Source organism: Streptomyces sp. XD-27 (assembly GCF_030553055.1).
Taxonomy (GTDB): domain Bacteria; phylum Actinomycetota; class Actinomycetes; order Streptomycetales; family Streptomycetaceae; genus Streptomyces.
This window is the reverse complement of sequence record NZ_CP130713.1, coordinates 2,747,151-2,804,821: the sequence shown is the minus strand read 5'-3', so window position 1 is coordinate 2,804,821 and position 57,671 is coordinate 2,747,151. Positions and strand designations below refer to the sequence as shown.

General features: G+C 74.6%; 5 protein-coding genes and 7 pseudogenes (1 of these 12 only partly in view). All 12 read left to right on the top strand.

What is annotated here, in order from left to right; translation table 11 throughout:
* A pseudogene (locus Q3Y56_RS33475) lies at positions 1-293 on the top strand (hypothetical protein) (its annotated part extends 52 nt beyond the left edge of the window); the annotation flags it as partial.
* A gap of 6 nt (positions 294-299) precedes the next feature.
* A pseudogene (locus Q3Y56_RS33470) lies at positions 300-632 on the top strand (ketoacyl-synthetase C-terminal extension domain-containing protein); the annotation flags it as partial.
* Between the two features lie 228 nt (positions 633-860).
* Positions 861-1,700: pseudogene (locus Q3Y56_RS33465) on the top strand (acyltransferase domain-containing protein); the annotation flags it as partial.
* A 237-nt stretch (positions 1,701-1,937) separates the two neighbouring features.
* Positions 1,938-2,159: pseudogene (locus Q3Y56_RS33460) on the top strand (hypothetical protein); the annotation flags it as partial.
* Positions 2,151-2,729 (top strand): annotated as a pseudogene (locus tag Q3Y56_RS33455) (polyketide synthase dehydratase domain-containing protein); the annotation flags it as partial. The pseudogenes Q3Y56_RS33460 and Q3Y56_RS33455, both read left to right, overlap by 9 nt.
* 507 nt (positions 2,730-3,236) lie before the next feature.
* Positions 3,237-23,598: pseudogene (locus Q3Y56_RS11770) on the top strand (type I polyketide synthase); the annotation flags it as partial.
* 117 nt (positions 23,599-23,715) lie between these two features.
* The gene (locus Q3Y56_RS11765; RefSeq protein WP_304465559.1) at positions 23,716-24,360 is read left to right on the top strand and encodes a hypothetical protein; all 645 of its coding nucleotides are present in this window, start codon (positions 23,716-23,718) and stop codon (positions 24,358-24,360) included.
* A gap of 17 nt (positions 24,361-24,377) precedes the next feature.
* Entirely contained in the window at positions 24,378-26,144 is a 1,767-nt protein-coding gene (locus Q3Y56_RS11760) for a beta-ketoacyl reductase (RefSeq protein WP_304461899.1), read from the top strand.
* Between the two features lie 45 nt (positions 26,145-26,189).
* A pseudogene (locus Q3Y56_RS11755) lies at positions 26,190-46,301 on the top strand (type I polyketide synthase); the annotation flags it as partial.
* Between the two features lie 230 nt (positions 46,302-46,531).
* Positions 46,532-52,402: a type I polyketide synthase gene (locus Q3Y56_RS11750; protein ID WP_304461898.1), complete on the top strand. Its 5,871-nt coding sequence runs from the start codon at positions 46,532-46,534 to the stop codon at positions 52,400-52,402.
* Positions 52,403-52,461: 59 nt separating this feature from the next.
* Positions 52,462-55,644: a type I polyketide synthase gene (locus tag Q3Y56_RS11745; RefSeq protein ID WP_304461897.1), complete on the top strand. Its 3,183-nt coding sequence runs from the start codon at positions 52,462-52,464 to the stop codon at positions 55,642-55,644.
* Positions 55,563-57,530 carry a beta-ketoacyl reductase gene (locus Q3Y56_RS11740; RefSeq protein ID WP_304461896.1) on the top strand — a complete coding sequence of 656 codons (1,968 nt, stop codon included), beginning with the start codon at positions 55,563-55,565 and terminating at the stop codon, positions 57,528-57,530. The genes Q3Y56_RS11745 and Q3Y56_RS11740 overlap by 82 nt, the downstream gene beginning before the upstream one ends.
* The last annotated feature ends 141 nt before the right edge of the window (positions 57,531-57,671 follow it).

The following is a 57,671-nucleotide window of genomic DNA, read 5'->3' as shown; positions in this document are numbered from 1 at the left end:
TGGCCCTGATACGCGGCTCCGCCGTCAACCAGGACGGCGCGAGCAACGGCCTGACCGCCCCCAACGGGCCGTCCCAGCAGCGGGTCATCCGCCAGGCGCTGGCGGGCGCCGGGCTGTCGGCGGCCGACGTGGACGCGGTGGAGGCGCACGGAACCGGCACGAAGCTGGGTGATCCGATCGAGGCCCAGGCCCTGCTGGCGACCTACGGCCAGGACCGCTCGGAAGACCGGCCGCTGCTGCTCGGCTCCATCAAGTCGAACATCGGGCACACCCAGGCCGCCGCAGGTGTCGCCGGTGTGATGAAGATGGTGTTGGCGTTGGAGCACGGTGTGCTGCCGCGGACGCTGCACGTGGATGAGCCGTCGCCGCATGTGGACTGGTCGGCGGGGGAGATCGCGCTGCTGACGGAGGCGCGGGAGTGGCCGGAGACCGGCGACCGTCCGCGCCGGGCCGCCGTGTCGGCCTTCGGCATCAGCGGCACCAACGCCCACACCATCATCGAGCAGGCCCCCGCTGTCGAGGCCCCGGCGACGCCGACCCGTACCCACCGGGCGCCCGCCGCCCTTCCGTACGTCCTGTCCGCCAAATCCGCCGAGGCGCTGGCGGAGCAGGCCGCGCGGCTGCGCGCCTACGTCGAGGCGCGGCCGGAGCTGGATCCGCTGGGCCTCGCGCACTCCCTCGCCACCGGCCGGGCCGCCCTGGAGCGGCGCGCGGTGCTGACCGCGGACGGCCGGGACGGCCTGTTGCGGGCGCTGGCGGCGCTGGCTGACGGGAGGGCGACGGCGGGTCTGACCGAGGGCACGGCCACCGAGGGCAAGCTGGCGTTCCTGTTCACCGGGCAGGGCAGCCAGCGGCTCGGCATGGGCCGCGAACTGTACGAGACGTACCCGGTCTTCGCCGACGCGCTGGACGCGGCGTGCGCGTACTTCGACCGGCTGCTGGACCTGCCCCTCAAGGACGTGCTGTTCGGCGAGGACGCCGCGCTGCTGGACCAGACGGCGTACACGCAGCCCGCGTTGTTCGCGGTAGAGGTGGCGCTGTTCCGCTTGGTCGAGGCGTGGGGCCTGACGCCGGACTTCCTGTCCGGGCACTCGATCGGCGAGCTGACCGCCGCGCATGCCGCCGGGGTGCTCTCGCTCGAGGACGCCTGCACGCTGGTTGCCGCGCGCGGGCGCCTGATGCAGCAACTGCCCGCCGGTGGCGCGATGATCGCCCTCCAGGCCGCCGAGGACGAGGTACTGCCTCTGCTCACCGACCGCGTGAGTATCGCCGCCCTCAACGGCCCGACCTCCGTCGTCCTCGCCGGTGACGAAGACGTGGCGCTGGCGATCGCGGCGCGGTTCGAGGCCGACGGTCGTAAGACGAAGCGGCTGGCTGTCAGCCACGCGTTCCACTCGCCGCACATGGACCCGATGCTCGCGGCCTTCCGCCAGGTCGCGGAGGGCCTGACGTACGAGGCTCCGAGCATCCCGATCGTGTCGAACCTGACCGGTGATGTGGTCTCCGCCGACGAGATCACGACGCCCGACTTCTGGGTCCGGCACGTTCGGGAGGCCGTCCGCTTCCTCGACGGCGTACGGACCCTCGAAGCCCACGGCGTCACCACCTACCTCGAACTCGGCCCCGACGGCGTCCTCACCGCCGCCGCCCAGGACTGCGCCACCGGCGAGGACGCCGCGTTCGCCCCGGCGCTGCGCAAGGGCAGGCCGGAGGCCGAGACCCTGACCGGCGCCATCGCCCGGCTGCACGTCCGCGGCCTGTCCCCGGACTGGGCGGCGTACTACGCGGTCACCGGTGCGGGCCGCGTCGACCCGGCCGGGCTGCCCACCTACGCCTTCCAGCACCGGCGGTACTGGCCCAGCGCCGCCGCACTGGCCGCGGGCGACCCGGCCTCGGTCGGCCTGGGCGGCGCCGACCACCCCCTGCTGGGCGCCGCGGTGGCCCTCGCGGACGCCGACGGCTTCCTGTTCACCGGGCTGCTGGCGACCCGTACGCACCCGTGGCTCGCCGACCACGCCGTCATGGACACCGTGCTGCTGCCCGGCACGGCCTATGTCGAACTCGCGCTGCACGCCGGCGCCCAGGTCGGCTGCGAGCTGGTCGACGAGCTGACGCTGGAGGCGCCGCTGGTGCTGCCGGAGCGGACCGGGGTGCAGATCCAACTGGCCCTGGACGGGCCCGACTCGGACGGCCGCCGCACGTTCAGCCTCCACTCGCGCCGGCAGGACGCGCCGCCGACCGAGCCGTGGACGCGGCATGCCACCGGTGTGCTCGCGACCGCCGCGGCCACGGACGGCGGCGCCCCCGGCGACCTCGCCGTATGGCCGCCGCAGGGCGCCACGCGGATCCCGGTCGACGGGCTCTACGCCGAGCTGGCCGAGGCGGGCCTGGGCTACGGTCCGGTCTTCCAGGGCCTCAAGGGCGCCTGGCGGCTCGGGGCCGACCTGTACGCCGAGGTCGCCCTCCCCGAGGGCGCGCTGTCCGCCGAGCACGGGCAGGCGGCGGACGCGGAGGCGGCCCGGTTCGGGCTGCACCCCGCCCTGCTGGACGCCTGTCTGCACGTCATCGGGCTCGATAGCCCGGACCGCCGAGCCGCCCTCGCCGATGGCGCGTTGCTGCCGTTCGCGTGGCACGGGGTACGGCTGCTGGCGGCCGGTGCCGCCACCCTGCGGGTCCGGCTGACCGAGCAGGCGGAGCACACCGTGTCGCTGCTGGTCGCCGACGGCACCGGCCGGGCGGTCGCCACGGTCGACTCCGTGGCGCTGCGCGCGGCTTCGGCCGACCAGGTGCGGGCCGCGCGCGGCGGGCTCCACGAGTCCCTGTTCCGGCTGGACTGGACGGCCGTGCCGGTGCCCGCCACCGGCACGGGCCCGGCCGCCGCCCCGGGGAACTGGGCGGTCCTGGGCGCCGGAGCCGCCGAACTCTCCGCGTACGAGGCGGGGTTCGCGGAGGCGTTCGGGGCGGGCGTACGGATCGACGCGTACCGCGACCTGGCGGTACTGCGTACGGCGGTCGACGCGGGCGCGCCCGTCCCGCACACCGTGCTCGTCGACGTGGCGGGCGGTGCGGGTGGCGCGGGTGGCGCGGGTGGCGAAGCCGCCACCGCCGCCGAGGCGCACGCCGCCACCCTGCGGACGCTGGAGCTGCTCCAGTCCTGGCTGGTCGACGAGCGGTTCGCCGAGTCTCGCCTGGTGCTGGTGACGCGGGACGCGGTGGAGACGGCGCCCGGGGCGGGCGTGGCGGACCTGCCGCAGGCCGCCGCCCGCGGCCTGTTCCGTTCCGCGCAGTCGGAGAACCCCGGGCGGCTGCTGCTGCTCGACCTGGACGGCGAACGGCCGACGTACGAGGCGGTGCCCGCCGCGCTCGCCCTGGGGGCGGGTGCCGGACACGCCGGGGGAGAACCGGAGCTGGCGCTGCGCGACGGGGTGGTGCTCGCGCCGCGGCTGGTACGGGTGCCCGTCGCCCCGACCGGTCCCGGCGTCGGCGTAGTCGGCGGCAGCACCGGGCCCAGGACGGGCTCTGGCACTGGGTCGGCCCCTGCCACCGGCGGTGGCACGGGCACGGGCACGGGCGCGAGCCCCGGCACCGGTACGGACTCCGGCTCCGGCACGGGTCCCGGCCCCGGCTCCGGCACGCACTCCGGCACCGGCCAGCGCGCCGCGGGCCGCAGCGGTGCCGTGCCGTCGATCGACCCGTGCGGCACGGTGCTGGTCACCGGCGCCACCGGAACCCTCGGCCGGCTCTTCGCCCGCCATCTGGTCTCCGCCTACGGCGCCCGGCACCTGCTGCTGGTGAGCCGCCGGGGCGCCGACGCCGACGGCGCCGAGGAGCTCGGGGCCGAGCTCGCGACGGCGGGCGCGGCCGTGACCTGGGCCGCCTGCGACGTGGCCGACCGGGCGGCGCTCGCCGACGTCCTCGCCGACGTGCCGGCCGCGCACCCGCTGACCGCCGTGGTGCACACCGCCGGCGTGCTGGACGACGGCGTGATCGGGTCGCTGACGCCGGAACGGGTGGCGCACGTCCTGCGCCCCAAGGTCGACGCCGCGCTGAACCTCCACGAACTCACCCAGGACAGCGACCTGTCCGCGTTCGTGCTGTTCTCCGGCGCCGCCGCCGCGTTCGGCGCGCCGGGCCAGGCCAGCTACGCGGCCGCCAACGCCTTCCTCGAGGCCCTGGCCCAGCGGCGGACCGCCCAGGGGCTCCCGGCGACCGCGCTGGCGTGGGGCCTGTGGGCCGAGGCCAGCGGCATGACCGGCCACCTGGACGACGTCGACCTGCGGCGCATCTCGCGCGGCGGTGTCGCGCCGATGGCGTCGGAGGAGGGGCTGGCGCTCTTCGACGCCGTGTACGCCGAGTACGCCGCGTACGCCGCCTCGTACGGCACGCACTCCACGTACGCCGCGGAGCCCGGGGACACCACCGACACCGCTGACTCCGGGGACACCACTGACGCTGCGGACACCGCCGACGCCGGCGATGCCGCCCACGGCGGCGCCGTGCTGTTCCCCATGCGGCTGGACTACGCCGGACTGCGCGCCGAGGCCGCGGCGACCGGCACCGTCCCCGCGCTGCTCCGCGGGCTGGTCCGCGCCCCCGTCCGGCGGGCGGCCACCGCTCCCGGCGCCGCCGACGGGTCCTCGCTCGCCCAGCGGCTCGCCGCCCTCGCCCCCGCCGAACGGGACGGTGCGCTCCTGGAGTTGGTGTGCGGGCGGGTCGCCGCCGTGCTCGGCTACGCCGGGCCGGAGGCCGTCGAGGCGGGCCGGGCCTTCAAGGAGCTGGGCTTCGACTCGCTCACGGCGGTCGAGCTGCGCAACGACCTCAAGGCGGTCACCGGGCTGCGACTTCCGGCCACGCTCGTCTTCGACTACCCGAGCCCCGCCGCCCTGGCCGCCCACCTGCGCGACGAACTGGTCGGTGCCGAGGAGGCCGCGGCGACCGCGGCGACCGCCGCCGTACCGAGTACCTCCACCGCGCCCGGCGACGACCCGATCGTGATCGTCGGCATGAGCTGCCGCTTCCCCGGTGGGGTCCGTACCCCGAGGAGCTGTGGCGGCTCGTCGCCGGCGGCGGCGACGGCATCTCCGGATTCCCCGCCGACCGCGGCTGGGACTTGGACGCCCTGTACCACCCGGATCCCGACCACCCCGGCACCAGCTACACCCGGGAAGGCGGATTCCTGCACGACGCCGCCGACTTCGACCCCGCGTTCTTCGGGATCTCGCCGCGCGAGGCCCTCGCGATGGACCCGCAGCAGCGGCTGCTGCTGGAGACGTCGTGGGAGGCGTTCGAGCGGGCGGGCATCGACCCGGCGACGCTGCGCGGTAGCAGGACCGGCGTGTTCGCCGGTGTGATGTACCACGACTACGTCACCGGCCTCGGCGACATCCCCCACGGAGTCGAGGGCTACATCGGCACCGGCAACGCGGGCAGCATCGCCTCCGGCCGGGTCGCGTACACCTTCGGCCTGGAGGGCCCGGCCGTCACCGTCGACACGGCCTGCTCGTCGTCGCTGGTCGCGCTGCACTGGGCGATCCAGGCGCTGCGCAACGGCGAGTGCACGCTGGCGCTCGCCGGAGGTGTGGCGGTCATGGCGACACCCGAGACGTTCATCGACTTCAGCCGCCAGCGGGGCCTGTCCACCGACGGCCGCTGCAAGTCGTTCGCGGCCGCCGCCGACGGCACCGGCTGGTCCGAGGGCGCGGGCATGCTGCTCGTGGAGCGGCTCTCCGACGCCCGCCGCAACGGCCATCCGGTCCTGGCGGTCGTCCGCGGCTCCGCCGTCAACCAGGACGGCGCGAGCAACGGCCTGACCGCGCCCAACGGCCCGGCCCAGCAGCGCGTCATCCGCCAGGCGCTGGCCGTCGGCGGGCTGTCGGCGGCCGACGTGGACGTGGTGGAGGCGCACGGTACGGGGACCACGCTGGGTGACCCGATCGAGGCGCAGGCGCTGCTGGCCACGTACGGCAAGGAGAAGACCGCCGACCAGCCGCTGTGGCTGGGCTCCATCAAGTCGAACATCGGGCACACGCAGGCCGCGGCCGGTGTCGCGGGCGTCATCAAGATGGTGATGGCGATGCGGTACGGCGTGCTCCCGCGGACGCTGCACGTGGACGAGCCGTCGCCGAACGTGGACTGGTCGGACGGCGCTGTGTCGCTACTGACGGAGGCGCGGGAGTGGCCGGAGACCGGCGGTCGTCCGCGCCGGGCCGGTGTGTCCTCGTTCGGCATCAGCGGCACCAACGCGCACACCATCATCGAGCAGGCGCCCGCTGCCGAGGCGGCGGAGCCGGAGCGGTCCGCGACGGCGCGGCCCCCGGTGCTTGCCTGGCCGCTGTCGGCGGTGGGCCAGGACGCGCTGCGCGACCAGGCCCGCCGGCTCCGCGACCACCTGACCGCCGAACCGGACACTGCCCCGATCGACGTCGGCTACTCCCTGGCCGTCGGCCGCGCGGCCTTCGACAACCGCGCCGTGCTGGTGGGCCGGGACCGGGACGACCTGCTGCGCGGCCTTGCGGCGCTCGCGGCGGGTGAGGCGGCGGCGACCGGCCTCGTGCGGGGCTCGGTGACCGGCGGCAAGATGGCGTTCCTGTTCACGGGGCAGGGCAGCCAGCGGCTGGGGATGGGCCGTGAGCTGTACGCGGCGTACCCCGTCTTCGCAGAGGCGCTGGACGCGGTGTGCGCGGAGTTGGACGCCCACCTTGAGCGGCCGCTGCGTGGCGTGCTGTTCGGGGACGACGCGGAGCTGCTGGACCAGACGGCGTACACGCAGCCCGCGCTGTTCGCGGTCGAGGTGGCGCTGTTCCGGCTGGTCGAGGCCTGGGGCCTGACGCCGGATGTGCTGTCCGGGCACTCGATCGGTGAGCTGGCGGCCGCGCATGTGGCGGGCGTGCTGTCTCTGGAAGACGCCTGCACGCTGGTGGCCGCGCGCGGTCGGCTGATGCAGGAACTCCCGGCCGGTGGCGCGATGATCGCGCTCCAGGCGTCCGAGGAGGAGATCCTGCCGCTGCTCTCGGACCGGGTGAGTGTCGCGGCGATCAACGGCCCGACGTCGGTCGTGATCGCCGGTGACGAGGACGTGGCGCTGGAGATCGCGACGCGCTTCGAGGCCGAGGGCCGTAAGACGAAGCGGCTGGCCGTCAGCCACGCGTTCCACTCGCCCCGTATGGACGGGATGGTGGACGCGTTCCGGGAGGTCGCGGAGGGGCTGTCGTACGAGGCGCCGCGTATCCCGATCGTGTCGAACCTGACGGGTGAGCTGGTCTCCGCCGAGGAGATCGCCTCCCCCGATTTCTGGGTGCGGCACGTCCGCGAAGCCGTCCGCTTCGTCGACGGCATACGGGCGCTGGCGGCCAAGGGCGTCAGGACGTTCGTGGAGCTCGGCCCGGACGGCGTGCTCTCCGCGCTGGGCCAGGAGTGCCTGACCGACGGCGGCGCGGACTTCGTCGCCGCCCTGCGCGCGGGCCGCCCCGAGGCCGAGACCCTGACGGCAGCGCTGGCCGCCGTGCACGTGCGCGGGATCGAGCTGGACTGGGCGCGGTACTTCGCCGGGGCTGGTGCGCGCCGCGTCGAGTTGCCGACGTATGCCTTCCAGAGGCAGCGGTACTGGCTGGAACTCCCGGCCGCCGCCGCGCGGACCTCCGCCGCCGTGGCGGTGGACGCGGTCGACGCCCGCTTCTGGGAGGCCGTGGAGCGCCAGGATCTCGCCTCGCTCGCGGCCACGCTGGAGCTCGGCGGCGGTGACGGTGACGGTGATGGCGACGGAGACGGCGGCGGGGTGCTGGGCGCCGCCGAGGCGCTGCTTCCGGCGCTGTCGTCGTGGCGGCGGCAGCAGCGCGAGCGCGCCACTGTCGACGGTTGGCGCTACCGCGTGACGTGGAGGCCGGTGGGTGATCGGTCTGTGGGGGTGCTGTCCGGGCGCTGGCTGGTTGTCGTGCCCGCTGACGGAGCCGCTGAGGAGTGGTACGGGGGCGTGGAGCGGGTGCTGTCCGCGCGGGGTGTCGAGGTGGTGCGGGTCGAGGTCGGGGCCGAGGACCGTGCGGATGTGGCCGGGCTGCTGCGTACGGTGGCTGTCGCGGACGGTGCGGATGGTGCTGTGGCGGGTGTGTTTTCGCTGCTGTCCGTCGCGGGGGCGGCAGGGCTGCCGCGTACGGTGGCGCTGACGCAGGCGTTGGGTGATGCCGGGATCAGCGCGCCGTTGTGGGTGGCCACGCGGGGTGCGGTGTCGGTGGGTCGCTCCGACACGGCGGTGGATCCGGTGCAGGCGCGGGTGTGGGGTCTGGGCCGGGTCGCCGCCCTCGAACTGCCCGAGCGTTGGGGTGGTCTGGTGGACCTTCCCGAGGTGGTGGACGACCGGGCGCTGTCCCGGCTGGCTGGTGTGCTGGCGGGTGGTGGTGAGGACCAGGTCGCGGTCCGCTCCTCCGGTGTCTTCGGGCGGCGTCTGTCGCGGGCTTCGGTGCCGTCGGCCGATGGGCGCGTCTGGCGTCCGGGTCCCGGGTCCGTGCTGGTCACGGGTGGTACGGGTGCGCTGGGTGCGCAGGTGGCCCGCTGGCTGGTCCGTAACGGGGCTGAGCATGTGGTGCTGACGAGCCGCCGTGGTCTTGAGGCGCCGGGTGCGGCGGAGTTGTGCGAGGAGCTGGCCGCCTCGGGTGCCCGGGTGACGGTGGCGGCGTGTGACGCGGCCGACCGGGAGGCTCTGGCCGCAGTGCTGGCCGGGCTGCCCGCCGAGGCGCCGTTGACGGCGGTCTTCCATGTGGCCGGTGTGCTGGACGACGGTGTGTTGGACGCGCTCACGCCTGAGCGGTTCGACACCGTGCTGCGGGCGAAGGCCGAGGCCGCGGCCAACCTGGACGCGCTGACGCGTGAGCTGGGCCTCGACCTGTCCGCGTTCGTGCTCTTCTCCTCGATCAGCGGCACGGTCGGCGCGGCCGGGCAGGCCAACTACGCGGCGGCGAACGCGTTCCTGGACGCGCTCGCCGAGCGGCGCCGGGCGGATGGGCTTCCGGCGACGTCGGTCGCCTGGGGTCCGTGGGCCGAGGGCGGCATGGCCGCGGACGAGGTGCTTGAGCAGCGGATGCGGCGTGCCGGGTTGCCGCCGATGGACGCCGGGCTCGCGTTGGGCGCGCTCCAGCGGGCGCTGGACCTGGACGACACGGCCGTCACGGTCGCGGACGTCGACTGGGCACGGTTCGCGCCCGACTTCACCGCCGTACGGCAGGGCCGGTTGCTCGCCGACCTCCCGGAGGCCCGTGCGGCGCTGGAGAGCGGCACCGTACAGACGACCGGTGCCGCATCCGGTTCCTCGCTGCCCGAGCGCCTGGCCGGGCTGTCCGAGGCCGAGCAGGACCGCGCTCTGCTGGATCTGGTCCGTACCCATGTGGCCGCCGTCCTCGGGCACGACGGCTCGGCGGCGGTGGGCGCCGAGCGGGCGTTCAAGGAGCTGGGCTTCGACTCCCTCACCGCCGTCGAACTGCGCAACCGGCTCGGCGCCGCCAGCGGCGTCACCCTGCCCGCGACCCTGGTCTTCGACTACCCGACCGCGGCGGAGCTGGCGGGCTATCTGCGGACCGAACTCCTCGGCGAGCGGGCGGCGGCTGCTTCCGGCTCCGCCGCCCCCGTCCCCGTCCCCGCCCGCGTCCCGACTGCCCCAGCGGACGACCCGGTCGCGATCGTCGCGATGAGCTGCCGCTTCCCCGGCGGGGTCCGTACCCCCGAGGAGCTGTGGCAACTGCTCACCGCGGGCGGGGACGCGATCGCGCAGTTCCCGGCGGACCGCGGCTGGGACCTGGACGCGCTGTACGACCCGGACCCGGACAAGCAGGGCACGTTCTACGCCCGCGAGGGCGGGTTCCTCTACGACGCGGGCCAGTTCGACGCCGCCTTCTTCGGGATCTCGCCGCGTGAGGCGCTCGCCATGGACCCGCAGCAGCGGCTGCTGCTGGAGACGTCGTGGGAGGCCATCGAGCGGGCGGGCATCGACCCGGCCACCCTGCGCGGTACCTCCGCCGGGGTCTTCGTCGGCACCAACGGGCAGGACTACGACGCCGCGCTGCGCGACCTTCCCGAGGGCGTCGAGGGCTACCTGGGCACGGGCAACGCGGCCAGCGTCGTCTCCGGCCGGTTGTCGTACACGTTCGGGTTGGAGGGGCCCGCGATCACCGTCGACACGGCGTGCTCCTCGTCGCTGGTGGCCCTGCACATGGCGGTGCAGGCGCTGCGGCAGGGCGACTGCACGCTGGCGCTCGCGGGCGGCGTGACGGTGATGTCCAGCCCGGGCGCGTACATCGAGTTCAGCCGCCAGCGCGGGCTGGCCCCCGACGGGCGCTGCAAGGCGTTCGCCGAGGCGGCCGACGGCACGGGCTGGGGTGAGGGCGTGGGCATGCTGCTCGTCGAGCGGCTGTCCGATGCCCGGCGCAACGGCCACCCGGTGCTGGCGGTCGTGCGGGGCTCCGCGATCAACCAGGACGGTGCGAGCAACGGTCTGACCGCCCCCAACGGGCCCGCCCAGCAGCGAGTCATCCGCCAGGCCTTGGCGGGCGCCGGGCTCTCAGCCACGGACGTGGACGCGGTGGAGGCGCATGGTACGGGTACGACGTTGGGTGACCCGATCGAGGCGCAGGCGCTGCTGGCGACCTACGGTCAGGACCGCCCGGCGGACCGGCCGCTACTGCTCGGTTCCATCAAGTCCAACATCGGCCACACCCAGGCCGCCGCCGGTGTCGCGGGCGTGATCAAGATGGTGCTGGCCATGCGGCACGGCGTGCTGCCGCCGTCCCTCCACATCGACACGCCCACGCCGCACGTCGACTGGTCGGCGGGTGACGTCGAGTTGCTGACGGAGGCGCGGGAGTGGCCGGAGACCGGCCGCCCGCGCCGGGCCGGCGTCTCCGCGTTCGGCTTCAGCGGCACCAACGCCCACACCGTGCTGGAGCAGGCCCCGGAGCCCGCTCCCGCAGCGGACGGCGCCGAGCCCGCAGCGGACGGAGCCGCGCCCGCGCTCCCCCTGCTCCGTTCCGACGTCCTCGCCTGGCCGCTGTCCGGCAGGACCGAGGGCGCGCTGCGGGCCCAGGCCGAGCGGCTGCGGGAGCGGCTGGCCGCCGAACCGGGCCTGGACCCGCTGGACGTGGCGTACTCGCTCGCCACCACCCGTACCGCGCTGGAGCGCCGCGCGGTCGTCGTCGGCACCGGCCGCGACCGGCTGCTGGCGGGCCTGGCCGCCCTGGCGGGCGGAGAGCCCGCGGCCCACGTGATCGAGGGTGTGCCCGCCGAGGGCCGGACGGCGTTCCTGTTCACCGGGCAGGGCAGCCAGCGGCTCGGCATGGGCCGTGAACTGTACGAGTCGAGCGCGGTGTTCGCCCGGGAGCTGGACGCGGTGGCGGCCGAACTGGACCGGCACCTCGGCCGCCCGCTGTACGAGGTGCTGTTCGGCGAGGACGCCGCGCTGCTCGACCAGACGGCGTACACCCAGCCCGCGCTGTTCGCGGTCGAGGTCGCGCTGTACCGGCTGGCCGAGGCCGCCGGGCTGCGGGCCGACCTGCTGGCGGGCCACTCCATCGGCGAGCTGGCCGCCGCGCACGTCGCCGGGGTGCTGTCCCTGGCCGACGCCTGCACGCTGGTCGCCGCCCGCGGCCGCCTGATGCAGGAACTGCCCGCCGGTGGCGTGATGATCGCGCTCCAGGCGACCGAGGAGGAGGTCCTGCCGCGGCTCACCGACCGCGTCGGCATCGCCGCCGTCAACGGCCCGACGTCGGTCGTCATCGCGGGCGACGAGAACGCGGCCTTCGACATCGCCGCCACGTTCACGCTGCGCGGCCGCAAGACCAAGCGGCTGACCGTCAGCCACGCGTTCCACTCCCCGCGCATGGACCCGATGCTGGGCGACTTCCGCAAGGTCGCCGAGAGCCTCACCTACCACGAGCCGCGGATCCCGCTCGTCTCCACCGTCACCGGGCGGCCGGTCACCGACGAGATGAGCCAGGCCGACTACTGGGTACGGCACGTCCGCGAGGCCGTGCGCTTCCTGGACGGCGTGCGGGCACTGGAGGCCCAGGGCGTCACCACGTACGTCGAACTGGGCCCGGACGGCGTGCTGTCCGCGATGGCGCAGGAGTGCCTGACCACCGGCGGGGGCACGCGGGAGGGTGCCACCGGCGGAGGCATGCAGGAGCGCGTAACCGGCGAGGGCATGCCGGGCCACGCAACCGGCGAGGGCATGCCGGGCCACGCAACCGGCGAGGGCATGTCGGGCCACGCCACCGGCGAGGGCCTGCCGGGCCACGTCACCGGCGAGGGCGCCGACTTCGTCCCCGTACTGCGTGCCGGGCGGCCCGAGACCGAGGCGCTGACCGCCGCCCTCGCCCGGCTGCACACCCGGGGCCTCGCCGTGGACTGGGCGGCGCTGCACGCCGGGACCGGCGCGCGGCGCGTGGACCTGCCGACGTACGCGTTCCAGCGCCGCCGCTACTGGCTCGAAGCCGCCGCCCGGCAGACCCGGGACGCGACGGCCACCGCCCAGGACCCGGTCGACGCACGGTTCTGGGAGGCCGTCGAGAGCGACGACCTGGCCGCGTTCACCGGCGCCCTGGCGATCGACGCGGACCAGCCGGTCAGCGCCCTGCTGCCCGTCCTGGCCGCATGGCGCCGCGCGCAGCGCGAGCGGACCGCCGTCGACGGCTGGCGCTACCGCGTCACCTGGAAGCCGCTGGAGGAGCCGCGGTCCGCGGACGTCACCGGCACGTGGGCGGCCGTCGTACCCGCCGGGTACGCGGACGACACCCGCGTACGCCAGGCCCTGGACGCGCTGTCGGCGCGGGGCGCCGACATCCGTCTCGTCGAACCGGCCGAGGGCGCTCTCGGCCTCGACCGAGAGGCGCTCGCCGCCCGGCTGCGGGCGGCTGCCGCGGGGGCGCCTTCGGCGCCGCGCGCGGGGACGCCAGTGTGGTTGGCGCTGACGGCTACCGCGCGGGTGGCCCCGTGGGCGGCCCTGCGTACGGTGCCGATGGCGACCGCGTCGGTGGCTCCGCGCGCGGCGCCGAGGACCGCCCGGTGGGCGGCGGCGAGAGCCACCGCGCGGGTGGTAGCGCGAACGGCTCCGCGCGCGGCGCCGACGGCCACCCCGTGAATGGCTCCGCCAGCGGCCCCGTCCGTGGTGTGCTGTCCTTCCTCGCCCTGGACGAGCGGCCGCATCCCGCGTACCCCGCGGTGCCCGCCGGGCTGCTGCTCACCGGCGCCCTCGTGCAGGCCCTCGGCGACGCGGACCTGACCGCCCCGCTGTGGTGCGTCACGGAGGGCGCGGTGTCCACCGCCGCGTCGGAGCGGCCGGGCAGTGCCGCGCAGGCGCAGGTATGGGGGCTCGGCCGGGTCGTCTCCCTCGAACACCCCGAGCGCTGGGGCGGGTTGGTCGACCTGCCCGCCACGCTCGACGAGCGGGCGGCCGACCGGCTGGCCGCCGTCCTCGGCGGACTCCGCGCGCCCGGCGGACTCGGCGCGCCCGGTGGATCCGGCGTGCCCGCCGGACGCGGTGGATCGGGAGAGCCCAGCCGACCTGGCGGGTCCGGCCGACCTGGCGAGTCCGGCCGCCCCGCCGGACCCGCTGGTCCTGGCGTGCCTGGCGTGCCCGGCGGAGGCGGTGGCCCCGTCGAGTATGGCTGCCCCGCCGAATCCGCTGGTTCCGGCGTGCCCGTCGGACCCGCTGGTCCTGGCGTGCCGGGCGGAGGCGGTGGCCCCGTCGAGTATGGCTGCCCCGCCGAATCCGCTGGTTCCGGCGTGCCCGTCGGACCCGCTGGTCCTGGCGTGCCGGGCGGAGGCGGTGGCCCCGTCGAGTATGGCTGCCCCGCCGAATCCGCTGGTCCCGGCGTACCCGCCGAACCCGCTGGTCCTGGCGTGCCCGGCGTGCCCGCCGAACCCGCTGGTTCCGGCGTACCCGCCGGACCCGCCGGCCCCGGCTCGCCCGTCGGACCCGCTGCCCCCAGCGACGGCGCCGAGGACCAGCTCGCGATCCGTGCCGCCGGCGTCCTGGCCCGCCGTATCGCTCGTGCCGAGTCCGCCCCGGCGTCGGCCGGGGGCGACGGCCGGTGGGCGCCGCGTGGCACCGTCCTGGTCACCGGCGGCACCGGTGCGCTGGGTGCGCACGTCGCGCGCTGGCTGGCGGCGGGCGGTGCCCAGCACCTGGTGCTGGCCAGCCGCCGAGGCGACCAGGCTCCCGGCGCGCCGGAGCTGACGGCCGAACTCACCGCGCTCGGAGCCCAGGTCACCGTCGCCGCGTGCGACGTCACCGACCGGGACGCCGTGGCCGCACTGCTGGACCGGATCGGCCCCGAGGCCACCGGGCATCCGCACCCGCACCCGCTCACCGCCGTCGTCCACACCGCGGGCGCCGGGCAGTTCGCGCCGCTCGCCGAGACCGGACCGGCCGAGGTCGCCGACGTCGTGGCCGCCAAGGTCGCGGGCGCCGCCCACCTGGACGCCCTGCTCGGCGACACCGAGCTGGACGCGTTCGTGCTGTTCTCCTCCATCGCCGGAGTGTGGGGCAGCGGCGGCCAGGGCGCGTACGCGGCGGCCAACGCGCACCTCGACGCGCTCGCGGAGCAGCGCCGGGCCCGCGGCCTGACCGCCACCTCCGTGGCCTGGGGCCCGTGGGCGGACGGCGGACTCGTCGCCGACGACGAAGCCGCCGAGCAGCTGCGCCGCCGCGGCCTGCCGGTCATGGCACCGCGGCAGGCGATCGCCGCCCTCCAGCAGGCCCTGGACCGCGACGAGACGACCCTGACCGTCGCCGACGTCGACTGGGAGCGCTTCGTACCCGCCTTCACCGCCGCCCGCCCGCGCCCGCTCATCGCCGACCTGCCCGAGGTACGCGGTGCCCTGGCGGCCGAACCCGCAGAGCAGGCCGACGGCGTCGCCGCGGCGTCCCTGGAGGAGCGGCTGACGGGGCTGACCGGCGAAGAAGCCGACCGCCTCCTCCTGGACCTGGTCACCGCGCACGTCGCCGCCGTCCTCGGACACGACGACACCACGGCCGTCGAGCCGGGCCGCGCCTTCAAGGAACTGGGCTTCGACTCCCTCACCGCCGTCGAACTCCGCAACCGGCTCGGCACGGCCACCGGACGGCGGCTCCCCGCCACCCTCGTCTTCGACTACCCCACGCCCGCCGCGCTCGCCGCCCACCTGCGCGCCGACCTCACGGGCGGGGCGACGGCGCCGGAACTCCCGGCACTCGCCGAGATCGACAAGCTCGAGTTCGCCCTCGCGAACGCCCCAGCCGACACCGCGGAACGCGCGAAGGTCACCGCCCGGCTCGAAGCGCTGCTGCGCACATGGCGAGCCGCCGAAGACGAGGCGCGTGCCGCCGAGGCCGCAGGCGGCGACGACGAGAGCGACCTCGAAGCCGCCTCGGCCGAGGACATCTTCGACATCATCAGCAATGAATTCGGAAGGTCCTGAAGTGACCAGCGCGAACGAAGCGAAGCTTCTCGACAACCTGAAGTGGATGACCACGGAGCTGCGCCGGACCCGCCGCCGCCTGACCGAGGTGGAGGCGGAGGCGCAGGAGCCGATCGCGATCGTCGCGATGAGCTGCCGCTTCCCCGGTGGCGTGCGGTCCCCGAGGACCTGTGGCGGCTCGTGGACGGCGGCGGCGACGCCATTTCCGGATTCCCGGCCGACCGCGGCTGGAACATCGCCGCGCTGGCCGACCCGGACCCCGACCGCAAGGGCACGTTCTACAACAGCGGCGGCGGATTCCTCGACGGCGCCGCCGACTTCGACCCGGCGTTCTTCGGCATCTCGCCGCGCGAGGCCCTCGCCATGGACCCGCAGCAGCGGCTGCTGCTGGAGACCTCCTGGGAGGTCTTCGAACGGGCCGGCATCGACCCGGCCGCCGTCCACGGCAGCCGTACCGGCGTCTTCGTCGGCGCCGCCGCCATGGGCTACGGCAACGACCTCCACGGCGCGCCCGAAGGACTGGAGGGGCTCCTCCTCACCGGCGGCGCCACCAGCGTCCTGTCCGGCCGGATCGCCTACACCCTGGGCCTCGAAGGCCCGGCGGCCACCATCGACACCGCCTGCTCCTCGTCCCTGGTCGCCCTGCACTGGGCCGCCCAGGCCCTGCGCCGGCGCGAGTGCTCGCTCGCGCTCGTCGGCGGCGTCACCGTCATGCCCAACCCCGACGTCTTCGTGGAGTTCAGCCGCCAGCGCGGGCTCGCCCCCGACGGCCGCTGCAAGTCCTTCGCGGCCGCCGCCGACGGCACGGGGTGGAGCGAGGGCGTCGGCGTGCTGCTCGTGGAGCGGCTCTCGGACGCGCGCCGCAACGGCCACCAGGTGCTGGCCGTCGTCCGCGGCTCGGCCGTCAACCAGGACGGCGCCAGCAACGGCCTGACCGCGCCGAACGGCCCGTCGCAGCAGCGCGTCATCCGCCAGGCCCTGGAGAACGCCCGGCTGTCCGCCGCCGAGGTCGACGTCGTGGAGGCGCACGGTACGGGCACGACCCTGGGCGACCCGATCGAGGCCCAGGCGCTGCTGGCCACCTACGGCCAGGAGCGTCCGGCCGGGCAGCCGCTGTGGCTCGGCTCGCTGAAGTCCAACCTCGGCCACACGCAGGCCGCCGCCGGCGTCGCGGGCGTCATCAAGATGGTCATGGCCATGCGCCACGGCGTCCTGCCCAAGACCCTGCACGTGGACGAGCCCACCCCGAACGTCGACTGGACGGCGGGCGAGGTGTCGCTGCTCACCGAGGCCCGGCCGTGGCCGGAGACCGGCCAGCCGCGCCGCGTCGGCATCTCCGCCTTCGGCGTCAGCGGCACCAACGCCCACACCATCCTCGAACAGGCCCCCGCGACGGAGGAGCCGCCGCAGCCGTCCGCCGAGGCCGCCCCGCCGCTGCCGCCGGTGCTGCCGTACGTGCTGTCGGCGAGGGGCACGGAGGCGCTGCGGGCACAGGCGGAGCGACTGCACGCGCACATGACGGCGGACCCCGGCAGGGAACTCGCCGATGTCGCCTACTCCTTGGCCACCGGCCGCGCGGCCTTCGAAGCGCGCGCGGTGCTGACCGCCGGGGACCGGGAGAGCCTGCTGCGGGGGCTCGCCGCGCTGGCGGCGGGAGAGACGGCGGCGCGGGGCCTGGTGCTGGGCTCCCCGGCGACCGGGAAACTCGCCTTCCTGTTCACGGGGCAGGGGAGTCAGCGGCTGGGGATGGGGCGTGAGCTGTACGAGGCGTATCCGGTGTTCGCGGCGGCGCTGGACGCGGTGTGCGCGGAGCTGGACGGGCATCTCGAACGGCCGTTGCGCGACGTGCTGTTCGGGGACGATGCCGGACTGCTGGATCAGACGGTGTACACGCAGCCCGCGTTGTTCGCGGTCGAGGTGGCGCTGTTCCGGCTGCTGGAGTCATGGGGTCTGACGCCGGACTTCCTGTCCGGGCACTCGATCGGTGAGCTGGCCGCCGCGCATGTCGCCGGGGTGCTGTCCCTGGCGGACGCCTGCACGCTGGTGGCCGCTCGCGGTCGTCTGATGCAGGAGCTGCCTGCCGGTGGCGCGATGATCGCGATCCAGGCCGCCGAGGACGAGATCCTGCCGCTGCTCACGGACCGGGTGAGCATCGCCGCCCTCAACGGCCCGACGTCGGTCGTCATCGCCGGTGACGAGGACGTGGCGCTGGAGATCGCGGCGCGCTTCGAGTCCGACGGCCGCAAGACGAAGCGGCTGACCGTCAGCCACGCGTTCCACTCGCCCCGAATGGACGGCATGGTGGACGCGTTCCGCGCGGTGGCCGAGAGGCTGTCGTATGAGGCCCCGCGCATCCCGATCGTGTCGAACGTGACCGGCGAGCCGGTCTCCGCCGAGGAGATCGCCACCGCCGGCTTCTGGGTGCGGCACGCCCGCGAGGCCGTCCGTTTCCTCGACGGCGTGCGGACGCTGGAAGCGCAGGGCGTCACCACGTACGTCGAACTCGGCCCGGACGGCGTGCTGTCCGCGATGGCGCAGGAGTGCGTCACCGGCGAGGACGCCGCCTTCGCACCCGTCCTCCGCCCCGGCCGCCCCGAAGCCGAGACGCTGACCACCGCCCTCGCGCACGCGCACGTGCGCGGTGCGGCACCGGACTGGCAGCGGTTCTTCGCGGGACTGGACGTCCGGGCGGTCGATCTGCCCACGTACGCCTTCCAGCACCAGCGGTTCTGGCTGGAGCCCGGTGCGCCGACCGGCGACGTGGCCACCGCGGGTCTGGAAGCCGCCGGGCACCCGCTGCTGGGCGCGGCCGTCCCGCTCGCCGACACCGACGGCTTCCTGCTCACCGGGCGGCTCGGCCTCGACACCCACCCGTGGCTCGCCGACCACACCGTCATGGGGTCGGTGCTGCTGCCGGGTACGGCCTTCGTGGAGCTGGCGATCCGCGCCGGTGACCAGGTCGGCTGCGACCACCTGGACGAACTGGCCCTGGAGGCCCCGCTGGTGCTGTCCGAGCGCGGTGCCGTCCGGCTCCAGGTCGCGGTGGGGCCGCCGGAGGGCGACGGACGGCGTTCCTTCACCGTGCTGTCCTGCCCGGCCGACGCCCCGGCAGAGGAGTCGTGGACGCGGCACGCCACCGGCGTGCTGGCCACGGGCGCCCCGCGGCCCTCGTTCTCGCTCGCCGAGTGGCCGCCGAACGGGGCGCGGCCGGTCCCGGTCGACGACCTGTACGCGGAACTCGGCGCCCTCGGCATGGCCTACGGCCCGGTGTTCCAGGGGCTCACGGCCGCCTGGCGGCGCGGGGACGAGGTCTTCGTAGAGGTTCGGCTCCCGGCCGACGCGACTGCGGACGCACGGGAGTTCGGGCTGCATCCGGCACTCCTGGACTCCGCGCTGCACGCGCTGGGCCTCGGGGGCCTGGGCGGCACCGAAGGCCAGGGGCGGCTGCCGTTCGCCTTCAACGGGGTGTCGCTGTACGCCGACGGTGCCCCGGCCCTTCGGGCCAGGCTGGCGCCGACGGGCGTGGACGGCGTGCGGCTGGACCTCGCCGACGCGGGCGGCGCGCCGGTCGCCGCCGTGGAGTCGCTCGTGCTGCGCCCCGTCTCGGAGGACCAGGTCCGGGCCGCGGGAGCGGCATACCACGAGTCGCTGTTCCGTCTGGAGTGGACCGAGCCCGCCGCGGTGGCCGACGACGCGACCCGGCGCGGCCGTTGGGCGGTTCTGGGGCCTGATGTGTTCGGTCTCGCGGGCTCGGACTACTTGGGCTCGGGTGCGGGTGCGGGTGCGGGTGCGGGTGCGGGCTCGGATGCGGCGCCGTACGCGGATCTGGCGGCGTACGCGGATCTGGCCGAGCTGGCCGAGGCCGTGGACGCGGGCGCACCAGTGCCCGAGTACGTCCTCGTCACCCCCGGCCGGCAGGGCGGCGGCGACACCCCCGACGCGGTGCGGCAGGCCACGGTCGAGGCGCTGGGCCTGGCCCAGGCATGGCTGGCCGACGAGCGGTTCGGCGCCGCCCGGCTGGTGCTGGTGACCTCGGGCGCGGTCGCCGCGACCCCGGCCGACCCGGCATCCGACCCGGCACCTGATCCGGCACCCGACCTGGCGCAGGCCGCCGTGTGGGGTCTGCTGCGTTCGGCGCAGGCCGAGCACCCGGAGCGTCTCGTCCTGCTGGATCTCGACGGCGAGCCCGCGTCGCGCGCGGCGCTCCCGGCCGCGCTCGCGACGGGCGAGGAGCAACTGGTCGTACGCGCGGGTGCCGTACGGACGCCGCGGCTGGCCCGCGTCCCCGTGGCGGCGGACCGCGCACCCGCCGCGGCCTTGCTCGACACCGACGGCACGGTGCTGATCACCGGCGCGAGCGGCACGCTGGGCGGACTGGTCGCCCGGCACCTGGTCACCGAGCACGGCGCGCGGCACCTGCTGCTGGTCAGCCGGCGCGGCGCCGAGGCCCCCGGCGCGGCCGCGCTGGCCGCCGAACTGGCCGAGTACGGCGCCGAGGTGCGCTGGGCGGCCTGCGACGCGGCGGACCGGGACGCCCTGGCCGCGACCCTGGCCGCCGTGCCGGCCGCGCACCCGCTCACCGCCGTCGTCCACACCGCGGGCGTCCTCGACGACGGCGTCATCGGCTCGCTGACGCCGGAGCGCGTCACCCGCGTACTGCGGCCCAAGGTCGACGCGGCCTGGCACCTCCACGAGCTGACGCGGGACCTGGAGCTGTCCGCGTTCGTGCTCTTCTCGTCCTCCTCGGGCGTGTTCGGCAGCCCCGGGCAGGGCAACTACGCGGCGGCCAACGCGTTCCTCGACGCGCTGGCCGCCCACCGCGCCGCCCGTGGCCTGCCGGCGACCGCGCTGGCGTGGGGCCTGTGGGCCGGGTCCGGCATGGCCGGCGGTCTGAACGAGGCCGACGTCAGCCGCATGCGGCGGGCCGGCCTGCCGCCGCTGTCCCCGGCGGAGGGCCTGGCGCTGCTCGACACGGCGCTCACCCTGGGGGCACCTCCCAGCGGCCGCGCTGGGGGAGAGCCGGCGCTCGCCCCGCTGCGCGTCGACACCGCGGCCCTGCGGGCGCGGGCGGCGGCCGGGACGGTCTCGCCGCTGCTGCGCGGACTGGTCCGGGGGACGGTACGGCGAACGGTCGCGACCGACCCCGCCACGGCCGCGGGAGCCGCCGGTCTGGCGCGGCGGCTCGCCGGGCTGACCGCGGCCGAACAGGACCGGCTGCTGCTGGACCTGGTCCGCACCCAGGTCGCGGCGGTGCTCGGCCACGCGGGCCCGCAGGCGGTCGAGGAAGGCCGGGCGTTCAAGGAGCTGGGCTTCGACTCGCTCACCGCCGTCGAACTCCGCAACCTCCTGCGTGACGTCACCGGACTGCGGCTGCCCGCCACCCTCGTCTTCGACTACCCGACCTCGGCCGCACTGGCCGGCCATCTGCGAACGGAGATCCTCGGCGACACGGACACGTCGACCGCCTCCGCCTCCGCCTCCGACCGGGCGTGGGCGACCGGCGCCGCCGCCTCCGAGCGGGCGCGGGCGACCGGCGCCGCCGACCGGGCCGACGACCCCATCGCCATCGTGGCCATGAGCTGTCGCCTCCCGGGCGGCGTACGGTCGCCGGAGGACCTGTGGCGGCTGCTGGCCGACTGCGGGGACGGCATCTCGGCGTTCCCCGTCGACCGCGGCTGGGATCTCGCCACCCTCTACAGCGACGACCCGGACCTCGAAGGCAGCAGCTCCATCCGCGAGGGCGGCTTCCTGCACGACGTCGCCGACTTCGACGCGGCGTTCTTCGGCGTCTCGCCGCGCGAGGCCCTCGCCATGGATCCGCAGCAGCGGCTGCTGCTGGAGACGTCGTGGGAGGCGTTCGAGCGGGCGGGCATCGACCCGGCGACGCTGCGCGGCAGCAAGACCGGGGTGTACATCGGCTCCAACGACCAGGACTACCTGACCCTGTGGGTCAACGAACCGCAGGGCCTTGAGGGCCACCTGGGCACCGGCAACGCGGCGAGCGTGGCCTCGGGCCGCCTGGCGTACACGTTCGGGCTGGAGGGCCCGGCGGTCACCGTCGACACCGCGTGCTCGTCGTCCGTGGTGGCCCTGCACCTGGCGATCCAGGCGCTGCGGCAGGGCGAGTGCACGATGGCGCTGGCGGGCGGTGTCACCGTCATGTCGACCCCGGGCGCCTTCACCGAGTTCAGCCGTCAGCGCGGACTGGCCGCCGACGGCCGGATCAAGGCGTTCTCCGGAGACGCGGACGGCACCATCTGGTCCGAGGGCGTCGGCGTCCTGCTGGTGGAGCGGCTGTCGGACGCCCGGCGCAACGGACATCCGGTGCTGGCCGTCGTCCGCGGCACCGCCGTCAACCAGGACGGCGCCAGCAACGGCCTGACCGCGCCCAACGGCCCGGCGCAGCAGCGCGTCATCCGGCAGGCACTGGCGAACGCCGGTCTGTCGGCCGCCGAGGTGGACGCCGTGGAGGCACACGGTACGGGGACGTCCTTGGGCGACCCGATCGAGGCGCAGGCGCTCCTCGCCACGTATGGCCAGGACCGGCCCGAGGGACGGCCGCTGTGGCTCGGCTCGGTCAAGTCCAACATCGGGCACACCCAGGCCGTGGCGGGCGTCGCCGGAATCATCAAGATGGTGATGGCCATGCGGCATGGCATGCTGCCGCGGACGCTGCACGTCACCGAGCCGACCCCGCACGTGGACTGGTCGGCGGGCGAGATCGAGCTGCTGACCGAGGCCCGTCCGTGGCCGGAGACCGGACAGCCGCGCCGCGCGGGCATCTCCTCGTTCGGCTACAGCGGCACCAACTCCCACGCGATCATCGAGGAGGCTCCGGCAGCGGAGGAACCGCGGCTGCCGTCCGCCGAGGCCGTCTCACCGCCGCCACCGGTGCTCCCGTACGTGCTGTCCGCGAAGGGTACGGAGGCGCTGCGCGCGCAGGCGGAGCGGCTGCGTGCGCACCTGGCGGCGGACCCGGCCCTCGAACTCGCCGATGTGGCATACGCGTTGGCCACCGGTCGCGCTGTTCTCGACCACCGCGCCGTCGTGGCCGCGGGGGACCGGGACGGTCTGCTGCGGGGCCTCACGGCGCTGGCGGCAGGAGAGCCGACGCCGCACGTGACCCAGGGCGCGCCAGCCGAGGGCCGCACCGCGTTCCTGTTCACGGGGCAGGGGAGCCAGCGGCTGGGGATGGGCCGTGAGTTGTACGAGGCGTATCCGGTGTTCGCGGAGGCGCTGGATGCGGTGTGTGCGGAGCTGGATGGGCATGTTGAGCGGCCGTTGAGTGGTGTGCTGTTCGGGGAGGATGCCGGGCTGTTGGATCAGACGGTGTACACGCAGCCTGCGTTGTTCGCGGTTGAGGTGGCGTTGTTCCGTCTGGTGGAGGCGTGGGGTCTGCGGGCCGATTTCCTGTCGGGTCATTCGATCGGTGAGTTGGCGGCTGCGCATGTGGCGGGTGTGTTGTCTTTGGAAGATGCCTGCACGCTGGTGGCCGCGCGCGGTCGGCTGATGCAGGAACTCCCGGCCGGTGGCGCGATGATCGCGCTCCAGGCGTCGGAGGACGAGGTCCTGCCGGTGCTCACTGACCGGGTGAGCATCGCCGCCGTCAACGGGCCCACCTCCGTCGTCATCGCCGGTGACGAGGACGTGGCGCTGGAGATCGCGGCGCGCTTCGAGGCCCAGGGCCGTAAGACGAAGCGGCTGACCGTGAGCCACGCGTTCCATTCGCCGCGTATGGACGGGATGGTGGAGGCGTTCCGGGAGGTCGCGGAGGGCCTGTCGTACGAGGCGCCGCGCATTCCGATCGTGTCGGCTCTGACCGGTGGCGTGGTGGCCGCCGAGGAGATCGCGACCGCCGATTTCTGGGTGCGGCATGTCCGCGAGGCGGTCCGTTTCCTTGATGGCGTCCGCACGCTCGAAGCGCAGGGCGTCACCACGTATGTCGAGCTCGGCCCGGATGGTGTCCTGTCCGCGATGGCGCAGGAGTGCGTCACCGGCGACGGCGCGGCCTTCGTCCCCGTACTGCGCGGTGGCCGTCCCGACGCCGAGACCGTCACCGCCGCCCTCGCCCAGGTCCATGTCCGGAGTGCGGGTGTGGACTGGGCCGCGTTCTTCGCCGGGGCCGGTGCGCGGCGGGTCGACCTGCCCACGTATCCCTTCCAGCACCGGCGTTACTGGCCCGACGCGGACACCGGAGCCGGAGCCGGAGCCGGAGCCGGGGCCGCTGCGTCCGCCGACGGCAGCGTCAGCGCGGTCGACGCCCGCTTCTGGGAGGCCGTGGAGCGTGAGGACCTGGCCTCCCTCACCGCCGAGTTGCTGGTCGAAGGCGACGAGCCGCTGAGCGCGGTGCTGCCCGCCCTGTCGTCGTGGCGGCGCAGGCAGCAGGAGCTGTCCGCCGCGGACGCGTGCCGCTACCACGTGGTGTGGAAGCCGCGGCCGGGGGCGCGGGGCGCGTCGGCGTCCCGTAACCCGTCCGGGACATGGCTGGCGGTCGTCCCCGCGAGCCACGCGGACGACGCCCGGGTCGGCGCCGTCATCGACGACCTGGCCGGGCGCGGCGCGCGGGTGGCCCGGGTCGAGCTGGACGCGGACGACACGCGTCCGGCGACGATCGGCGCGCGGCTCGCCGCTGCGTCGGCGAGTGGCCCCGTCGCCGGTGTGCTGTCGCTGCTCGCGCTGGACGAGCGGCCGCACCCGGAGCACCCGGCGGTGCCGGTCGGCCTGGCGCTGACCGCCGCGTTGGCCGAGGCGCTGGACGAGGTACGCGTACGCGGCGAGGCGTCGGACGCGCGCCTGTGGTGCGTCACGCAGGGCGCGGTCGCCGTCGGCGGCGCCGACCGGCTGGAGAGCGTCTCCCAGGCCCAGATCTGGGGCCTGGGCCGGGTCGTCGCGCTGGACCGGCCCGAACGCTGGGCGGACTGATCGATCTCCCGCAGACGTTGGACGAACGTGCGCTGGACCGGCTGGCGGGCGTACTCGCAGGCGGCGGAGGCGGAGGCCGTGCCGGCATCGGCTCCGGCCCCGGTCTCGGATCCGGCCCCGGCCTCGGATCCGGGGCCGCGGCCGGCGCCGGAGACGCGGAGGACCAGGTGGCGATCCGCGCCGCCGGACTCTTCGTACGGCGCCTGGCGCAGCCCGCCGCCCCGCCTTCCACAGAGCCCGCGCAGGCATGGACGCCGCGCGGCACCGTCCTGGTCACGGGCGGCACCGGCGCGCTGGGGCGGCATGTCGCCCGCTGGCTGGCCCGTAACGGAGCGGAGCGGCTGGTCCTGCTCAGCCGCCGGGGCCCCGACGCCCCGGGCACGGCCGAGCTCGTCGCGGAACTCTCCGCGTCCGGCGCCGCCGTGACCGTCGAGGCGTGCGACGTGGCGGACCGCACCGCGCTGGAGACCCTCGTGGACAAGCTGGCGGCGGACGGCACCCCGGTACGGGCCGTGGTGCACGCGGCCGGTGTCTCCCAGGCCCCCGGCACCGCCACCGAACTGCCGGACTTCGCCCGCGTCGTGGCGGCCAAGACCGCCGGGGCGATCCACCTCGACGCCATCTTCGGCGGCCGGGACGGGGACGCGGCCGGTACGGCGGCGGGGGCCGCGAACGGGCCCGAGGCCGCCGCCGCGAGCGTCCCGGACGACCAACGCCCGCCCCTCGACGCCTTCGTGCTCTTCTCCTCCATCGCCGGGGTGTGGGGCAGCGGCGGCCAGGGCGCGTACGCGGCGGCCAACGCGTTCCTCGACGCGCTGGCCGAGCGGCGCCGGGCCCGCGGCCTGACCGCCACCTCCGTGGCCTGGGGCCCGTGGGCCGACGGCGGCATGGCCGCCGAAGGCGACGCCGGGGAGCAGCTCAGCCGCCGCGGTCTGCCGCCCATGGCGCCGGAGCTGAACATGGTCGCCTTCCAGCAGGCGCTGACCCGCCGGGAGACGGCCGTGACCGTGGTCGACGTCGACTGGGGGCGGTTCGCCCCGGCGTTCACCGCCGCCCGGCCCCGCCCGCTGATCGACGACCTGCCGCAGGTGCGTACGGCCCTGCACGGCACCGGCACCGGCGGCACAGCGGACCCGGCGGCGGACCCGGCGGCGGCCGAAGCGGGGCCGACGCTCCGCGACCGGCTGGCCGGGCTCGGCGAGGCGGACCGGCGGGACGCCGTGCTGGAGGTGGTCCGCACCCATGTGTCGGCCGCCCTCGGCCACGCCTCCGCCGACGACGTCGAGGCCGGGCGCGCCTTCCGGGAGCTGGGCTTCGACTCGCTGACCGCGGTCGAGCTGCGCACCCGGCTCGGCGCGGCCACCGGCCTGCGGCTCCCGGCGAGCCTCGTCTTCGACTACCCGACGCCGCAGGCGCTCGCCGAGCATCTGCTGCGCGGACTGGTCCCGGCCGGCGCCGGAACGGGCGCCCACACCGGCGGCCTCGTCGACGTGGACACGGATCCCCAGGACGCCGCGCTGCGGCGGACGCTGGCGGCCATCCCGATGAACCGGATCCGGGAGGCCGGGCTGCTGGAGTCACTCCTCCGACTGGCCGACCCGGAGGCGGCGCCCCCCGGCACAACCTCCGGCACAACCCCCGGTACGACCCTCGATACGAGCCCCGGCGACGGCGCCGAATCCATCGACTCGATGGACGTCCAGCACCTCATCGACATGGCGCTCGACCTCGACAGCCTCGACAGCCTCGGCGGTCCCGACAGCCACGACGGCACTCATTCCTGACCAGGCCCAAAGCGGAGTACGTACACACATGACAACCCCAACGACAAACTCGTTGAAGCGCTGCGGGCCTCGCTGAAGGAGACCGACCGGCTGCGGCGGCAGAACCAGCAGCTCACCGAGGCGTCCCGGGAACCGATCGCCATCATCGGCATGAGCTGCCGGTTCCCCGGCGGCGTGCGCTCCCCCGAGGAGCTGTGGCAGCTCGTCGCGGGCGGCCAGGACGCCGTCTCCGGCTTCCCGGACGACCGGGGCTGGGACATCGCGTCGCTGTACGACCCCGACCCGGAGCACGCGGGCACCTTCTACGCCCGCGGCGGCGGCTTCCTGCACGACGCCGACCGGTTCGACCCGGACTTCTTCGGCATCTCGCCGCGCGAGGCCCTCGCGATGGATCCGCAGCAGCGGCTGCTGCTGGAGACCTCCTGGGAGGCGTTCGAGCGGGCCGGGATCGACCCGGCGTCGATACGCGGCTCCCGCGCGGGCGTGTTCGTCGGCGCCTCCGCCCAGGCGTACGGGGCGGGCGAGTACGACCTGCCGGAGGGCGTCGAGGGCCACCTGCTCACCGGCACCGCCTCCAGCGTCGTCTCCGGACGGCTCAGTTACGCCTTCGGCCTCGAAGGCCCGGCGGCCACCATCGACACGGCCTGCTCGTCCTCCTCGGTCGCCCTCCACATGGCGGTCCAGGCGCTGCGGCACGGCGAGTGCTCGCTCGCCCTCGCCGCCGGTGTGACCGTACTGTCGTCCCCGGACGTCTTCGTGGAGTTCAGCCGCCAGCGCGGGCTGTCCGCCGACGGCCGCTGCAAGTCCTTCGCGGCCGCCGCCGACGGCACCGGCTGGTCCGAGGGCGTCGGTGTACTGCTCGTGGAGCGTTTGTCGGACGCGCGCCGCAACGGCCATCAGGTGCTGGCCGTCGTCCGCGGCTCGGCCGTCAACCAGGACGGTGCCAGCAACGGCCTGACCGCCCCCAACGGCCCCGCCCAGCAGCGCGTCATCCGCCAGGCCCTGGAGAACGCCCGGCTGTCCGCCGCCGACGTGGACGCGGTCGAGGCGCACGGCACCGGCACGACGCTCGGCGACCCGATCGAGGCCCAGGCGCTGCTGGCCACGTACGGCCAGGACCGCCCGCAAGGGCAGCCCCTGTGGCTGGGCTCCCTCAAGTCGAACATCGGCCACACCCAGAACGTCGCAGGCGTCGCGGGCGTCATCAAGATGGTCATGGCCATGCGCCACGGCGTGCTGCCGCGGACGCTGCACGTGGACGAGCCGACCCCGCACGTCGACTGGGCGGCGGGCGAGGTGTCGCTGCTGACCGAGGCCCGGCCGTGGCCGGAGACCGGCCGGCCGCGCCGGGCCGGTGTGTCGTCGTTCGGCGTCAGCGGCACCAACGTGCACACCGTCATCGAGCAGGCGCCCGAGGCTGAACCGGCCACGGCGCAGCCCGCGTCCGGCGCCGCGACTGACACGTCCGGCGCCGCGACCGATACGTCCGGCGCCGCGACCGGCACGTCCGCCGCTGCCTCCGCCGCCCTGCCGCCCGTCCTGCCGTGGGTGCTGTCCGGGCGCGGCGGCGCGGCCGCCCGCGCCCAGGCCGCGCGGCTGCGGGACTTCCTGCGCGCCACCGAGGCCGGACCGGGTGCCCCCGGCATCGCCGACATCGGATACTCGCTGGCCACCACCCGCGCCGCGTTCGACCACCGGGCGGTCCTCATCGCGGGCGACGAGGGCGGCTTCCTGGCCGGGCTGGACGCCCTGGCCGAGGAAACCACCGCACCCGGCCTGGTCCAGGGCTCGCCGGTGACCGGCAAGCTCGCCTTCCTCTTCACGGGCCAGGGAAGTCAGCGGCTGGGGATGGGCCGTGAGCTGTACGCGGCGTATCCGGTGTTCGCGGAGGCGCTGGACGCGGTGTGCGCGGAGCTGGACGCCCACCTTGAGCGGCCGTTGCGCGATGTGCTGTTTGGGGAGGACGGCGGACTGCTGGATCAGACGGGGTACACACAGCCCGCGTTGTTCGCGGTCGAGGTGGCGTTGTTCCGGCTGGTCGAGGCGTGGGGGCTGCGGGCGGACTTCCTGTCCGGGCATTCGATCGGTGAGTTGGCGGCCGCGCATGTGGCGGGTGTGTTGTCGCTGTCGGATGCGTGTGTGCTGGTGGCGGCGCGTGGCCGGCTGATGCAGGAGCTGCCTGCCGGTGGCGCGATGGTCGCGGTTCAGGCGTCGGAGGCGGAGGTGTTGCCGCTGCTTTCCGACCGGGTGAGCATCGCCGCCGTCAACGGTCCGACGTCGGTGGTCATCGCGGGCGACGAGGACGTGGCGCTGGCGATCGCGGGGTCCTTGGAGGCTCAGGGCCGTAAGACGAAGCGGCTTGCTGTCAGCCATGCGTTCCATTCGCCGCGTATGGACGGGATGGTGGAGGCGTTCCGTGCGGTCGCGGAGGGCCTGTCGTATGAGGCGCCGAAGATCCCGATCGTGTCGGGTCTGACCGGTGGCGTGGTGGCCGCCGAGGAGATCACGACCGCCGGCTTCTGGGTGCGGCACGTCCGTGAGTCCGTCCGCTTCCTCGACGCCGTCCGCACGCTCGAAGCACAGAAGGTCACCACCTTCATCGAGTTGGGGCCGGACGGGGTGCTGTCCGCGATGGCGCAGGAGTGCGTCGCCGGTGAGGGTGCCGCGTTCGTGCCCGTCCTGCGCAAGGGCAGGCCGGAGGCCCAGGCCCTGACCACCGCCCTCGCTCACGCGCACGTCCGCGGCGTGGCGCTGGACTGGGAGCGGTTCTTCGCCGGGACCGGCGCGCGCCGCGTCGAGTTGCCGACGTACGCCTTCCAGCACCAGCGGTTCTGGCTGGAGCCGGGAGCCCGGGTCGGCGATGTGACGTCCGTGGGCCTGGAAGCGGCGGACCACCCGCTGCTGGGTGCGGCCGTGCCGCTCGCCGTGACCGACGGCTTCCTGTTCACCGGGCGGCTCGGCCTCGACACTCACCCGTGGCTCGCCGACCACACCGTCATGGGGTCGGTGCTGCTGCCGGGTACGGCCTTCGTGGAGCTGGCGATCCGCGCGGGCGACCAGGTCGGCTGCGACCACCTGGACGAACTGGCCCTGGAGGCCCCGCTGGTGCTCCCCGCGCGGGGCGGGGTGCGGATCCAACTGGAGGTCGGGGCGCCGGACGACGCCGGGCGCCGCCCGGTCACCGTCTCCTCCCGTACCGAGGATGCCCCCGAGGCGCCGTGGACCCGGCACGCTGTCGGCGTCCTTGCCACCGGGGCGCGGCAGCCGTCGTCCGAACTGGCCGAGTGGCCGCCGCCCGGCGCCGAACCGGTCGGCACCGACGGGCTCTACGCGGAACTCGCCGCGGCCGGGCTCCGGCACGGACCGGTGTTCCAGGGCCTCGCGGCCGCCTGGCGGCGCGGCGCCGAACTGTTCGGCGAGGTACGGCTGCCCGAGGACACCGAGCCGGGCGCGGGCCGCTTCGCCCTGCACCCGGCGCTGCTGGACGCCGCGCTGCACCCGGCGTACGGCTGTGACGGCGCCCGGCTGCCCGAGGTGTGGCAGGGCGTGTCCCTGCACGCGGTGGGCGCCGCCGCGCTCCGTGTGCGGATCGCCCCCGCCGGAGACGGCACGCTGTCCCTGACGCTCGCCGACGCCACCGGTATGCCGGTGGGCACCGTCGACAGCCTGAGCCTGCGCCCGCTGCCGGAGGGCGCGTCGGGCGCGTCGGGCGCCTTCGGCGCCGACCAGGGCGGCGCGTACCGGCAGCACCTCTACCACCTCGACTGGGTGGCACCGCGCGCGGCCGAGGCCGGGCCGTCCGCCGACATGGGGACGGTCGTCCTGGGCGAGGACCCCTTCGGCCTGGCCGAGGCACTGGCCCAGGCCGGTCTCGCCACCGCCTCCTACCCGGACCTGGCGGCTCTGGGCGCGGCCGTCGACGCGGGAGACATCGCCGCGCCGGACCTCGTCCTCGCCACGTTTGCCGCCCCGTACGCGCCGTACGCCCCCGAAGAGCTCGTCGAAGCCGCACACCAGGCGGCGCACCGCGCCCTGGACCTGGTGCGGAACTGGACGACCGACGAGCGCTTGGCGGGCGCCCGACTGGCCGCGGTGACCCGCGGCGCGGTCGCGGCCGCACCCGATGACGACGTCACCGACCTCGCACACGCCGCCCTGTGGGGCCTGCTGCGCACGGCCGAGACCGAGAACCCGGGCCGCTTCGCCCTGATCGACGTCGACGCAGACGCCGCGTCGGCCGCCGCCCTGCCCGGCGCCCTGGCGCTGGCGGCACTCGGCCACGCCGAGGGAGAACCGGAACTGGCACTGCGCGCGGGCCGCACGCTGGCACCGCGCTTGGTCCGCGCCCCGGCGCACGACTCGGCGCGCGGCGAGGCGGCGAGTGGGCCCAACGGGCCCACTACCGCCGCCGAGTCCGGCCTGGCCACCGGTGTGGCCGCCCAGGATGATGCCGCCGATGAGCCCGGTGGCGCCGGTCGCCTCCCCGAGTTCGACCCCCGCGGCACCGTCCTCATCACCGGCGGCACCGGCACCCTGGGCCGGGTCGTCGCGCGGCATCTTGTCGCCGAGCACGGCGTACGCCACCTGTTGCTCACCAGTCGTCGCGGCGACCAGACCCCCGGAGCCGCCGAACTCGCCGCCGAACTCGGTGCGCAGGGGGCCGAGGTCACGTTCGCCGCATGCGATGCCGCCGACCGCGGCGCCCTGGCCGCGACCCTGGCCGCCGTCCCCGCCGAGCACCCGCTCACCGCCGTCGTCCACACCGCCGGCGTACTGGACGACGGCACGGTGGCGGCTCTGACCGCCGACGCGCTCGACCGCGTCCTGCGGCCCAAGCTCGACGCCGCGTGGCACCTGCACGAGCTGACCCGCGACCTCGACCTGTCGGCGTTCGTCCTGTTCTCGGCCGTCGCCGGCACATTCGGCAACGCGGGCCAGGCCAACTACGCGGCGGCCAACGTCTTCCTCGACGCGCTCGCCCAGCACCGGCACGCCCACGGGCTCCCCGCCACCTCCCTGGCCTGGGGCCTGTGGGCCGAGGCCAGCGGCATCACCGGCGGCCTGCGGGACGCCGACCTGGCGCGCATGGCACGGCACGGCATGGGCGCGCTCGCCGACGACGAGGGCATGGCGCTGTTCGACGCGGCGCTGGTCGACGCCGCCCGCGGCACCGGTCGCGCCGCGTTGGTCCCCGCCCGCCTGGACCTGCCGGCGATGCGCACCGCCATCGGCACGGACCCGGTCCCCGCCCTGCTGCGCGTCCTCATCCGCACGACGCGGCGGCGCGCCACCGCCGACGACCGGGCCGCGGCGGGCTCGTCCCTGGCCCAGCGGCTGCTCGGACTCTCCGCGCCGGAGCGCCGGCGCGCGCTGCTCGACCTGGTCCGCACCCAGGTCGCGGCGGCGCTGGGACACGCCTCCCGGGACACCGTCGAGCCGGGCCGGGCCTTCAAGGAGCTGGGCTTCGACTCGCTGACCGCCGTCGAGTTCCGCAACCGGCTGGCCACCGCCACCGGGCTGCGCCTGCCCACGACGATCGTCTACGACCACCCGAACCCCGCCGCCCTCGCGGACCACCTGCGCGCCGCGCTCCTCGGCGAGGAGGCCGACCGGGACGCCGAGCAGGACGCCGCGGCCGCGGGCAGCGTGGTCGTCGACGCCGCGGACCCCATCGCGATCGTCGCGATGAGCTGCCGCTACCCCGGCGACGTGCACACGCCCGAGGACCTGTGGCAGCTCGTCGCCACCGGCACGGACGCGGTCTCCGGCTTCCCGGTGAACCGCGGCTGGGAGAGCTGGGAGAACCGAGAGAGTCGGGAGGGCCGAGAGAGTCGGGAGGGCCGAGAGAGTCGCGAGAGCCGGGAGAGCCGGGAGCGCCGGGAGAGCCAGGCCGCCGGTGACGGCGCGGCCACGGATCCGGCCGACGCCGACTACGCCCGCACCGGCGGCTTCCTGCACGACGCGGACCGCTTCGACGCGGCGTTCTTCGGCATCTCGCCGCGCGAGGCCCTCGCCATGGACCCGCAGCAGCGCCTGCTGCTGGAGACCTCCTGGGAGCTGTTCGAGCGCGCGGGCATCGACGCGGACACGCTGCGCGGCAGCCGCGCCGGGGTGTTCGTGGGCGCCGCCCACAGCGGCTACGACGCGGGCCTCGAAGAGGCCGGGGCCGAGGTCGCCGGGCACGTCATGACCGGCAACGCGGGCAGCGTCATGTCCGGGCGGATCGCCTACGCCTTCGGCCTCGAAGGCCCGGCGGTGACGGTGGACACCGCGTGCTCGTCCTCGCTCGTGGCGCTGCACTGGGCCATCCAGGCGCTGCGGAACGGCGAGTGCTCGATGGCGCTGGCGGGTGGTGTCACCGTCATGTCGACACCCGGCACCTTCACCGAGTTCAGCCGCCAGCGCGGGCTCGCCGCCGACGGCCGCTGCAAGCCGTTCGCGGCGGCGGCGGACGGCACCGGCTGGGGTGAGGGCGTCGGCATGCTGCTGGTGGAGCGGCTGTCGGACGCCCGCCGCAACGGCCACCCGGTGCTGGCCGTCGTACGCGGCTCCGCCGTCAACCAGGACGGTGCGAGCAACGGTCTGACCGCGCCCAACGGCCCGGCCCAGCAGCGCGTCATCCGGCAGGCGCTGGCCAGTGGCGGGCTGTCGGCGGGCGACGTGGACGTGGTGGAGGCGCACGGCACGGGCACGACGCTCGGCGACCCGATCGAGGCGCAGGCGCTCCTGGCCACGTATGGCCAGAACCGGCCCGAGGACCAGCCGCTGTGGCTGGGTTCGGTGAAGTCCAACATCGGCCACTCCCAGGCCGCGGCCGGTGTCGCGGGCATCATCAAGATGGTCATGGCGATCCGCCACGGCGTGCTGCCGCGGACGCTGCACGTGGACGAGCCGACGCCGCACGTGGACTGGTCGGCGGGGGAGATCGCGCTGCTGACGGAGGCGCGGGAGTGGCCGGAGACCGGCGGTCGTCCGCGCCGGGCCGGTGTGTCCTCGTTCGGCATCAGCGGCACGAACGCGCACACCATCATCGAGCAGGCGCCCGCTGCCGAGGCGACGGAGGAGCTGCGGCAGCCGCCCGCCAAGGCATCCTCCCCACTGCCGCCGGTGCTGCCGTACGTGCTGTCGGCGAAGGGCGCGGACGCGCTCCGGGCGCAGGCGGAACGGCTGCACGCGCGGGTGGCGGCAGAACCCGTAGTCGAACTCACCGACGTCGCCTACACATTGGCCACGGGCCGCGCCGCTCTCGACCAGCGCGCCGTGCTGGCCGCAGGCGACCGGGAAGACCTGCTCCGGGGCCTGGCTGCCCTGGCGGCGGGAGAGGCGACGGCACAGGGCCTCGTGCGGGGCTCGGTGACCGGCGGCGAGACGGCGTTCCTGTTCACGGGGCAGGGCAGCCAGCGGCTCGGTATGGGCCGTGAGCTGTACGAGGCGTATCCGGTGTTCGCGGAGGCGCTGGACGCGGTGTGTGCGGAGCTGGACGGGCATCTCGAACGTCCGTTGAAGGACGTCCTGTTCGGGGAGGATGCCGGGCTGCTGGATCAGACGGGGTACACGCAGCCCGCGTTGTTCGCGGTTGAGGTGGCGCTGTTCCGGCTGGTCGAGGCGTGGGGGCTGCGGGCGGACTTCCTGTCCGGGCACTCGATCGGCGAGCTGGTGGCCGCGCATGTGGCGGGTGTGCTGTCGCTGTCGGACGCGTGCGCGCTGGTGGCGGCGCGTGGCCGTCTGATGCAGGAGCTGCCCGTCGGTGGCGCGATGATCGCGCTCCAGGCGTCGGAGGACGAGGTACTGCCTCTGCTCTCCGATCGGGTGAGCATCGCCGCGCTCAACGGCCCGACGTCGGTCGTCATCGCGGGTGACGAGGATGCGGCGCTGGAGATCGCGGCGCGGTTCGAGGCTGACGGCCGGAAGACCAAGCGGCTGGCCGTCAGCCACGCGTTCCACTCGCCCCGTATGGACGGGATGGTGGAGGCGTTCCGGGAGGTCGCGGAAGGGCTGTCGTACGAGGCTCCTCGTATCCCCATCGTCTCCAACCTCACCGGCGCCGTGGTGTCCGCCGAGGAGATCACCACCGCCGACTTCTGGGTCCGGCACGTCCGCGAGGCCGTGCGTTTCCTCGACGGCGTCCGTACGCTCGAAGCCCAGGGTGTGACGACCTTCGTCGAACTCGGCCCGGACGGCGTGCTGTCCGCGATGGCGCAGGAGTGCGTGACCGGCGACGGCGCGGCCTTCGCCCCCGTCCTGCGCAAGGGACGCGCCGAGGCCGAGACCCTCACCGCCGCCCTCGCGCAGGCCCACGTCCGGGGCGCCGGTGTGGACTGGGCGGCGTACTTCGCCGGGACCGGCGCCCAGCGCGTCGAGCTGCCCACGTACGCCTTCCAGCGCCGCCGCTACTGGCCGGAGGAGCCGGTACGGGACCTCGTGGCCGACGGGGTCGACGGCTGGCGCTACCGCGTGACGTGGAAGCCGCTGGCCCTGCGCGGCACGGCGCGGCTCTCCGGGGTCTGGCTGGTGGCCGTCCCCGAGGGCGGTGCGGTCGAGGAGTGGGCGGCCGGGGCCGTACGGACGCTGTCCGCGCGCGGTGCCGAGGTCCGGCGGGTCGAGATCGGCGCCGAGGACCGGGCGGCTGTGGCCGAGCTGCTGCGTACCGCGATCGCCGATGGGGCGGTGGCGGGCGTGTTCTCGCTGCTCGCCGTCGACGACGCGGACGGCGCGTATGACTCGAATGGCGCAGACGACTCGGACGACGCGGTCGGCGCCGCCGGGCTGTCGCGCACGGCCGTCTTGGTGCAGGCGCTGGGTGATGCCGGAGTGGACGCGCCGTTGTGGGTGGCCACGCGGGGCGCGGTGTCCGTGGGCCGCTCGGACGCGGCTGCGGATCCGGTGCGGGCGCGGGTGTGGGGTCTGGGCCGGGTCGCGGCCCTCGAACTCCCCGAGCGCTGGGGCGGTCTGGTCGACCTCCCCGGGACGGTGGACGACCGGACCCTGGCGCGGCTGGCGACGGTACTGGCCGGAGCGGGGGACGAGGACCAGATAGCGGTCCGCCCCGCTGGTGTCCTCGGCCGCCGGCTGGCCCGCGCCGCCGCGGGAGCCGTGGCGGAGTCCGAGGCGTGGCGGCCGCGTGGCTCGGTCCTGGTGACCGGAGGCACGGGCGCGCTGGGCGCGCAGGTGGCCCGCTGGCTGGTCGACAACGGCGCCGAGCATGTGGTGCTGGCCAGTCGCCGTGGTCTTGAGGCGCCGGGTGCGGCGGAGTTGTGTGAGGAGTTGGCTGCGTCGGGTGCGCGGGTGACGGTGGCGGCGTGTGACGCGGCCGACCGGGAGGCGCTGGCGGGGTTGTTGTCCGGGCTTCCGGCGGAGTTCCCGTTGACGGCGGTCTTCCACGCGGCGGGTGTGCTGGACGACGGTGTGTTGGACGGGCTCACGCCTGAGCGGTTCGACACCGTCTTGCGGGCGAAGGCCGGGGCCGCGGCCAACCTGGACGCGCTGACGCGTGAGCTGGGCTGCGACCTGTCCGCGTTCGTGCTCTTCTCCTCGATCAGCGGCACGGTCGGCGCGGCCGGGCAGGCCAACTACGCGGCGGCGAACGCGTTCCTGGACGCGCTCGCCGAGCGGCGCCGGGCGGATGGGCTTCCGGCGACGTCGGTCGCCTGGGGGCCGTGGGCCGAGGGTGGCATGGCCGCCGACGAGGTGCTTGAGCAGCGGATGCGGCGTGCCGGGTTGCCGCCCATGGACGCCGGGCTCGCGTTGGGCGCGCTCCAGCGGGCGCTGGACCTGGACGAGACGACCGTCACGGTCGCGGACGTCGACTGGGCGCGGTTCGCCCCCGGCTTCACCGCCGTACGGCCGAGTCCCCTGCTGGCGGACCTGGCCGAGGTACGGCGCGCCGCGACGCGTCGCGCGGACGCCGCGCGGGACGCGGCCGGGCACGGCCACGGACCTGACGCCGGGGCCGCCGAGACGGCCTCCGCACTGACCCGGCGTCTCATCTCCCTGCCCTCCGAGGCGGAGCGCAGGACCGCGCTGCTCGACCTCGTCCGCACGCACGTCGCGGACGTCCTCGGCCACGTGGACGTGGCGGACGTCGCGGAGGACCGGGCGTTCAGGGAGATCGGCTTCGACTCGCTGACCGCCGTCGAACTGCGCAACGGCCTCAACGCCGCGACCGAGCTGCGGCTCCCGACCACGCTCATCTATGACTACCCGAACCCGGTCGCCCTCGCAGGCCACCTCTTCACCGAACTGCTCGGCGAGCAGGCCGCCGTCACCGGTCCCGCCGTCACGGCGGTGGTGGCCGAGGACCCCATCGCGATCGTGGCGATGAGCTGTCGCTTCCCCGGCGGGGTGCAGACGCCCGAGGAACTGTGGCGGCTGCTCGTGTCCGGAGAGGACACGATCGCGGGCATGCCCGCGGACCGCGGCTGGGATGTGGAGCGGCTGTACCACCCGGACCCGGACGTCGAGGGCACCTCGTACGCCCGCGAGGGCGGCTTCCTGGACGCCGCGGCCGACTTCGACCCGGCGTTCTTCGGCATCTCGCCGCGCGAGGCCCTCGCGATGGATCCGCAGCAGCGGCTGCTGCTGGAGACGTCGTGGGAGGCGTTCGAACGGGCGGGCATCGACCCCGCCACCCTGCGCGGCAGCCAGGCCGGCGTGTTCGTCGGCACCAACGGCCAGGACTACCTCTCCCTGCTGCTGAACGCACCCGAGGGACTTGAGGGCCACATGGGCACGGGCAACGCGGCCAGCGTGGTCTCCGGCCGCCTGGCGTACACCTTCGGCCTGGAGGGCCCGGCGGTGACGGTGGACACGGCGTGCTCGTCGTCGCTGGTCGCCCTGCACTGGGCCATCCAGGCGCTGCGCAACGGCGAGTGCTCGCTGGCGCTGGCCGGCGGTGTGACCGTGATGTCCACCCCAGGCATCTTCGTCGACTTCAGCCGTCAGCGCGGGTTGGCGGCCGATGGTCGGGTCAAGGCGTTCGCGGCGGGTGCGGATGGTACGGGCTGGGGTGAGGGCGTGGGCATGCTGCTGGTGGAGCGGCTGTCGGACGCGCGCAGGAACGGGCATCCGGTGCTGGCGGTCGTGCGCGGTAGCGCCGTCAACCAGGACGGGGCCAGTAATGGGTTGACGGCGCCGAATGGTCCGTCGCAGCAGCGGGTGATTCGGCAGGCGCTGGCGAGTGCTGGGTTGTCGGCGGGCGATGTGGACGTGGTGGAGGCGCACGGTACGGGTACGAAGCTGGGTGACCCGATCGAGGCGCAGGCGCTGCTGGCCACGTACGGCCAGGAGCGGGACGGCGACCGGCCGTTGTGGCTGGGCTCCATCAAGACCAACATCGGGCATACGCAGGCCGCGGCGGGTGTCGCGGGTGTGATGAAGATGGTGCTGGCGATCCAGCACGGGCTGCTGCCGCGGACGCTGCACGTCGACGAGCCGACGCCGCATGTGGACTGGTCGGCGGGCCAGGTCGCCCTGCTCACCGAACCGGTGGCGTGGCCGGAGACCGGGCGGCCGCGCCGCGCGGGCATCTCCTCGTTCGGCTTCAGCGGCACCAACGCCCACGCCATCATCGAGCAGGCACCGGCTGTCGGGCAGGAGGACGCGGCGGCGGACACGGACACCGGCTCGATGCCGCCGGCGGCCCTGCCGGTGATCCTGTCGGCCAAGAGTCCGGACGGGCTGCGCGCACAGGCCGACCGGCTCCGCACCCACCTGGCCACCGCGCCGGACGCCGCCCTGACCGACGTCGGGTACTCGCTGGCCGTCGGCCGCGCGTCCTTCGAGGAGCGCGCGGCGGTGGTGGGCGGTGACCGGGACGGTCTGCTGGCGGGATTGGCTGCGTTGGCGGAGGGCCGTGGTGCGGCTGGTGTCGTCACGGACACGGTCGTGGCGGGCAAGGTGGCGTTCCTGTTCACGGGGCAGGGCAGTCAGCGGCTCGGCATGGGCCGTGAGCTGTACGAGACGTATCCGGTGTTCGTTGAGGCGCTGGACGCGGTGTGCGCGCATCTGGACGGGCACCTGGAACGGCCGCTGCGGGACGTGCTGTTCGGGGACGACGCGGGGTTGTTGGATCAGACGGGGTACACGCAGCCTGCGCTGTTCGCGGTCGAGGTGGCGCTGTTCCGTCTGGTGGAGGCGTGGGGGCTGAGGGCGGACTTCCTGTCCGGGCACTCGATCGGTGAGCTGGCGGCTGCGCATGTGGCGGGTGTGCTGTCGTTGGAAGACGCGTGCACGTTGGTAGCGGCTCGTGGGCGTCTGATGCAGGAACTGCCCGTCGGTGGCGTGATGATCGCGGTGCAGGCGTCCGAGGACGAGGTAGTGCCGCTGCTGACCGAGCGGGTGAGCATCGCCGCCGTCAATGGGCCCACCTCGGTCGTCATCGCCGGTGACGAGGACGTGGCGCTGGAGATCGCGGCGCGCTTTGAGGCACAGGGCCGGAAGACCAAGCGGCTCACGGTCAGTCACGCGTTCCATTCCCCATGCATGGACGGGATGGTGGAGGCGTTCCGTACGGTCGCGGAGGGGCTGTCGTACGCGGCTCCGCGCATTCCGATCGTGTCGAATCTGACCGGTGGCGTGGTCTCCACCGAGGAGATCACCTCCGCCGACTTCTGGGTCCGGCACGTCCGGGAGGCGGTCCGCTTCCTCGACGGCATCCTCACGCTCGAAGCGCAGGGTGTCACGACGTACGTCGAACTCGGCCCGGATGGGGTCCTGTCCGCGATGGGGCAGGAGTGCGTGTCCGGCGATTCCGCTGTCTTCGTACCTGTCCTTCGGAAGGGCAGGCCGGAGGCCGAGGCGCTGAATACCGCCGTCGCCCGTGCGCATGTGCGCGGTGTGGCGGTGGACTGGGACGCGTACTTCGCGGGGATGGGCGCCCGGCGGGTCGAGCTGCCGACGTACGCCTTCCAGCGGCAGCGTTACTGGCCGAACGTGTCGTGGCTGTCGCTCGGTGACGTCACCGCCATGGGTCTGGGCGAGGCCGCGCACCCGCTGCTGGGAGCCAGTGCCGAACTGCCCGACGCGGACGGTCTGCTGTTCACCGGCCGTCTGGCGCTCTCGACGCACCCGTGGCTCGCCGATCACACCATCTTGGGCAGTGTCCTGTTGCCGGGGACGGCGTTCGTGGAGTTGGCGGTCCGGGCGGGGGACCAGGTTGGTTGTGATCTGCTGGAGGAGTTGACGCTGGAGGCTCCGCTGGTGCTGCCGGAGCGGGGCGGTGTCCAGTTGCGGTTGGCGGTCGGTGCGGCTGACGAGTCCGGGCGTAGGCCGCTCACGCTCCACTCCCGGCTGGAGGACCTGCCCGCCGAGGAGCCGTGGACGCGCCACGCCAGCGGTGCCCTGGTCGCTGACGCGCGACCGCGGGCGTCGTTCGACCTCAGCGCGTGGCCTCCCGCCGGTGCGACGGAGGTGGAGGTCCACGAGCGGTACGACCACCTGCTGGACATCGGCTTCGCGTACGGGCCCGTGTTCCAGGGCCTGCGCAAGGCATGGCAGCGCGATGGCGAGGTGTTCGCCGAAGTAGTGCTGCCGGAGACCGCGTCGGAGGAGGCGGGCCGGTTCGGGCTGCACCCCGCGCTGCTGGACGCCGCGCTGCACGCGCTCGGACTCGGGGGACTCGGCGGTACGGAGGACCAGGGACGGCTGCCGTTCGCCTGGACAGGGGTGTCGCTGCACGCGAGCGGCGCCGCCGCCCTGCGCGTCCGTCTGGCACCCGTGGGAACCGACGGAGTGCGGCTGGAGATCGCGGACGGCACGGGCGCGCCGGTCGCGGCTGTGGAGTCGCTGGTCCTGCGCCCGGTCTCGGCCGAGCAGCTGCGGACCGCCCGTACGACGCACCACGAGTCGCTGTTCCAGGTGGAGTGGACCGAGTTGGCGGGCGCGGTCGAGCGGGGGAGCGGGGGCGGCCGTTGGGCCGTTCTGGGCGCCGATCAGCTTGGACTGACGGCTGCCGCCGGTGCCGAGGCGGCGGTGTACGCGGACCTCGCGGCGCTGGCGGAGTCGGTCGCGTCGGGTGCCCCGGTGCCGGAGGTCGTCTTCGTATCGCTGTCGGGGCGTGGTGGCGGCAACGAGGGTGTGGCCGCCGCCGCGCACCGTCTCACCGCCGACGCGCTCGCGCTGGTGCAGGACTGGCTGTCCGATGAGCGCTTCGCGGACGTGACGCTGGCCGTGCTGACCTCGGGGGCTGTGGCCACCGGGGCGGGCGAGCCGGTGGCCGATCCGGCGGCCGCGGCCGTGTGGGGTCTGCTGCGCTCGGCGCAGTCGGAGAACCCCGGCCGGTTCGTCCTCGTCGACGTCGACGACCATGAGGAACCGCTGCGCGCGCTGCCTGCGGCTCTGGCCTCGGGAGAGCAGGAGATCGCGGTACGGGAGGGCGCCCTCAGGACGCCGCGCCTCGTCCGCGCCCAGTCCGCGGCCGACACCGGCGACGCGGATGCTGCCGCCCCGGTCTGGCACCCCGAGGGCACGGTGCTGGTCACGGGCGCCAGCGGCTCGCTGGGCGGTCTGTTCGCCCGCCACCTGGTGGCCGAGCACGGCGTACGGCGTCTGCTGCTGGTCAGCCGACGCGGCGAGCAGGCACCGGGCGCGGCCGAACTGGCCGCCGAACTGGCCGAGTCCGGCGCCGAAGTGCGCTGGGCCGCCTGCGACGTGGCGGACCGGGAGGCACTGGCCGCCGTGCTGGCGGCGATCCCGGCCGACCACCCGCTGACCGGCGTCGTCCACACCGCCGGTGTGTTGGACGACGGCGTCATCGGCTCGCTGACGCCCGAGCGCCTCGCGCATGTGATGCGTCCGAAGGTGGACGCGGCGTGGAACCTGCACGAGCTGACGCAGGAGCTGGACCTGTCGGCCTTCGTGCTGTTCTCTTCGGCCGCCGGTGTCTTCGGTGGGCCTGGTCAGGGCAACTACGCCGCTGCCAACGTCTTCCTGGACGCGCTGGCCGCCCACCGCGCGGCCCGTGGCCTGCCCGCGACCGCGCTGGCGTGGGGGCTGTGGGCCGGTGGCGGTATGGGCGACAGCCTCGACGAGGCCGACATCGCCCGTATGCGGCGGGCCGGTGTGCCCCCGCTGCCCGTGGCGGAAGGACTGCGGCTCTTCGACACCGCGCTCCCGATGGGAGCCGCGTCGCTGGTGCCGATGCGCCTGGACCTCGGCGTGCTGCGTACGCAGGCGTCGACCGGTGCGGTCTCGCCGTTGCTGCGGGGTCTGGTGCGGGTCCCGGTGCGGCGCGCCGTCGAGGCGGCGGTGACTGGTGAGTCCGGTCTGGTGCAGCGGCTCCAGGGGCTGTCGGTGGCCGAGCAGGAGCGGACGCTGTTGGAGTTGGTCCGTACGCAGGTGGCGACGGTGCTCGGTTACGCGGGTCCGGAGACCATCGGTTCCGGGCGGGCGTTCAAGGAGCTGGGCTTCGACTCCCTCACCGCTGTCGAACTCCGTAACCACCTCAACGCGGTGACCGGGCTGCGGCTGCCTGCCACGCTCGTCTTCGACTACCCGGACCCGATCGTCCTCGCCCGCCACCTGCGCACCGAGCTGGTGGGGGATCGTTCCGCGGACCTCGCCTCCGTGGCCACGGTCGCTGTGGCTGACGATGATCCGATCGCCATTGTCGGCATGAGCTGCCGCTACCCGGGCGGCGTCACCAGCCCCGAGGAGCTGTGGCAGCTCGTGACGGGTGCGGTGGACGCCGTCTCCGGTTTCCCGACCGACCGCGGCTGGGACCTGGACGCGCTGCACGGCGACGATCCCGCCCAGGCGGGCACCAGCACGACCATCGAGGGCGGCTTCCTCTACGACGCCGCCGACTTCGACCCGGACTTCTTCGGCATCAACCCGCGCGAGGCCATGGCGATGGACCCGCAGCAGCGGTTGCTGCTGGAGACGTCGTGGGAGGCGTTCGAGCGGGCGGGTATCGACCCGGCGACCGTACGCGGCAGCAAGACCGGCGTCTTCGCGGGCGTCATGTACCACGACTACATCTCCCGGCTGCCGGCCGTCCCCGAGGGCCTGGAGGGCTATCTGGGCACGGGCACGGCGGGCAGTGTGGCCTCCGGCCGGATCGCGTACACCTTCGGGTTGGAAGGTCCGGCGGTCACGATCGACACGGCGTGTTCGTCGTCGCTGGTCGCGCTGCATCTGGCGGCGCAGGCGCTGCGGAATGGCGAGTGCTCGCTGGCGCTCGCCGGCGGTGTGACGGTGATGGCCACCCCGGACACCTTCGTGGACTTCAGCCGCCAGGGCGGCCTGTCCGGCGATGGCCGCTGCAAGTCGTTCGCGGCCGCCGCCGACGGTACGGGGTGGTCCGAGGGTACGGGCATGCTGCTGGTGGAGCGACTGTCGGACGCGCGCAGGAACGGGCATCCGGTGCTGGCGGTCGTGCGGGGCTCGGCGGTCAACCAGGACGGGGCCAGTAATGGGCTGACCGCGCCCAACGGCCCGGCCCAGCAGCGCGTCATCCGGCAGGCGCTGGCCAGTGGCGGATTGTCGGCGGGCGACGTGGACGTGGTGGAGGCGCACGGTACGGGTACGACGCTGGGTGACCCGATCGAGGCGCAGGCGCTGCTCGCCACCTACGGTCAGGACCGCCCGGCGGGGCAGCCGCTGTGGCTCGGCTCGCTGAAGTCCAACATCGGCCACACGCAGGCCGCCGCCGGCGTCGCGGGCATCATCAAGATGGTGATGGCCATGCGGCACGGCGTGCTGCCGCAGACGCTGCACGTGGACGAGCCGACGCCGCACGTGGACTGGTCGGCGGGCGAGATCGCGCTGCTGACGGAGGCGCGGGAGTGGCCGGAGACCGGCGGCCGCCCGCGCCGGGCCGCCGTCTCGTCGTTCGGTGTGAGCGGCACCAACGCGCACACCATCATCGAGCAGCCCCCGGCCGTGGAGGAGCGTGAGCGTGACTCGGACGCCCGTACGTCGCCCCGGCCGCCCCTGCTGCCGTGGATGCTGTCGGGCAAGACCGAGGCCGCACTGCGCGGCCAGGCCGAGCGGCTCCGAGCCCACCTCGGCACCGGCACTGGCACCGGGACCGGGACCGGCACCGGGACCGGCACCGACCTGGACGCCACGGACGTGGCGTACTCGCTGGCGACCGGCAGGGCGGCGCTGGAGCGCCGCGCCGTGGTGGTCGCCGACGACCGTGACGGACTGCTGCGCGGCCTGGACGCCCTGGTACGGGGAGAGTCCGCCCCCGGTCTGATCGAGGGCGCGACCGCCGAGGGCAAGGTGGCGTTCCTGTTCACGGGGCAGGGGAGCCAGCGCCTGGGGATGGGGCGCGAGTTGTACGCGGCGTACCCGCTGTTCGCGGAGGCGCTGGACGCGGTGTGTGCGGAGCTGGACCGGCACGTTGAGCGGCCGTTGCGTGGCGTGCTGTTCGGGGAGGATGCTGGGCTGCTGGATCAGACGGGGTATACGCAGCCCGCGTTGTTCGCGGTCGAGGTGGCGTTGTTCCGTCTGGTGGAGGCGTGGGGGCTGCGGGCGGACTTCCTGTCCGGGCACTCGATCGGCGAGCTGGCCGCCGCGCATGTCGCCGGGGTGCTGTCCCTGGCGGACGCCTGCACGCTGGTGGCCGCGCGCGGTCGTCTGATGCAGGAACTGCCCGCCGGTGGCGCGATGATCGCGCTCCAGGCGTCGGAAGACGAGGTGCTGCCTCTGCTGACCGAGCGCGTGAGCATTGCCGCGCTCAACGGTCCGGCGTCGGTCGTCATCGCGGGTGACGAGGATGTGGCGCTGGAGATCGCCGGGTCGTTTGAGGCGCAGGGCCGTAAGACGAAGCGGCTGACCGTGAGCCATGCGTTCCATTCGCCGCGTATGGACGGGATGGTGGAGGCGTTCCGGGAGGTCGCGGAGGGGCTGTCGTACGAGGCGCCGCGCATTCCGATCGTGTCGGGCCTGACTGGTGGCGTGGTGTCCGCCGAGGAGATCGCGACCGCCGATTTCTGGGTGCGGCACGCTCGCGAGGCGGTCCGTTTCCTTGACGGCGTGCGGACGCTGGAAGCGCAGGGCGTCACCACGTACGTCGAACTCGGCCCGGACGGTGTCCTGTCCGCGATGGCGCAGGAGTGCGTGACCGGCGACGGCGCGGCCTTCACCCCCGTACTGCGCAAGGGACGTCCCGAGGCGGAAGCGCTGACCGGCGCACTCGCCCGCCTGCACACCCGCGGCGTCGCCCTGGACTGGGCCGCGTTCTTCGCCGGGACCGGCGCGCGGCGCGTGGAACTGCCGACGTACGCGTTCCAGCGGCAGCGCTACTGGGTGGAGATCGCCGAGGACCAGCTCCGGGAGAGCGGTGCCGGCGGTGTCACCACCTCGGATGCGGACGTGGTCGACGCCCGGTTCTGGGAGGCCGTGGAGCGCGAGGACCTGGAGGGCCTCGCCGGGACCCTGGAGACCGAGGGCGCCGACGAACTCTCCTCGCTGGGCGAGGTGCTGCCCATGCTGTCGTCGTGGCGGCGGCAGCAGCGCGAGCGCGCCACCGTCGACGGCTGGCGCTACCACGTGACGTGGAGGCCGGTGGGTGATCGGTCCGTGGGGGTGCTGTCCGGGCGTTGGCTGGTTGTCGTGCCCGCTGGCGGAGTTGCTGAGGAGTGGTACGGGGGCGTGGAGCGGGTGCTGTCCGCGCGGGGTGCCGAGGTGGTGCGGGTCGAGGTCGGGGCCGAGGACCGTGCGGATGTGGCCGGGCTGCTGCGTACGGTGGCTGTCGCGGACGGTGCGGATGGTGCCGTGGCGGGTGTGCTTTCGTTCGTCGCCTTCGGCGGAGCCTTGCTGCGTACGGTGGCGCTGACGCAGGCGTTGGGTGATGCCGGGATCAGCGCGCCGTTGTGGGTGGCCACGCGGGGTGCGGTGTCGGTGGGTCGCTCCGACACGGCGGTGGATCCGGTGCAGGCGCGGGTGTGGGGTCTGGGCCGGGTCGCCGCCCTCGAACTCCCCGGGTCCTGGGGCGGTTTGGTCGACCTTCCCGAGGCTGTGGATGACCGGGCGTTGTCCCGGTTGGTGACCGTGCTGGCGGGTGGTGGCGGTGAGGACCAGGTCGCGGTCCGCTCCTCCGGTGTCTTCGGGCGGCGTCTGTCGCGGGCTTCGGTGCCGTCGGCCGATGGGCGCGTCTGGCGTCCGGGGCCGGGTTCCGTGCTGGTCACGGGTGGTACGGGTGCGCTGGGTGCGCAGGTGGCCCGTTGGCTGGTCCGTCATGGTGCCGAGCATGTGGTGCTGACGAGCCGTCGTGGTCTTGAGGCGCCGGGTGCGGCGGAGTTGTGTGAGGAGTTGGCCGCGTCGGGTGCGCGGGTGACGGTGGCGGCGTGCGATGCGGCCGACCGGGGGGCGCTGGCGGGGCTGCTGTCCGGGCTTCCGGCGGAGTTCCCCTTGACGGCGGTCTTCCATGTGGCCGGTGTGCTCGACGACGGTGTGCTGGACGCGCTCACGCCCGAGCGGTTCGACACCGTGCTGCGGGCGAAGGCCGAGGCCGCCGCGCATCTCGACGCGCTGACGCGCGACCTGGGCTTCAACCTGTCCGCCTTCGTCTTGTTCTCGTCGATCGCCGGGTCCATGGGCGCGGCGGGTCAGGCCAACTATGCCGCTGCCAATGCCTATTTGGACGCGTTGGCCGAGCGGCGCCGTGCGGACGGGCTCGTGGCGACGTCGGTCGCCTGGGGTCCGTGGGCCGAGGGTGGCATGGCCGCGGACGAGGCGCTTGAGCAGCGGATGCGGCGTGCCGGGGTGCCGCCGATGGCGGCGGAGCCGGCGATCGCCGCGCTGCACCGGGCGCTGAACCTGGACGAGACGACCGTCACGGTCGCGGACATCGACTGGGCGCGGTTCGCTCCCGGCTTCACGGCATCGCGCCCGAGCCCGCTGCTCGCGGACCTCCCGGAGGCCCGTAAGGCGCTGGAGAGCGGCGCGGACGCCGCCTCCGATAGGGCGGCGGCAGGCGACGACGCGGACCGGTCCTCGCTGGCCGAGCGGCTCGCCGGACAGTCGGCCGCGGAGCGCGAGCGGACGCTGCTGGAACTGGTGCGGTCCGCCGTGGCGGACGTGCTGGGGCACGCCGACGCGGCGGCGGTCGAGGAGAGCCGTGCGTTCAAGGAACTGGGCTTCGACTCGCTGACCGCCGTGGAACTGCGCAACCGGCTGAACACCCTCATGGGCCTGCGGCTGCCGCCCACCCTGGTCTACGACTACCCGACGTCGACGGCGCTCGCCGCGTACCTCCGGACAGAACTCCTGGGCGAGACAGAGCAGGACGCGGAGGAACAGGAAGGAGCTGTCGCTGCCCCGGCCGTGGCCCCCGCCGTGGCGGACGACCCGATCGCGATCGTGGCGATGAGCTGCCGGTTCCCGGGCGGGGTCCGTACCCCGAGGAACTGTGGCGGCTGCTGGCGTCCGGGCAGGACGCGGTGACCGGCTTCCCCGCCGACCGAGGCTGGGACACCGAGGCGCTGTACGACCCGGAGTCCGAGGGCGAGAACACCACGTACGTCCGCGAGGGCGGCTTCCTGCACGACGCCGCCGACTTCGACGCCGCCTTCTTCGGGATCTCGCCGCGTGAGGCGCTCGCCATGGATCCGCAGCAGCGGCTGCTCCTGGAGACGTCGTGGGAGGCCATCGAGCGGGCGGGCATCGACCCGGCCACCCTGCGCGGTCGCCGCGTCGGCGTCTTCGCGGGCACCAACGGCCAGGACTACATGTCCCTGGTCCTCCACTCGCAGGACGGTGGCGACGGGTTCATGGGCGTCGGCAACGCGGCCAGCGTGATGTCGGGCCGCGTCTCGTACGCGCTGGGTCTCGAAGGCCCGGCCGTCACGGTCGACACCGCCTGCTCCTCCTCGCTGGTCACCCTGCACATGGCCGTCCAGGCGCTGCGCAACGGTGAGTGCTCGCTGGCCCTGGCCGGCGGTGTGACCGTCATGTCCACCCCGGGCTCGTTCGTCGACTTCAGCCGTCAGCGCGGGCTGGCGGCCGACGGCCGGGTCAAGGCGTTCGCGGCGGGTGCGGATGGCACGGGCTGGGGTGAGGGTGTGGGCATGCTGCTCGTCGAGCGGCTGTCCGATGCCCGGCGCAACGGCCACCCGGTGCTCGCTCTCGTGCGCGGCTCCGCGATCAACCAGGACGGTGCGAGCAACGGTCTGACCGCGCCCAACGGCCCGGCGCAGCAGCGCGTCATCCGGCAGGCGCTGGCGGGCGCCGGGCTGTCGGCCGCGGATGTGGACGCGGTGGAGGCGCACGGTACGGGTACGACGTTGGGTGACCCGATCGAGGCGCAGGCGCTGCTGGCGACCTACGGCCAGGACCGCTCGGCGGATCGGCCGCTACTGCTCGGTTCCATCAAGTCGAACATCGGGCACACGCAGGCCGCGGCTGGTGTCGCGGGTGTGATGAAGATGGTGTTGGCGTTGGAGCACGGTGTGCTGCCGCGGACGCTGCACGTGGATGAGCCGTCGCCGCATGTGGATTGGTCGGCGGGGGAGATCGCGCTGCTGACGGAGGCGCGGGAGTGGCCGGAGACCGGTCGTCCGCGCCGGGCCGCCGTGTCGGCCTTCGGCATCAGCGGCACCAACGCCCACACCGTGCTGGAGCAGGCCCCGGCCCCGGACCTCGGAGAGCCGCCGCTGGACCCGGTTCCGGCGGCGGAGCTGCCCGCCGTGCCGTGGGTGCTCTCGGGCAAGACCGAGGCCGCTCTGCGCGGCCAGGCCGAGCGGCTCCTGGCCCACGTCGGCACCGGCACCGGCACCGGCTCTGGCAATGACACCGGCGCCGGCAATGGCACCGGCGCCACTCTGAGTGCCATGGACGTGGCGTACTCGCTGGCGACGACCCGTACGCCCCTGGACCACCGGGCCGTCGTCGCGGCGGGTGACCGGGCGGGGCTCCTGCGCGGCCTGGAGGCGCTGGCGCGCGGCGAGTCGGAAGCGCCGGGCCTGGTCGCGGGCTCGGTGACGAACGGCAAGCTGGCGTTTCTGTTCACCGGGCAGGGCAGCCAACGGCCCGGCATGGGTCGTGAGCTGTACGAGGCGGATCCGGCGTTCGCCGACGCGCTGGACGAGGTCTGCCGCCACCTGGATGCCCACCTCGAACGGCCGCTGCGCGACGTGTTGTTCGGGGACGACGCCGGGCTGCTGGATCAGACGGTGTACACGCAGCCCGCGTTGTTCGCGGTCGAGGTGGCGCTGTTCCGTCTGGTGGAGGCCTGGGGTCTGACGCCGGACTTCGTGTCCGGGCACTCGATCGGTGAGTTGGCCGCCGCGCATGTCGCCGGGGTGCTGTCGCTGGAAGACGCCTGCACGTTGGTCGCGGCTCGCGGGCGTCTGATGCAGGAGCTGCCCGTCGGTGGCGCGATGATCGCGCTCCAGGCGTCGGAGGACGAGGTGCTGCCGCTGCTGACCGAGCGGGTGAGCATCGCCGCCCTCAACGGCCCGACGTCGGTCGTCATCGCCGGTGACGAAGACGTGGCGCTGGCGATTGCGGCGCGCTTCGAGGCCGATGGTCGTAAGACGAAGCGGCTCGCCGTCAGCCACGCGTTCCACTCGCCGCACATGGACCCGATGCTGGAGGCGTTCCGGGAGGTCGCGGAGGGTCTGTCGTACGAGGCCCCGCGCATCCCGATCGTCTCCCACCTCACCGGCGATCTGGTCTCCGCCGAAGAGGTCACGCATGCCGACTTCTGGGTGCGGCACGTTCGGGAGGCCGTCCGCTTCCTCGACGGCGTACGGACCCTCGAAGCCCACGGCGTCACCACCTACCTCGAACTCGGCCCCGACGGCGTCCTCACCGCCGCCGCCCAGGACTGCCTGAACGAGCCCGGCGCGGCGGAGTGCACGGCCGCGCTGCGCAAGGGCAGGCCGGAGGCCGAGACCCTGACCGCCGCCGTCGCCCGGCTGCACGTCCGCGGGCATGCCCCGGACTGGGCCGCGTTCTTCGCTCGGACCGGAGCGCGGCGCGTGGCCCTGCCGACGTACGCCTTCCAGCACCGGCGGTACTGGGTCGACGCCCAGCTGCACCTGGACGAGGTCGCGTCGATGGGTCTCGGCGCCGCCGGTCACCCGCTGCTCGGTGCGGCGGTGGACCTGCCGGACTCCGACGGGCTGCTCTTCACCGGCCGCCTCGCGCTCCAGTCGCACGGCTGGTTGGCGGACCACGCGGTGGCCGAGGTGGTGCCGCTGCCCGCGACCGCCTTCGTGGAGCTGGCGGTCCGCGCCGGTGACCAGGCCGGTTGCGGCGTGCTTGAGTCGCTGACGCTCGAAGAGCCGCTGGTCCTGCCGGAGCGCGGCGGGGTCCAGCTGCGGGTCTCGGTCGGAGAGCCGGAGGAGTCGGGCCGCCGTGCCCTGACCGTGCACTCCCGTCCCGAACGGACCGGATCTACTGGACCGGCCGAACGGACTGAACGGACCGGACCGGCCGAAAGGACCGGACCGACCGGACCAGCCGAACGGACGGGACCGACCGGACCAGCTGAACGGACCGCGCGGGACGCCGGAGACGGCGGCGGGACGCCGGACCAGCCGTGGACCCGGCACGCCGTCGGCGTCCTGGCCGCCGGTCCCGCCATCGCGCCCGCCGGGCTGCCCGACCTGTCGGTGTGGCCGCCCGCCGGTGCCGAGCCCGTCGCGGTCGAGGAACTCCACGACCGCATGGCGGGGGCCGGACTGCTGTACGGCCCCGCCTTCCAGGGCGTGCGGCGCGCCTGGTCCCTCGGTGACGAGATCTACGCCGAGGTGCGGCTGCCCGAGGAGCGGCAGCCGGACGCCGCGCGCTACGCGCTGCACCCGGCACTGCTGGACGCCGCGTTGCAGCCGCTGGCCCTGGCCGACGGAGCGGAGCCCGGCCGGGTGCCGCTGGCGTGGCACGGGGTGGTGCTGCACGCGGTCGGCGCCGACGCTGTGCGCGTACGGCTGGCACCGGCGACGGCGCCGGTACCGGCGGCGGGTGCGGACGGTGCGGACCATAGCCCGGCGGACGGTGCGGACGGTGGCCCGGCGGCCGGTGTGCACGGTGGTGCCGTGTCCGTGACCGTCGCCGACGAGACGGGCGCGCTCGTCGCGTCGGTCGACTCCCTCGTCACCCAGCCGCTCGACCTCGCACGGTTCTCCGCCCCGGACGCCCAGCGCCACGAGTCGCTGTACCGCGTCGAGTGGACGCGGCTGCCGGTGCCCGCGAACGGGCCGGACGCCGAGGACGGCTTCGCCGTCATCGGCGGCGGAGAACTCAAGCTGAGCGTCGCGCTGGAGGCGGCCGGGTACCGCGCCGAGGCGTACGACGACCTCGCGTCGCTGACCGAGGCAGAGGCCGGGGCCGACTCCGAGGTGACAGGCGCGGGCCGCGCGGCGCGGCGGACCGTACTGGTGCCGTTCCTTCCCGAGGACGGCGACACGGGCGGCGACCTCGCCGAGCGCGTGCACCGCGCCACGCACCGCCTCCTGGGCATCCTCCAGAACTGGCTCGACGGCGGCCGTGGCCACACGGGCGGCGCCCGGCTCGTCCTCGTCACCCGCGGCGCGGCCGCCGCGGCCGGGGACGCCGAGGTCGCCGACCTGGTGCACGCGCCGCTGTGGGGCCTGCTCCGCTCGGCGCAGGCCGAGAACCCCGGGCAGTTCCTGCTCCTCGACATCGACGGCGAGGCGTCCGTTCCGTACCTCCCGGCCGCCCTGGCGACCGGAGAACCCGAACTGGCCCTGCGAGACGGCGAGGTGTACGTCCCGCGCCTGGCGCGGGTCACGGTCCCGGACGGCACGGCCCTGGCTCCGCATGGCACGGCCCCGGCGACGGGCGGCAAGGCGCTGGCCGACACCGCCCTGGCCGGGTCCGCCCGGGCCCCGATCGACCCCGAGGGCACCGTCCTGATCACCGGAGCCGCCGGTGGCCTGGGCAGGCTGTTCGCCCGGCACCTGGTCACCGCGTACGGTGCCCGCCATCTGCTGCTCGTCAGCAGGCGTGGCCCCGCCGCCGACGGCATGGCCGAACTGACCGCCGAGCTGCGCGACCTGGGCGCCCAGGTCACCGCGGCCGCGTGTGACGCCGCCGACCGCGCGGCGCTCGCCGCGCTGCTGGACGGCGTACCGGCGACGCGTCCGCTGACGGCCGTGGTGCACACCGCGGGCGTCCTGGACGACGGAGTCATCGACCTGCTGACCCCGGAGCGGGTGGACCGCGTGCTGCGGCCGAAGGTCGACGCGGCGCTCGCCCTGCACGAGTTGACCCGCGACCTCGACCTGAGCGCCTTCGTGCTCTTCTCGGCGGCGGCGGGCACCCTGGGCAGTCCCGGACAGGGCGGCTACTCGGCGGCCAACGTCTTCCTCGACGCCCTCGCCCGGCACCGCCGCGCCCACGGGCTGCCCGCCACCTCCCTGGTCTGGGGCATGTGGGCCGAGGAACGGGGCATGGCGGGCCGGCTCGGCGAGGCCGACCTGGACCGGGTGGCCCGCGGCGGCGTGCTGCCGCTGTCCGCAGCGGAGGGCCTGGCCCTGTTCGACGCGGCGCTGTCCGGCCAGGCGATGCCCGATCCGGCGCTGTCCGGCGCGGCGCTGCCCGGTACCGGCGGCACCGCTGCCGGGACCGGCGAGGCCGTGTTCGTACCCGTACGGCTGAACCTGCCGACGCTGCGCTCCGCCGCCGCGGCCGGCGACCTGCTGCCGCTCTTCCGCGGCCTCGTACGGACCCCCGTCCGCCGGGCCGCCGAGCGCGGCCGGACCGTCGGCACCGGGACCGGAACCGAGGCCGGGACCGGCGCCGAGACGCTCGCCCAGCGGCTGGCACGGCTGCCGGAGGCCGAGCGGGAGCGGACCGTCCTGGACCTGGTGCGCCGGCAGGTGGCGGCCGTCCTCGGCTACGCGTCGAAGGACCAGGTGGGCGCCGAGCAGGCGTTCAAGGAGCTGGGCTTCGACTCCCTCACCGCCGTCGAACTGCGGAACCGGCTGGGCGCGTCCACCGGCCTGCGGCTCTCCGCCACCCTCGTCTACGACTACCCGACGCCCGCGGCGCTCGCGCGGCACCTGCGGCTGGAGGTGGCGCCGGAGACGGCGGACACCGGGAGCTCCGTACTGGAGGAGCTGGAGCGGCTGGAGAACACCCTGTCCGTGCTGGCGCCCGAACACCTCGCGGCGATGGCGGAGGACGACGCGGCCCACGCCCGGATCGCCGTACGCCTGCAGTCGCTGCTGACGAGGTGGAACGAGGCCAGGCACGGGTCGGACGGCGCGGACGGACCCGCGCTCGAAGAAGCCAGCGACGACGAACTCTTCGACTTCATCGACAAGAGGTTCGGCAAGGGCTAGCCCATCTCCGGCCGACGACCACCCCGACGAACCACGAACATTCCGATAGGAAAACGCCCATGGCGAACGAAGCAAAGCTCCGCGAATATCTGAAGAAGGTCACCACAGATCTCGACGAGGCTTACCGCCGCCTGGAGGAAATCGAGGACCAGGCGCGCGAGCCGATCGCCATCGTGGCGATGAGCTGCCGCTTCCCCGGCGGTATCCGCACCCCCGAGGAGCTGTGGCGGCTGCTCGCCGCCGGTGGCGACGCCCTGACGGAATTCCCGGCCGACCGGGGATGGGACCTGGGGAACCTGTTCGACGCGGACCCCGACACCCCGAACACCACCTACACCCGCCGGGGCGGATTCCTCAGCGACGCCACCGAGTTCGATCCGGCGTTCTTCGGGATCTCGCCGCGCGAGGCGATGGCGATGGACCCGCAGCAGCGGCTGCTGCTGGAGACGTCGTGGGAGGCGTTCGAGCGGGCGGGCATCGACCCGCACACGCTGCGCGGCAGCCGCACCGGCGTCTTCGCGGGCATCAACGCCTCCGACTACCTGTCGGTGGCGCTGGACGCCGAGGAGGACTTCGGCGGGCACCTGAGCACCGGCAACGCCGCCAGCGTGCTGTCCGGCCGCGTGTCGTACGCCTTCGGCCTCGAAGGCCCGGCGGTCACCGTCGACACCGCCTGCTCGGCGTCGCTGGTCGCCCTCCACCTGGCCGTCCAGGCGCTGCGGCTCGGCGAGTGCTCGCTGGCGCTTGCCGGCGGCGTCCACGTGATGTCGACACCCGGCCTGTTCATCGAGTTCAGCCGCCAGCGCGGGCTGTCCGAGGACGGCCGCTGCAAGGCGTTCTCGTCGGACGCCGACGGGTTCGGCCCCGCAGAGGGCATCGGCGTCCTGCTGCTGGAACGGCTGTCGGACGCGCGTCGACACGGCCACCAGGTCCTCGCCGTCGTCCGGGGCAGCGCCATCAACCAGGACGGCGCCAGCAACGGCCTGACCGCCCCGAACGGCCCCTCCCAGCAGCGCGTCATCCGCGGCGCTCTCGCCAACGCCCGGCTCTCCCCCGCGGACGTGGACGTCGTCGAGGCGCACGGCACCGGCACCGCGCTGGGCGACCCGATCGAGGCGCAGGCGCTGCTGGCCACGTACGGCCAGGACCGCCCGGCGGACCGGCCGCTGCTGCTCGGCTCGGTGAAGTCCAACATCGGCCACACCCAGGGCGCCGCGGGCATCGCGGGCGTGATGAAGATGGTGCTTGCCATGCGGCACGGCGTCCTTCCGCCGTCCCTGCACATCGCCGAACCGTCCCCGCACATCGACTGGGCCGCAGGCTCCGTCGCCCTCGTACGGGACACCACGGCCTGGCCGGAGGCGGGCCGCCCGCGCCGCGCGGGCGTGTCCTCCTTCGGGTTCAGCGGTACGAACGCGCACGCCATCATCGAGCAGGCACCGGCGGAGCACGCCCCGGCGGAGGAGCCTGCCGCTGACACCGACGAGTCGGAGCGGCAGCAGCCGGGCGCGCTGCCGTGGGTGCTCTCCGGCAAGAGCGAGGCGGCGCTGCGCGCCCAGGCCGCGAAGCTGCTGGACCGGCTGCGGGCGGCCGACGCCGGGGCACGCCCGGCCGACCCGGTGGACGTGGGCTACTCCCTCGCCGTCACCCGGTCCGCCCTGGAGCGCCGCGCGGTGGTCGTCGGCGAGGGCCGGGACGCGCTGCTGGGCGGCCTCCAGGCGCTCGCTGATGGCGCCATGGCGGCGGGTGTGGTGCAGGGCTCGGCCGCCGCCGGTCAGACGGTGTTCGTGTTCCCGGGGCAGGGGTCGCAGTGGGTGGGGATGGCGGTGGGGCTGCTGGATGCCTCGCCGGTGTTCGCCGCCCGGATCGATGAGTGCGCCGCCGCGCTCGCGGAGTTCTGCGACTGGTCGTTGGTGGATGTGCTGCGGGGCGTCGAGGGTGCGCCGTCGTTGGATCGGGTGGACGTGGTCCAGCCGGTGTTGTTCGCGGTGATGGTGTCGCTGGCTGAGTTGTGGCGTTCGGTGGGTGTGGCGCCGTCGGCCGTGGTGGGCCACTCGCAGGGTGAGATCGCCGCGGCGTGTGTGGCGGGGGTGCTGTCGCTTGAGGATGCGGCGCGGGTGGTGGCGTTGCGGAGTCAGGTGATTGGTCGGGTGCTGGCGGGCAGGGGCGGGATGGTGTCGGTCGCGCTGCCGGTGGCCGAGGTGCGGGAGCGGATCGCCGCCTGGGGCGAGGAGCGGATCTCGGTGGCGGCCGTCAACGGCCCGTCGTCGGTGGTCGTCTCCGGCGAGCCGCAGGCCCTCGATGAGCTGTTGGCCTCGTGCGAGGCGGATGAGGTGCGGGCCCGCCGCGTTCCCGTGGACTACGCCTCCCATTCCGCCCAGGTGGAGCTGCTCCGCGACGAACTGCTGGGCCTCCTCGCGCCCGTACGGCCGCGGGCGGCCGAGGTGCCGTTCCTGTCGACCGTTATGGGGGAGTGGGTGACGGGCCCGGAGCTGGACGCGGAGTACTGGTTCACCAACCTGCGGCGCACGGTCGAACTGGAATCGGCTGTCCGGCGGTTGCTGGACGAGGGCTTCGGGGTCTTCGTCGAGTCCAGTGCGCATCCGGTGCTGACGATGGGCGTGCAGGAGACGGCCGAGGACGCGGGGCGTGAGGTGGCGGCGTTCGGTTCGCTGCGCCGTGACGAGGGCGGTCTGGAGCGCTTCTGGCTGTCGCTCGGCGAGGCGTGGACGCGCGGCGTGGCCGTGGACTGGCGGGCCGTGTACGGCGACGACGCCGACCGCGTCGACCTGCCCACGTACGCCTTCCAGCACCAGCGCTTCTGGCCCGAGGCCGCTCCCGCGCGTGCTGCCGGGCCCAACGGTACGGACCCCGTCGACGCCCGCTTCTGGGCGGCCGTGGAGCGCGAGGACTGGCAGGCGCTGGCGGAGGAGCTGGCGGTCGACGCCGACCAGCCGTTCAGCGCCGTGCTGCCCGCGCTGTCCTCGTGGCGCAAGCAGGCCCGCGAGCAGTCCACCGTCGACGGCTGGCGCTACCGCCTGACGTGGCAGCCGCTGCCCGACGAGCCCACCGCCCAGCTGTCCGGCACCTGGCTGGTCGTGGTCCCCGGCGCCGCGGGGGCACCTCCCAGCGGCCGCGCTGGGGAGAGCAGGCGACTGCTGTGGCGGATGCGCTTGCCGAACGCGGCGCCACCGTACGGCAGATCGTCGTGGACACCGAGGCGCCGGACCGTACGGCGCTGACCGGCCGACTCCGTGCTGAGCTGGCGGAAACCGGCGCCGACGAGCCCGTCATCGGCGGCGTGCTGTCCCTGCTCGCGCTGGACGAGCGGCCGCACCCGGTGCACTCCTCCGTACCCTCCGGCGTCGCCGCCCAGCTCGCGCTGATTCAGGCGCTGGGCGACGCCGAGGTCGACGCGCCGCTGTGGTGCGTGACCCAGGGCGCCGTCTCCACCGGCCGGTCGGACCGGCTGGACTCGCCCGTCCAGGCGCTGGTGTGGGGGCTGGGCCGGGTGGCCGCGCTGGAGCACCTGGAGCGCTGGGGCGGACTGGTGGACCTGCCCGGGATGCTGGACGAGCGGGCCCTCGACCGGCTGGCCGGGGTCCTCGCCTCGGACGGTGGCGACGGCGGCGACGCCGACGGCGACCAGATCGCGATCCGCGACGCCGGTGTGTACGGTCCGCGGCTGGTGCGCGCCCCGCTGGCCGAGACCCCCGCCGTGCGGTCCTGGCAGCCGGACGGCACCGTACTGGTCACCGGCGGTACGGGCACGCTCGGCGCGCACGTCGCCCGCTGGCTCGCCCGCAACGGCGCGCAGCGTCTGCTGCTGACCAGCCGCCGCGGCCCGGACGCCCCCGGCGCGGCCGAACTCGCCGCCGAACTGTCCGGGCTGGGCGCGCAGGTCACCGTGGCCGCGTGCGACCTGGGTGACCGGGACGCGGTGGCCGGGCTGCTGGCCGGCATCCCCGCCGAGCATCCGCTGACGGCCGTGGTGCACGCCGCAGCGGTGGTCGAGGACGGGGTGATCGAGGGGCTGACACCGGAGCAGGTGGACCGGGTGCTGCGGGTGAAGGCCGACGCCACCCGCCACCTGCACGAGCTCACCCGGGACCTGGACCTGTCCGCGTTCGTGCTGTTCTCGCACTTCTCGGCGGTCTTCGGCGCGCCGGGACAGGGCAACCAGGCGCCCGGCAGCGCCTTCCTGCACGCCCTCGCCGAGCAGCGGCGCGCCGACGGGCTGCCCGCCACCACCCTCGCCTGGGGCCCGTGGGGCGACGGCAGCACCGTGAACGGGGCAGTGGGGGACCGTATGCGCCGCCACGGCATCAACGAGATGGCGCCCGAGTCGGCCCTCACCGCGCTCCAGCACGCGCTGGACCGGGACGAGACGGCGCTGACCGTCATCGACATGGACTGGCGGCGGTTCACCCTCGCCTACACGGCCGACCGGCCGCGCCCGCTGCTGGACGGGCTGCCCGAGGCCCGCCAGGTGGTCGCGGAGGCGCGGGCGGCCGCGGCCGAGGAGGCGGCGGGCGGCGTGGCGCTCGCCCAGCAGCTCGCGGGCCTGCCGGACACCGAGCGGGAACGGGTGCTGCTGGATCTGGTGCGCGGGGCGGTCGCGGCGGTGCTGGGGCACTCCGGCGCCGAGGCGATCGAGGCGGGCCGCGCCTTCAAGGAGCTGGGATTCGACTCGCTCACGGCGGTGGAGCTCCGCAACCGGCTGGGCGCCGCCAGCGGGCTGAGGCTGCCGCCCACGTTGATCTTCGACCATCCGACGCCGGCGGCGGTGGCCGCGTATCTGCGGGCCGAGGTCGTGCCCGACGCGGCGGCCACCGGCGCCCCGGTCCTCGAGGAACTCGACCGGTTGGAGGCCGCGCTGGCGGCGAGCGACCCGGACGGCGTCGCCCGGGCCCGGATCACCATGCGGCTCCAGTCCCTGCTGGCGAAGTGGAACGAGGCGGGCGACGCGGACGACGCCGAGTGCGCCTCGTACGCCTCGTACGCCGAGTATGCGGACGACGGACCGCTGCCGTCGCCGACCCCCGCCGGAGAAGACCCCGACCCGCTTCAGTCGGCCAGCGACGAAGAGCTTTTCGCGTTTATCAACAAGGGACTCGGAAGGGCTTGACAGGAATTCCATGACAGGATTTCCTGCACTTCCCTGACGGTGCATGGTATTTCGGCTGCCCCTTACCGCCCTGGAACTACCTCAGGGGTTGGTAGGGGGCAGTCAGGGGTTGTCGGGGCGGTTAGCCCGACCATAGCCTCT

Coding starts and splice junctions, on each gene's coding strand:
- Q3Y56_RS11745 (WP_304461897.1), top strand. CDS start 52,462: ATGGCGAACGAAGCAAAGCTCCGCGAATATCTGAAGAAGGTCACCACA.